At 71.0% G+C, this 57,360-nt stretch carries 49 protein-coding genes and 2 pseudogenes (1 of these 51 running past the window's edge); 31 read left to right on the top strand and 20 right to left on the bottom strand.

Translation table 11 applies throughout. The features are described from left to right. Positions 1–49 precede the first annotated feature (49 nt). Together C4B68_RS08940 and C4B68_RS08935 are read right to left on the bottom strand one after the other, a co-directional pair. Positions 50–1,375, bottom strand: coding sequence for a GAF domain-containing protein (locus C4B68_RS08940; RefSeq protein WP_373682169.1), 1,326 nt, complete (start codon positions 1,373–1,375; stop codon positions 50–52). A 433-nt stretch (positions 1,376–1,808) separates the two neighbouring features. Continuing rightward, positions 1,809–3,443, bottom strand: a complete 1,635-nt coding sequence (locus C4B68_RS08935) for an acyl-CoA dehydrogenase family protein (protein WP_099498850.1) — start codon at positions 3,441–3,443, stop codon at positions 1,809–1,811. 17 nt (positions 3,444–3,460) lie between these two features. On the opposite strand from C4B68_RS08935, the gene C4B68_RS08930 reads away from it, so the two are divergent. Continuing rightward, positions 3,461–4,621 carry a YihY/virulence factor BrkB family protein gene (locus C4B68_RS08930; RefSeq protein ID WP_099498849.1) on the top strand — a complete coding sequence of 387 codons (1,161 nt, stop codon included), beginning with the start codon at positions 3,461–3,463 and terminating at the stop codon, positions 4,619–4,621. A gap of 16 nt (positions 4,622–4,637) precedes the next feature. Here the strand turns inward: C4B68_RS08930 and C4B68_RS08925 are convergent, their stop codons facing one another. Then, positions 4,638–5,471: an NmrA family NAD(P)-binding protein gene (locus C4B68_RS08925; protein WP_099498848.1), complete on the bottom strand. Its 834-nt coding sequence runs from the start codon at positions 5,469–5,471 to the stop codon at positions 4,638–4,640. Positions 5,472–5,575: 104 nt separating this feature from the next. Here C4B68_RS08925 and C4B68_RS08920 point away from each other — a divergent pair, with 104 nt between their 5' ends. Further along, on the top strand, positions 5,576–6,511 hold the full coding sequence (locus C4B68_RS08920; protein ID WP_099498847.1) for an AraC family transcriptional regulator: 936 nt from the start codon (positions 5,576–5,578) through the stop codon (positions 6,509–6,511). Between the two features lie 10 nt (positions 6,512–6,521). Beyond that, positions 6,522–7,265, top strand: coding sequence for a helix-turn-helix domain-containing protein (locus C4B68_RS08915; RefSeq protein WP_099499041.1), 744 nt, complete (start codon positions 6,522–6,524; stop codon positions 7,263–7,265). Positions 7,266–7,297: 32 nt separating this feature from the next. Here C4B68_RS08915 and C4B68_RS08910 read toward each other — a convergent pair whose 3' ends face one another. Then, entirely contained in the window at positions 7,298–7,699 is a 402-nt protein-coding gene (locus C4B68_RS08910; protein WP_099498846.1) for a VOC family protein, read from the bottom strand. A gap of 164 nt (positions 7,700–7,863) precedes the next feature. Here C4B68_RS08910 and C4B68_RS08905 point away from each other — a divergent pair, with 164 nt between their 5' ends. From C4B68_RS08905 to C4B68_RS08895, 3 genes are all read left to right on the top strand, one after another. Then, on the top strand, positions 7,864–8,511 hold the full coding sequence (locus C4B68_RS08905) for a DUF4389 domain-containing protein (protein WP_099498845.1): 648 nt from the start codon (positions 7,864–7,866) through the stop codon (positions 8,509–8,511). 95 nt (positions 8,512–8,606) lie between these two features. Continuing rightward, positions 8,607–9,260, top strand: coding sequence for a ThuA domain-containing protein (locus C4B68_RS08900; RefSeq protein WP_099498844.1), 654 nt, complete (start codon positions 8,607–8,609; stop codon positions 9,258–9,260). A 124-nt stretch (positions 9,261–9,384) separates the two neighbouring features. Next, positions 9,385–10,527: a DUF1152 domain-containing protein gene (locus C4B68_RS08895; RefSeq protein WP_257217181.1), complete on the top strand. Its 1,143-nt coding sequence runs from the start codon at positions 9,385–9,387 to the stop codon at positions 10,525–10,527. Between the two features lie 223 nt (positions 10,528–10,750). Here C4B68_RS08895 and mmuM read toward each other — a convergent pair whose 3' ends face one another. Next, entirely contained in the window at positions 10,751–11,677 is a 927-nt protein-coding gene (mmuM, locus tag C4B68_RS08890; RefSeq protein ID WP_099498843.1) for a homocysteine S-methyltransferase, read from the bottom strand. Positions 11,678–12,222: 545 nt separating this feature from the next. Between mmuM and C4B68_RS08885 the strand changes: the two genes are divergently transcribed. Genes C4B68_RS08885 through C4B68_RS43105 form a run of 7 tightly spaced genes read left to right on the top strand, consistent with a single transcriptional unit; the run spans position 12,223 to position 18,642 of the window. Continuing rightward, on the top strand, positions 12,223–13,083 hold the full coding sequence (locus C4B68_RS08885) for a methyltransferase domain-containing protein (protein WP_167459054.1): 861 nt from the start codon (positions 12,223–12,225) through the stop codon (positions 13,081–13,083). Positions 13,084–13,127: 44 nt separating this feature from the next. Further along, positions 13,128–14,231 (top strand): hypothetical protein, encoded by a 1,104-nt coding sequence (locus C4B68_RS08880; RefSeq protein ID WP_099498841.1) that lies wholly within the window; start codon positions 13,128–13,130, stop codon positions 14,229–14,231. Beyond that, positions 14,228–14,785, top strand: coding sequence for a hypothetical protein (locus tag C4B68_RS08875; protein ID WP_099498840.1), 558 nt, complete (start codon positions 14,228–14,230; stop codon positions 14,783–14,785). The genes C4B68_RS08880 and C4B68_RS08875 overlap by 4 nt, the downstream gene beginning before the upstream one ends. Then, entirely contained in the window at positions 14,782–15,840 is a 1,059-nt protein-coding gene (locus C4B68_RS08870; protein WP_099498839.1) for a hypothetical protein, read from the top strand. The genes C4B68_RS08875 and C4B68_RS08870 overlap by 4 nt, the downstream gene beginning before the upstream one ends. Continuing rightward, positions 15,837–17,219 carry a hypothetical protein gene (locus C4B68_RS08865; RefSeq protein WP_099498838.1) on the top strand — a complete coding sequence of 461 codons (1,383 nt, stop codon included), beginning with the start codon at positions 15,837–15,839 and terminating at the stop codon, positions 17,217–17,219. Before C4B68_RS08870 ends, C4B68_RS08865 begins: the two co-directional genes overlap by 4 nt. 59 nt (positions 17,220–17,278) lie before the next feature. Further along, positions 17,279–17,821 carry a hypothetical protein gene (locus C4B68_RS08860; protein ID WP_099498837.1) on the top strand — a complete coding sequence of 181 codons (543 nt, stop codon included), beginning with the start codon at positions 17,279–17,281 and terminating at the stop codon, positions 17,819–17,821. Further along, a complete protein-coding gene (locus tag C4B68_RS43105; RefSeq protein WP_099498836.1) occupies positions 17,818–18,642 on the top strand; it encodes a hypothetical protein in 825 nt (274 codons plus the stop codon). Before C4B68_RS08860 ends, C4B68_RS43105 begins: the two co-directional genes overlap by 4 nt. A gap of 42 nt (positions 18,643–18,684) precedes the next feature. On the opposite strand, the pseudogene C4B68_RS43100 reads toward C4B68_RS43105, so the two are convergent. Continuing rightward, positions 18,685–18,990 (bottom strand): annotated as a pseudogene (locus C4B68_RS43100) (TetR-like C-terminal domain-containing protein); the annotation flags it as partial. Here C4B68_RS43100 and C4B68_RS41290 point away from each other — a divergent pair. The 3 genes from C4B68_RS41290 to C4B68_RS08840 all read left to right on the top strand — a co-directional run bounded on the left by C4B68_RS41290 (position 18,881) and on the right by C4B68_RS08840 (position 21,610). Continuing rightward, entirely contained in the window at positions 18,881–19,255 is a 375-nt protein-coding gene (locus C4B68_RS41290; protein ID WP_240634683.1) for an ATP-binding protein, read from the top strand. The pseudogene C4B68_RS43100 and the gene C4B68_RS41290 sit on opposite strands and share 110 nt — an antisense overlap. Before the next feature lie 139 nt (positions 19,256–19,394). After that, on the top strand, positions 19,395–21,101 hold the full coding sequence (locus C4B68_RS08845) for a PHP domain-containing protein (protein WP_099498835.1): 1,707 nt from the start codon (positions 19,395–19,397) through the stop codon (positions 21,099–21,101). Continuing rightward, positions 21,101–21,610: a hypothetical protein gene (locus C4B68_RS08840; RefSeq protein ID WP_099498834.1), complete on the top strand. Its 510-nt coding sequence runs from the start codon at positions 21,101–21,103 to the stop codon at positions 21,608–21,610. Before C4B68_RS08845 ends, C4B68_RS08840 begins: the two co-directional genes overlap by 1 nt. Before the next feature lie 551 nt (positions 21,611–22,161). Here the strand turns inward: C4B68_RS08840 and C4B68_RS08835 are convergent. Beyond that, on the bottom strand, positions 22,162–22,653 hold the full coding sequence (locus C4B68_RS08835; protein WP_099498833.1) for a hypothetical protein: 492 nt from the start codon (positions 22,651–22,653) through the stop codon (positions 22,162–22,164). Positions 22,654–23,082: 429 nt separating this feature from the next. Here C4B68_RS08835 and C4B68_RS08825 point away from each other — a divergent pair, with 429 nt between their 5' ends. Continuing rightward, positions 23,083–24,492 carry an alpha/beta hydrolase family protein gene (locus C4B68_RS08825; protein ID WP_099498831.1) on the top strand — a complete coding sequence of 470 codons (1,410 nt, stop codon included), beginning with the start codon at positions 23,083–23,085 and terminating at the stop codon, positions 24,490–24,492. 71 nt (positions 24,493–24,563) lie between these two features. Here the strand turns inward: C4B68_RS08825 and C4B68_RS08820 are convergent, their stop codons facing one another. Together C4B68_RS08820 and C4B68_RS08815 are read right to left on the bottom strand one after the other, a co-directional pair. Beyond that, positions 24,564–27,431 carry a glycoside hydrolase family 2 TIM barrel-domain containing protein gene (locus tag C4B68_RS08820; RefSeq protein ID WP_099498830.1) on the bottom strand — a complete coding sequence of 956 codons (2,868 nt, stop codon included), beginning with the start codon at positions 27,429–27,431 and terminating at the stop codon, positions 24,564–24,566. 10 nt (positions 27,432–27,441) lie between these two features. Continuing rightward, a complete protein-coding gene (locus C4B68_RS08815; RefSeq protein WP_099498829.1) occupies positions 27,442–28,725 on the bottom strand; it encodes an FAD-binding protein in 1,284 nt (427 codons plus the stop codon). A gap of 110 nt (positions 28,726–28,835) precedes the next feature. Here C4B68_RS08815 and C4B68_RS08810 point away from each other — a divergent pair, with 110 nt between their 5' ends. The 3 genes from C4B68_RS08810 (at position 28,836) to C4B68_RS08800 (ending at position 33,152) form a co-directional block, all read left to right on the top strand. Continuing rightward, on the top strand, positions 28,836–29,843 hold the full coding sequence (locus tag C4B68_RS08810) for a hydroxyacid dehydrogenase (protein ID WP_099498828.1): 1,008 nt from the start codon (positions 28,836–28,838) through the stop codon (positions 29,841–29,843). A 211-nt stretch (positions 29,844–30,054) separates the two neighbouring features. Next, positions 30,055–31,374, top strand: coding sequence for a radical SAM protein (locus tag C4B68_RS08805; RefSeq protein ID WP_099498826.1), 1,320 nt, complete (start codon positions 30,055–30,057; stop codon positions 31,372–31,374). 275 nt (positions 31,375–31,649) lie between these two features. Beyond that, positions 31,650–33,152, top strand: coding sequence for a cellulose binding domain-containing protein (locus C4B68_RS08800; protein ID WP_099498825.1), 1,503 nt, complete (start codon positions 31,650–31,652; stop codon positions 33,150–33,152). A gap of 238 nt (positions 33,153–33,390) precedes the next feature. Here C4B68_RS08800 and C4B68_RS08795 read toward each other — a convergent pair whose 3' ends face one another. Next, a complete protein-coding gene (locus tag C4B68_RS08795; protein ID WP_099498824.1) occupies positions 33,391–33,810 on the bottom strand; it encodes an arsenate reductase ArsC in 420 nt (139 codons plus the stop codon). Between the two features lie 53 nt (positions 33,811–33,863). Further along, positions 33,864–34,505 carry an arsenate reductase/protein-tyrosine-phosphatase family protein gene (locus tag C4B68_RS08790; protein WP_099499039.1) on the bottom strand — a complete coding sequence of 214 codons (642 nt, stop codon included), beginning with the start codon at positions 34,503–34,505 and terminating at the stop codon, positions 33,864–33,866. Between the two features lie 118 nt (positions 34,506–34,623). Here C4B68_RS08790 and C4B68_RS08785 point away from each other — a divergent pair, with 118 nt between their 5' ends. Further along, the gene (locus tag C4B68_RS08785; RefSeq protein WP_099498823.1) at positions 34,624–34,932 is read left to right on the top strand and encodes an ArsR/SmtB family transcription factor; all 309 of its coding nucleotides are present in this window, start codon (positions 34,624–34,626) and stop codon (positions 34,930–34,932) included. Between the two features lie 155 nt (positions 34,933–35,087). Here C4B68_RS08785 and C4B68_RS41810 read toward each other — a convergent pair whose 3' ends face one another. Beyond that, positions 35,088–35,261, bottom strand: coding sequence for a hypothetical protein (locus tag C4B68_RS41810; RefSeq protein ID WP_167459053.1), 174 nt, complete (start codon positions 35,259–35,261; stop codon positions 35,088–35,090). Between the two features lie 435 nt (positions 35,262–35,696). Between C4B68_RS41810 and C4B68_RS08780 the strand changes: the two genes are divergently transcribed. After that, positions 35,697–36,638: a serine hydrolase gene (locus C4B68_RS08780; RefSeq protein ID WP_099498822.1), complete on the top strand. Its 942-nt coding sequence runs from the start codon at positions 35,697–35,699 to the stop codon at positions 36,636–36,638. 110 nt (positions 36,639–36,748) lie between these two features. Beyond that, the gene (locus C4B68_RS08775) at positions 36,749–36,988 is read left to right on the top strand and encodes a helix-turn-helix transcriptional regulator (protein WP_240634261.1); all 240 of its coding nucleotides are present in this window, start codon (positions 36,749–36,751) and stop codon (positions 36,986–36,988) included. Positions 36,989–37,098: 110 nt separating this feature from the next. Here the strand turns inward: C4B68_RS08775 and C4B68_RS08770 are convergent, their stop codons facing one another. Further along, complete coding sequence (locus C4B68_RS08770; RefSeq protein ID WP_099498821.1) at positions 37,099–40,887, bottom strand: S8 family peptidase; 3,789 nt, start codon at positions 40,885–40,887, stop codon at positions 37,099–37,101. A 595-nt stretch (positions 40,888–41,482) separates the two neighbouring features. Between C4B68_RS08770 and C4B68_RS08765 the strand changes: the two genes are divergently transcribed. Next, positions 41,483–42,184: an SDR family oxidoreductase gene (locus tag C4B68_RS08765; protein ID WP_099498820.1), complete on the top strand. Its 702-nt coding sequence runs from the start codon at positions 41,483–41,485 to the stop codon at positions 42,182–42,184. Positions 42,185–42,280: 96 nt separating this feature from the next. Here C4B68_RS08765 and C4B68_RS08760 read toward each other — a convergent pair whose 3' ends face one another. Both C4B68_RS08760 and C4B68_RS08755 read right to left on the bottom strand, forming a co-directional pair. Beyond that, the gene (locus C4B68_RS08760) at positions 42,281–43,651 is read right to left on the bottom strand and encodes a VWA domain-containing protein (protein WP_099498819.1); all 1,371 of its coding nucleotides are present in this window, start codon (positions 43,649–43,651) and stop codon (positions 42,281–42,283) included. After that, a complete protein-coding gene (locus C4B68_RS08755) occupies positions 43,648–44,508 on the bottom strand; it encodes an AAA family ATPase (protein ID WP_099498818.1) in 861 nt (286 codons plus the stop codon). Before C4B68_RS08755 ends, C4B68_RS08760 begins: the two co-directional genes overlap by 4 nt. A 189-nt stretch (positions 44,509–44,697) precedes the next feature. Between C4B68_RS08755 and C4B68_RS08750 the strand changes: the two genes are divergently transcribed. From C4B68_RS08750 to C4B68_RS44375, 5 genes are all read left to right on the top strand, one after another. Next, positions 44,698–45,267 (top strand): TetR/AcrR family transcriptional regulator, encoded by a 570-nt coding sequence (locus C4B68_RS08750; protein WP_099498817.1) that lies wholly within the window; start codon positions 44,698–44,700, stop codon positions 45,265–45,267. A gap of 248 nt (positions 45,268–45,515) precedes the next feature. After that, positions 45,516–45,767: a hypothetical protein gene (locus tag C4B68_RS08745; RefSeq protein ID WP_099498816.1), complete on the top strand. Its 252-nt coding sequence runs from the start codon at positions 45,516–45,518 to the stop codon at positions 45,765–45,767. A gap of 679 nt (positions 45,768–46,446) precedes the next feature. After that, the gene (gene rsgA, locus C4B68_RS08740) at positions 46,447–47,610 is read left to right on the top strand and encodes a ribosome small subunit-dependent GTPase A (protein ID WP_099499037.1); all 1,164 of its coding nucleotides are present in this window, start codon (positions 46,447–46,449) and stop codon (positions 47,608–47,610) included. 188 nt (positions 47,611–47,798) lie between these two features. Further along, positions 47,799–49,196: a bifunctional transcriptional activator/DNA repair enzyme AdaA gene (locus C4B68_RS08735; RefSeq protein WP_099499036.1), complete on the top strand. Its 1,398-nt coding sequence runs from the start codon at positions 47,799–47,801 to the stop codon at positions 49,194–49,196. Positions 49,197–49,238: 42 nt separating this feature from the next. Next, positions 49,239–49,838, top strand: coding sequence for an SMI1/KNR4 family protein (locus C4B68_RS44375; RefSeq protein WP_338059732.1), 600 nt, complete (start codon positions 49,239–49,241; stop codon positions 49,836–49,838). 165 nt (positions 49,839–50,003) lie between these two features. On the opposite strand, the pseudogene C4B68_RS08725 reads toward C4B68_RS44375, so the two are convergent. Continuing rightward, positions 50,004–50,735, bottom strand: a pseudogene (locus C4B68_RS08725) (Type 1 glutamine amidotransferase-like domain-containing protein); the annotation flags it as partial. Between the two features lie 145 nt (positions 50,736–50,880). Beyond that, positions 50,881–51,249, bottom strand: a complete 369-nt coding sequence (locus C4B68_RS08720; protein WP_099498814.1) for a PPOX class F420-dependent oxidoreductase — start codon at positions 51,247–51,249, stop codon at positions 50,881–50,883. A gap of 178 nt (positions 51,250–51,427) precedes the next feature. Between C4B68_RS08720 and C4B68_RS08715 the strand changes: the two genes are divergently transcribed. Beyond that, positions 51,428–52,732 carry an SGNH/GDSL hydrolase family protein gene (locus C4B68_RS08715; protein ID WP_099498813.1) on the top strand — a complete coding sequence of 435 codons (1,305 nt, stop codon included), beginning with the start codon at positions 51,428–51,430 and terminating at the stop codon, positions 52,730–52,732. 20 nt (positions 52,733–52,752) lie between these two features. Here the strand turns inward: C4B68_RS08715 and C4B68_RS08710 are convergent, their stop codons facing one another. Beyond that, positions 52,753–53,235, bottom strand: coding sequence for a DUF456 domain-containing protein (locus C4B68_RS08710; protein WP_099498812.1), 483 nt, complete (start codon positions 53,233–53,235; stop codon positions 52,753–52,755). Positions 53,236–53,271: 36 nt separating this feature from the next. Further along, a complete protein-coding gene (locus tag C4B68_RS08705; protein ID WP_099498811.1) occupies positions 53,272–54,252 on the bottom strand; it encodes a helix-turn-helix transcriptional regulator in 981 nt (326 codons plus the stop codon). Positions 54,253–54,566: 314 nt separating this feature from the next. On the opposite strand from C4B68_RS08705, the gene C4B68_RS08700 reads away from it, so the two are divergent. Continuing rightward, on the top strand, positions 54,567–56,003 hold the full coding sequence (locus C4B68_RS08700; protein WP_099498810.1) for a PP2C family serine/threonine-protein phosphatase: 1,437 nt from the start codon (positions 54,567–54,569) through the stop codon (positions 56,001–56,003). 802 nt (positions 56,004–56,805) lie between these two features. Here C4B68_RS08700 and C4B68_RS08695 read toward each other — a convergent pair. After that, positions 56,806–57,360 carry the end of an alpha-mannosidase gene (locus tag C4B68_RS08695; RefSeq protein ID WP_099498809.1) on the bottom strand. The gene runs 2,457 nt beyond the window's last position, so the window shows 555 of its 3,012 coding nt (coding positions 2,458–3,012); the start codon falls outside the window, past its right edge; its stop codon occupies positions 56,806–56,808.

Raw genomic sequence — 57,360 nt, 5'->3', positions numbered from 1 at the left:
GTGGGGGAGGGTAGGGGCGCAGGGGGCGAAAACCCTGCGACCCGTCGCCTCACGACCCCCCCGGCCCCGACGCCCCACCCACCCGCGCCCCCAACACCGCCGGCGCCGTCGAGTGCGGCAACAGGTCCAGCGGATCGTCCGGCAGCAGAACTTCCACCTCGACCTCCTCGCGGAAGCGGTACGGCCGGTGGTCGAGGAGACCCGTGAGGCGGCGCCGTACGCGGGACAGTTCGGCACGGACGGTCACCGTGCGGGTCGGGTCGTCGAACAGGTCCACCGCGAGCTGCGCCGCGCTGCGCCCCTCGCGGTGCACGGCGAGCAGGTACAGCAGCTCGGCGTGCCGCGGGCTCAGATCCTGGGCCCAACTGCCCGCCGCACCCGCCACGGTGGCGCACGGCCGCCGGGGCTCGCTGAGGTCGAGCACCAGACGGCTCACGCACCCCGGAGTGTCGGCCTCGACCCGCAGCAGCCACCCGCCGGGCATCGGCTCCGCGACGCACATCCCCAGGGACGGCAGCCAGACGTGGCCCGCGCCGAGGGAGTTGGGCAGCGGGACCCGGTCGACGGGCGGCATCCCGGTGACCGCCGCGAGCCAGCCGTGCGTGTCCACCACCAGCGCCTTGCCGCCGATCCGGCACAGGAGGGGCGCGGCCACCGCGCGCAGCCGCTCGACGGCCGCCAGATGCCGGTTGCGCAGTTCGCTCTCGGCAAGCCGGGACACCGAGTCGACCAGGGCCAGCGTCGCCGGATGGAAGGTGCTGTCCGGCCCGCTCACATCGATGATGCCGAGCAGCCGCCCGTCGCGGGGATCGTGCACCGGCGCGGCGGCGCAGGTCCAGTCGTGCAGCGTGCGCACGAAGTGCTCGGCGGAGTGGACTTGGACGGCTGTGCCCGCCGTCAGTGCGGTACCGATCGCGTTGGTGCCGGTGGTGTCCTCGCTCCAGGCGGCGCCCTCCTCCAGACAGATGGTGTCGGCCCGGCGCAGCACCCCCGGGTTGCCCTCGCGCCACAGCACCCGGCCCTCCGCGTCCGTGACCACCATGATCTGCAGCGACGCGTCGGCGACCGCTCCCAGCCCGCCGCTGAGGGTCGGCATGACGTCGGCGAGCGCGGTGGAGGTACGGCGATGTTCGAGTTCGTCCGTCTGCAACAGCACGCTGTCCGTACTTTGTTCGGGATCGAGGCCGAAACGTTTCACCCTTTGCCATGACTGACCGATGACAGGCCGCGGTGCGATCGGGGAGTGTTCGCCTCTGAGCGCCGCGGCCCAGGTTTCCTGGAGGTGCCGGACCGTTGTCTCCTGGACGTGCCGGACCGTTTTTTCAGACGCGTCCGGCGGAGCGGAACGGGCGGGGTTGGACGATGTGATCTTCACAGGGCACCCCCGAAACCAGTACCGCTTACGAACCGTGACGCCGCCGTCACCCCACATCGTGCCTGCTCTCGGCCGAGGACGCGGGGAGTTCGCCCAAGGAGCCTGAAGGAAAGGCATACGAGCCCTGAGGAAAGGCATGCAACGGTCTGCAACTCTCGCCAACGGTCACAAGGTTCAACGAAACTGACACCGACGTCGCCTGTGCGGCGTCCGTGCTCCTTGATACGGGGCCACAAGGCGGGGGTGGTGCCGTGTCGGCGCAGCACCACCCCCGCATCAGCCTTGCCGCCTCCTCACGACACCGGCGGCCGCCCTACGAAGCGGTCCGCCACCCCACGGCACCGGCCGCCGCCCTACGAAGCGGTCCGCCACCCCACGGCACCGGCCGCCGCCCTACGAAGCGGTCCGCCTCCTCGCGACACCGGCGGCTCCCTCACGACACCGGCCGCGCCCGCTCCACCACCGTGGCCAGATCCAGGCTGTGCGGCAGCGTGCCGAAGGCCGAACCCCAGTCGCCGCCCAGACGTGAGGCGCAGAACGCGTCGGCGACCTCCGGCGGCGCGTACCGGACGAGCAGCGACCCCTGGAGCACCGTCGCGATCCGCTCGACGAGACGGCGGGCGCGCCCCTCGATGCCGTCCAGGTCGGCGAGTTCGGCCAGCAGGTTCTTGATGGCCCCGTCCAGGCGGTGGTCGGCACCCCGGGCCCGGCCCACCTCCCGCAGATACGCGTCGAGGGCGCCCGGCTCCCGTTGCAACGCGCGCAGCACGTCCAGCGCCTGGACGTTGCCCGCGCCCTCCCAGATGGAGTTGAGCGGCGACTCGCGCAGCAGCCGGGGCATCCCGGACTCCTCGACGTACCCGTTGCCGCCCAGGCACTCCAGCGCCTCCACCGCGACCGGCGTACACCGCTTGGTCACCCAGTACTTGGCGGCAGGCACCGCGAGCCGCAGGAACGCCCGCTCCTGCTCGCCCCCGTCGTCGTACGCGGCGGCCAGCCGCATGGCGAGCGTCGTCGCGGCCTCGGACTCGAGCGCCAGATCCGCCAGGACATTCCTCATCAGCGGCTTGTCGATGAGCCTGCCGCCGAACGCCTCACGGTAGGTGCAGTGGTGGACGGCCTGGGCGATGGCCTGCCGCATCAGCGAGGCCGAGCCGAGCACACAGTCCAGCCGGGTCGCGGCGACCATCTCGATGATGGTCCGCACCCCGCGCCCCTCGTCACCGACCCGGCGCGCCCAGGTCCCGTCGAACTCGACCTCGCTGGACGCGTTGGACCTGTTGCCGAGCTTGTCCTTGAGCCGCTGGATGCGGAACACATTGCGCGTGCCGTCCGCCAGCACGCGCGGCACCAGGAAGCACGTCAGTCCGCCCGGGGCCTGCGCGAGCACGAGGAAACCGTCCGACATCGGCGCCGAGCAGAACCACTTGTGGCCGGTCAGCTCGTACGTCCCGTCCTCGGCGAGCGGCCGCGCCTGAGTCGTATTGGCCCGTACGTCGCTGCCGCCCTGCTTCTCCGTCATGCCCATCCCGAAGAGCACGCCGGCCTTCTCGGCGGCGGGCCGCAGCCCCTGGTCGTAGACGGTGGAGGTCAGCCGCGGCTCCCACTCGGCGGCGAGCGCCGGGTCGGTGCGCAGGGCGGGCACCGCCGCGTGGGTCATCGACAGCGGGCAGCCGTTTCCGGCCTCGACCTGCGTCCAGAGCACGAACGCCGCCGCGCGCCGGAGATGCCCGCCGGGCCGCGACCAGGCCGAGGTCAGCCCCGCAGAGACGCCCTTGCCGAGCAGCCGGTGCCAGGCCGGATGGAACTCGACCTCGTCGATCCGGTTGCCGTAGCGGTCGTGGGTGCGCAGCTTCGGCGGGTTCTCGTTGGCCAGCACCCCCCACTCCTGCACCTGCGCGGAGCCGGACGTGCGCCCGAGTGCCGACAGCTCCTCGCGCGCCTCGTCGAGGAGCGCCGGATCAAGATGCCGCTCGACCGCCTCGGAGAGGGCCCGGTCGGCGGCGAATACGTCATATCCGACCAGGGGCGGAGCCTGGTTGGTCACTGTGTGGGTGCTGGCTGACATACGGATACGGTAAGGACGTGCACCAGGCAAAAGAAACACCTGAACGGCCTCCCTCGGGCCGCTTCCACCGCGCTCGCGCGCTGTACCGGAACGTATCGAAGCGCAGGACCGCCTGGCTGCTCCTCAAGGACACCGTCAACTCGTGCATGGAGTACCGGATCCTGGGGCTCGCGGCCGAGGCCGCCTTCTTCACGCTCCTGTCCGTGCCGCCGCTGCTGCTCAGCATGATCGGGCTGCTCGGCTACGTCGACGACTGGACCGGCGCCGACACGATCGCCAGTCTGGAGACCAACATCCTGGAGGCGTCCCGCACGGTCCTGACCGAGCGGGGCGTGCACCAGATCGCCGAGCCGATCCTCCACGACGTGATGAAGGGAGGCCGCCCCGACATCATCTCCCTGGGTTTCCTGTTCGCCCTGTGGTCGGGCTCCCGCGCGGTGAACGTCTTCATCGACACCATCACCGTGATGTACGGCCTCGACGGCGCCCGCGGGATCGTGAAGACCCGGGTGATGTCGTTCCTGCTCTTCCTCGTGGCCCTGCTGATCGGTTCGATCGCCCTGCCGCTGATGGTGGCGGGGCCGGACGCGGTGGTGAACATCCTGCCCTGGTCGACGACCGTCGTGCAGGTCCTGTACTGGCCTGTCGTCATCGTCCTGTCGATCGTCTTCCTCACGACGCTCTACCACGTGTCCGTGCCGGTGCGCTCCCCCTGGGTCGAGGACGTGCCGGGCGCCCTGGTGGCCCTCGGCATGTGGGTGCTCGGCAGCTTCCTGCTCCGCATCTACCTGACCAACACCGTCGAGGGCCCCACGATCTACGGCTCGCTCGCCGCGCCCGTCGCCGTCCTGCTGTGGATCGGCGTGTCCGCGTTCGCGGTCCTGGTCGGCGCCGCCGTCAACGCCGCCATCGACCGGGTCTGGCCGGCCGCCGCCACCGCCGCGGCCCGCGCCGCCAACGAGCGGCTGCGCGAGGCCCAGGTCGCCGAGTACGTCGCCCGCGCCGCCGCGCACCGCTCGTACGACGCCGAGCCCGATGACCCCGACATGCCCTCCGAGTTCCCGGAGCGCTGGTCGCGCTTCCTGCCCCCGGAGGACGTGACGTCCCGGCTCCGTACGCATGTGAAGAGCACGCATCACGCCCACAAGCACGAGGACGACCACCCCGCGGAGAAGTGACCGGGCCTGCGGCGGGTTACGCCTTCCACACCCCGGCCGCCGCGGCCTCCCGTACGAAATCCCCGTAGTCGCGCGGCTCGCGGCCCAGGATCTGCTGGACGCCGTCGGAGAGGTAGGAGTTGCGGCCGTCGAGGAGGCTCTCGAAGAGGTCGACGAGGAACTCGGCCTCTTCGGGCGGCACCCCGAACCCGGCGAGACGGTCGCCGTACTGGCGCGCCGTCACCGGTGTGTACGTGAGCTCGCTGCCCGTCGCCGCCGCGATCTCCGCGACCGCCTCGCGGAAGGTCAGCGGACGGGACCCCGAGACGGCGAGCTCCTGGCCGGCGTACCGGTCGCCCGACGTCAGCACGGCCACCACCACGTCGGCGATGTCCCGTGCGTCGATGAACGGCTCGCGCACCTCACCGGCCGGGAAGACCAGTTCCCCGTGCCGCAGCCCGTCCACCAGCGGGCCCTCGCTGAAGTTCTGCGCGAACCACGCGGCCCGTACGACCGTCCAGTCGGCGCCCGGCGCCTTGAGCGCCTCCTCGGTCGGGCGGGCCCGCTCCTCGCCCCGCGACGACAGCAGCACGAGCCGCGGTACGCCGAGTCCGACCGCCTCCCGCGCGAGCGCGCCGACCGCCTCCGTGGCCGCCGGGGAGCCGACGTCCGTGGGGTGCACCAGATACGCCGCGTCCGCGCCGCGCAGGGCGTCCGCCCAGGTCGAGCGGTCGTCCCAGTCGAAGCCCTGGGAGCGGGACGCCGCCCGAACCGTGAGACCGGCCGCCCGCGCGGCCTCCGCAACCCGGCGGCCGGTGCGCCCCGTGGCCCCTGTCACCAACACCGTCATGTTCCGCGTGTTCTCTGCCATGCCCGTCAGTCAACTGCCGCCCGCCGGACGCGACCATCGCTGAACGGCTCATTCCCATAAGCGGACGTCTACGGGCCCCCGCCGCCCGCGTCTACGCTGGCGCCATGGACGCACTCGCAGGCCTGCTGGAGGGTCCACGCGCGCGTGGCGCCTTCATGATCCGTGCGTGCTTCGACCCGCCGTGGTGCATCCGCGTCGAGGACCGCGCCCCCCTGACGATCATGCTGGTGGTCCGCGGCGACGCCTGGGCGGTACCGAACAGGGGCGAACCCGTGCGGCTGCGGACGGCTGACCTGGCCATCGCGCGCGGCCCCGACCCGTACCTGTGCGCCGACGACCCGAAGACCCCGCCACAGGCGGTGATCCTTCCGGGCGGCGCGTGCGCCTACCCCGACGGGCGCTCCCTGAAGGGCCACTGGGATCTCGGCGTACGCACCTGGGGGGACCGGCTCGACGGCTCCACGGTGCTGCTGATCGGGACGTACATGATGAAGGGCGAGATCAACGGCAGGCTGCTGGACGCCCTGCCGCCGCTGCTGTCGCTCACCTCCGACGTGTGGCAGTGCCCGCTGACGCCGATCCTCGTCGAGGAGATGGTGCGCGACGAGCCGGGCCAGGAGGTCGTCCTGGACCGGCTGCTCGACCTGCTGATGATCGCCGCGCTGCGGGCCTGGTTCTCGCGCCCCGAGGCCGAGGCGCCCGCCTGGTACCAGGCTCTCGCGGACCCCGTCGTGGGCCAGGTGCTGCGGCTTCTGCAGGGCGACCCGGCACACCCCTGGACGGTGGCGGCACTCGCCGCCAAGGCCGGCGTCTCGCGGGCCGCGCTGGCCCGGCGCTTCGGCGAACTCGTGGGCGAGCCCCCGATGACGTATCTGACCGGCTGGCGGCTGGCCCTGGCCGCCGACCGGCTGCGCGAGACGGACGACACCCTCGACTCGATCGCCCGTCAGGTCGGCTACGGCAGCGCGTTCGCGCTGTCCAGCGCCTTCAAGCGGGTGTACGGGGTCAGCCCGCAGGAGCACCGGACGCGGGCGGCGTAGCGTGGCGCACGTGGCTGACAGGGCGTACGCGGCGTACGGGGCCGCCGATCGTCTCACGGAGGCGTCCGGCTATGCGGAGCGGGCGTCCCGGCTGCCGGGCGCGGTGGTGTGGTCCCGTGGGACGGCCGGGTCCTCGGCCGCACCGGTCCTCCCCGACGGCTGCATGGACCTGCTGTGGCACGAGGGCCGGCTCCTGGTCGCCGGGCCCGACACCCGAGCGCACATCCCGGAGGGCCCGCCGGGCCACTGGGCGGGCGTCCGCTTCTACCCCGGTACGGCGCCTGCGTTCCTGGGCGTCCCCGCGTACGAACTGCGCGACCGGCGCGTGGAGTTGGCCGACCTGTGGACCGCCGCGCAGGTACGCCGCCTGGCCGGGCGTATTGCCGCCGCAGCCGACCCGGTGAGCGCGCTCGAAGAGCTCGCGCTGGAACGGGCGGCCGACGCGGAGCCCCCCGATCCGCTGCTCCGGAAGGTCGTGGCGGCCCTGGACGCGGGCCGCCCGGTAGCCGCGACAGCGGACGAACTGGGCCTCGGTGCACGGCAGTTGCACCGCCGGTCGCTGGCCGCGTTCGGCTACGGGCCGAAGACGCTGGCCCGGGTGCTGCGGCTGCAGCGGGCCCTCTCGCTCGCCCGGGGCGGGGTGCCGCTGGCGGAGACCGCGGCCCGCGCCGGGTTCGCGGACCAGGCCCACCTGGCGCGGGACGTAAGGGAGTTGGCGGGGATGCCGGTGCGGGAACTGCTGGGTCTGGGATAGCGGCGGACTGCGGGGTCTGGGGCAGCCGCGGACTACTGGGCCTGGGGCAGCCGCGCGAACAGGTCGACGCCGTTGCCGTCCGGGTCGTGCACGACCGCGTACCGCATGCCCCAGAAGGCGTCCCACGGCTTGAGCTCGCCGTGATGCCCGGCGCCGACCAGTTCCTCGTACACGGAGTCGACCTCCGCCGGACTCTCGCAGAGGAAGGCGAGCGACATCCGGCCGCCGCCCGTCGGAGGCCGCCACCCGGCGTGGAACGACCGGATCGTCTCCTCCGTGTCGAGCGCCAGCCGCAGTCCGCCGGGCAGCTCGGCCTCGACATGCGGCTGGTCCCCGGTGCCCTCGGGGAAGACGAGCCCGAGGCGGCGGTAGAAGGCGAGCGAGGCGGCCATGTCGGAGACGGCGAGGCCGATCACATCGAATCGTGGAGTCATGCGGTCACGGTAGGCAGACCGGGGCGGCGGGTCTTGAACGAATCGGACACGGTCCCGGCCCTCCGCCTTGCGGGGCCCGCGTCCCGGCAGTACACGGAAAGAAAGGGCGCATTCGGGCGAAAGCGGGTGCCTTCATTCCGTGCCCGCGGGAAGAGAGGAACCGCATGGTCACCGTGACCACCGCGCTGAGCGACTACCCCAAGAGTCCGGTCACCCTGGAAGCGGAGTACGACCCCGGCCTGTCCCGTTGGCTGTGGCTGGTCAAGTGGCTGCTGGCCCTCCCGCACTACGTCATCCTCGTCATCCTCTGGGCCGCTTTCCTGATCGTCACCGTGATCGCCTTCTTCGCGATCCTGATCACCGGCGCCTACCCCCGCGCCCTGTTCGGCTTCAACGTCGGTGTGATGCGCTGGAGTTGGCGCGTGGCGTACTACGCGTACGGAACGCTCGGCACGGACCGCTATCCGCCCTTCACCCTCGCGGACGTGCCCGGCTACCCGGCCCACCTGGAGATCGTCCACCCCGAACGGCTCTCCCGAGGCCTTGTCCTCGTCAAGTGGTGGCTCCTGGTGCTGCCGCAGCTGCTGGTGGCCGCCTTCCTCGGCGGCGGCGTCCGCTTCGCCGGCGGCCTCGCGGGCCTGCTGGCCTTCTACGCGGGCGTCTCGCTGCTCTTCACCGGCCGCTATCCGCGCGGCATGTACGACCTCAACATCGGCCTGCACCGCTGGACGGCCCGCGTCATGGCGTACGCGGCGCTCCTGACGGACGTGTATCCGCCGTACCGCCTGGATCAGGGGCCGCGCGAACCCTGAGGCGCGCCGGCAATCCGCTGTCCGATGCCGATCCGAAAGGGCCGGTCCCGTCGGCTCGTCCGGGCTGACCCCGTCGCGGAAATAGGCTCAGGGCCATGCCTTTCCGCGTTCTCGTGTACACCCGCACCACCGGCTACCGGCACGACTCCATCCCGGACGCCGTCGCCGCCGTACGCTCCCTCGGGGCGGCGCACGGTTTCGGCGTCGACGCCACCGAGGATCCAGGCGCGTTCGAGGCGCCCCTCGACCCGTACGCGGCGGTCGTCTTCCTCTCCACGAGCGGTGAGGTGCTGACCCCCGAGGGGCGCACCCGCCTCGCCGCGTACGTCGAGGAGGGCGGCGGGTTCGCCGGTGTGCACGCCGCCGCCTGCACCGAGTACGACTGGCCCTATTACGGCGAACTGCTCGGCGCGCGCTTCGACCGGCACCCGGACCTGCAGCCCGGCACGGCTGTGGTGGAGGACCACGGCCACCGGGCCACCCAACACCTGCCCCCGCTATGGGAGTTCACGGACGAGTGGTACGACTTCCGCGCCAGCCCGCGCGCTTCGGTGCGCGTCCTCGCCTCCGCCGACGAATCCTCGTACGAGGGCGGCGGGATGGGTGACGACCATCCGCTCGCGTGGTGCCGCGAGCAGGGGAGGGGCCGGGTGTTCTACACGGCCCTCGGACACGCGTCGGAGGCGTACGAGGATCCGGACTTCCGGGCGCATCTGCTCGGCGGTATTACCTGGGCGGCCGTCCTCTGAAGACTTGGCGGACCTCTCAAAGCCTTGGGCCGCGCCCGCTGCGGGGCCTGCCAACCCCACGGGCAGGAGAGCCGGCCAGTGGCTATCGGCGAAACCTGTACGCAAAGGACGTACTGTGACACGGGTGACGCGCTTGATCGTGGCAGCAGGAGGAGGGGGCGACGCGGTCGCCGCCGCAATGCTCGACGCAGCCCTCTACGGAGGTGGCGGACGTCCCGCGGTGATCCTCACGTACGCGTGGGACCGTCTGCTGGTCGATGCGGTGCCAGGACCACGGGGACCCGCCCACTTCACGGGCCTGCGCCCCCTCACGCACAGCGTCTGGACCGTCCCGGCCGACGCGAAGCCAGTTGCCCCGGCGGGCTCGACGCTCCCCCGCTTGGCGGGCGAGCTGCCCCACACCGTCGCGCTCATCGATCCGCTGCACGGCGCCGAGGGCATCACGCGCCAACTCGAAGAGCTCATCGAGCACCTGGCCCCCGAGTCCATCGACCTCCTGGACGTCGGCGGCGACATCCTCGCCAGGGGCGACGAACCCACGCTCCGGAGTCCGCTGGCCGACGCCCTGACGCTGGCCGCGTGCTGCCAGGCCAACGCACCCGTACGCCTCCTGGTCGCCGGTCCCGGCCTGGACGGCGAGATCCCGGCCGAGGATCTGGCCGACCGCATGGGCCCGACGCTTCTGACCTTCAGGGCCGAGCACGTCGAGCCGGTCCGCTCGGTACTGGAATGGCACCCCTCCGAGGCAGCGGCGATGCTGGCGGCCACCGCCCGAGGTGTCCGCGGTAGTTGCGAAGTCAGAGAAGCCGGCCCGCCGGTGCCCCTCACCGACGAAGGCCCCACCGTCCACGAAGCGGACCTCGACGACGCCCTCGACCGCAACGAGCTGGCCCGAGCCCTCCTCGAGACGGAGAACCTTGCCGAGGCGGAACAGCACAGCCGCGACATCTGCGGCTACTCCGAGATCGACTACGAGCGCGACAAGGCCAGTTGGCTCAGCTCCCGGCCGGAACGGCAGCTCGATCCAGAGGGCACGTTCCGCCAACTCGACCAGTTCGAGGCGGAAGCCCGCGGCCGCGGCATCACGCACACGACCTTCCGCAGGATCACCGAGGCTCTCGGCCTCGACGGCGGACACCGCCAGGACCTCAGGGCCCTCCTGCTCAGCAGCCGCCCGGAGCAGTACGCGGCGCCACTGTGGCGCATCGCGTGCCGGCCGTCGGCCGTGACGGCGGGTGGTCGTGACGGGGCTGGCCGTTGGCCGTGACGGGGCTGGCCGTCGGTTGTGACGGCGGGTGGTCGTGACGGGGTTGGCCGTCGGTTGTGACGGCGGGTGGTCGTGACGGGGCTGGCCGTCGGTTGTGACGGCGGGTGGTCGTGACGGGGCTGGCCGTCGGTTGTGACGGCGGGCGGCCATCGGTCGTGACGGCGGGTGGTTGTGACGGCGGTGGCCGAGATCGTGTGCCGGCGCTCCCGGCGTGGACGACCGGCTACGCGGACCTCAGCGTCTCCGCGATCCCGGCGATCGCCTCGGGCCCCACCCGGCAGCACCCGCCGACGAGTCGGGCTCCCGCCCGCTGCCAGCCCCTGACCTGCTCGTTCGTGAAGGTGGAGCGGCCGGTCCAGGTGCGGGCCCGGGCGTCCCACGTCTCGCCGCTGTTCGGGTAGACCACGACCGGCTTCCCGGTCACGCGCGCGGCGGTCGCGATCGCGCCGTCCACGTCCTGCGGGGCGCAGCAGTTCACGCCGACGGCGATGATCTCCTCCGCACCGGCGGCCAGGGCGAACGCCTCTTCCAGGGGCTGCCCGGCCCGCGTACGGTCGCCGGCGACGCTGTACGACAGCCACGCCGGGACGCCGAGGCCGCGTACGGCCCGCAGCAGTGCCCGCGCCTCGTCGGCGTCCGGCACGGTCTCCAGGGCCAGCACGTCGGGCGCGGCGGCGGCCAGCACCTCCAGGCGCGGCCGGTGGAACCGCTCCAGCTCCTCGACGCTCAGCCCGTACCGCCCCCGGTACTCCGACCCGTCCGCGAGCATCGCCCCGTACGGTCCGGCCGACGCGGCCACCCACAGCGGCCGCGCGACACCCTTCGCGTGCGCGCGCCGAGCGGCCTCGCGCGCCAGCTCGACGCTGAGCGCGAGCAGCCCGGCCGCCTCCTTGTGCGAGATCCCGCGCCGGGCGAAGCCCCCGAAGGTCGCCTGATAGCTGGCCGTGATCGCCACATCGGCGCCCGCCTCGAAGTAGCCGAGATGCGCCTCGACAATCGCCTCGGGCCGCTCCGCAAGCAGCCGCGCCGACCACAACTCGTCACTCAGGTCGTGCCCGGCCGATTCGAGCTGGTTGGACATACCCCCGTCGAGGACGACCGCACCAGCGGAGAGGGCTTCGGCGAGGGTGAGGGAGGCGTTGCTCTTCATGCCATGACGCTAGTCGATACGGGGGAGGAACCGGGGGCCCCGGGTACGCGACCGGAACCGGCCGCTCCCCGGGTACGCGACCGGAACCGCACCGCAGATCGGCCATGAGCCCGAGGCGTCGCGCACCGGGAGGACCACGAGTCGGGCCCGCTGACCTAGTGGAGCGAGCATCTGAACGGGCCTGCCAAGTCGGCGGTGCACACGGCCCGTGCCGTGCTGGCGCTGCGCCGCGCCGCCGGTGTCCTGGCTGACGGTGCGCGGGGCGCGGAAGCGTGCGAGGAGAAACTGGGGGACGCGATACGGAGACTCTGCGCAGTCAGGAGGACGGCGTCTGGCGGTGGCCCGACGACACCGCGGTCCTCCTGGGCCGGTTCCTCGGTCTGCTCTCCCCATGTGCTCAACTGCCGCCTATAATGCCCAAATGGTGATCTTTATGCGGAATACGGCGTTCCTGAGGGGACGGATGGATGGGCGGTTATGGGGGGATATTGGCTCATCGGCCCCTTTTGCTCGACGTTGATCGCTGCGAGGCATTTCGGCAGGCGATGCGCAGCGTCGTACGTCCGGGAGACACGGTCCTGGATGTGGGGGCGGGGACAGGGATACTGAGCCTCTTCGCCGTGGAGGCGGGAGCGCGGCGGGTCTACGCGGTCGAGCGCACCCGCATCGCGGCCATGGCACGGACGTTGATCGAGGCCAACGGTGCGGCGGACCGCATCGACGTCCTCGAATGCGATGTCGAGGCGGCCGATCTGCCGGAGACCGTGGATGTGATCGTGTCCGAATGGATGGGGGGCGCCGCTGTCGACGAGCACATGCTGGCTCCCGTGCTGCTGGCCCGGGACCGTTGGCTGAAGCCAGGGGGAGCGATGGTGCCCGCGTCGGTCGAGGTCATGCTCGCACCGGCCTGGGACGAAGCCCTTAACCGGGAGGTGCATTTCTTCTCCGGCTGGCCGTACGGGCTCGACCTCGGCGCGGTCGCGGAGTTCACGGCTGAGGAGTTCTTCCGGGGCAGCCACCACGTCCGGGCGCACGATCTGCGGGCGGCTGGCGTGCCCGTGTGGACGATCGACGCGGCGCGTCACGACCGGGCGGACGCCGAAGGCCCGTTCAAGGCGTCGACATCCTTCCGGGCGAACCAAACGGGATACATGAACTGCTGCGCCGCGTGGTTCTCGGCCACCTTGGCGCCGGGGACGCGGGTGGACAACGCGCCCAACTCCCGTACGCACTGGGGGCGTTGCGTGTTCCCGCTGACCCGCCCCGTACCCATCGAGCGCGGCTGTTCCATCGACGTGCAGCTGGAACTCGAACTGTTCAGACCCGGCTGGTGCGAGGGCAGTTGGTCCGTATCGGTCGCAGGGGGCGGGGCAGAGCACCACGACTCCCGCTCCGCCCGCTGGTAGCGCACTGCGCACAACGCCGTACGGCGATGCCGAAGGAGCGCCGCATGACCGATCGGGAACCGGACAGCGACAGCGACAGCGACCGTGGCTTCGCGGCCCTGGGCGATGGCATCGACGTGGAAGGTGTGCGCGGGATCCGGGGTGCGGGAGCCGTGCGCGGCGTCGGCGGAATCGCGGGGATCAGGGGCGTCACCGGGGATGACGGCATTGATGTCGAAGGCGTGCGGGGGATCCGGGGTGCCGGAGCCGTACGCGGCGTCGGTGGGGTTACCGGGATCAGTGGCGTGACGGGGGACGATGGCGCCGACGGTATCGACGTACGGGGTGTGCGCGGGATCCGCGGTGCGGGAGCCCTGCGCGGCGTCGGTGGGGTCACCGGGATCAGTGGCGTGACGGGGGACGATGGCGTCGACGGTATCGACGTACGGGGTGTGCGCGGGATCCGCGGTGCCGGAGCCGTACTCGGCATCGAGGGAGTGCGAGGAATCCTGGGCATACGCGCCGTTCGCGGGGTCGAAGGCGTACGCGCGGTACTAGGCGTGGGCGGAGTCCGCGGTATCGACGGGGTGAGCGGGGCGCGCGGCGTGGGCGGGGTGCGTGGGGAGCGCGGAGTCCTGGGGATACGGGGCGTGCGCGGAGTGGTGGGAGACGAGGCGATTCAGGGCGTGGAGGGGGGCGCTCGCGGAATCCGTGGCGTGGAAGGCGTACGGGGCGTCGTGGGCGTACGCGCCGTTCTCGGGGTCGAGGGCGTACGTGCGGTCCTCGGCGTCTTCGGTGTCCGCGGCCACCTCGGTGTGCGCGGAGAGCGGGGAGTCGAGGGGGACGACGGAGCCGACGGCAACGGAGACGTTGACGGCGACGGCGACGGCCAAGGGGCAGGGGGCCCGGGGCCGCACCCTCGAAGCCTGCGCTGGGAGGGCCCGAGCATCGACTCCCGGGGTCTGTCCGAGGGCGAGGACGAGAACGCGGGCGACGGCGAGGACGAGAGCGAGGACGAGGGACGGACCGAGTCCGCGCTGTCCGATACGGACGAGCCGGCGCCGTCCGCCGAGACTCTGGCTGCCCTGCGGCGCGAGGCCCTGAACCGGGAAGCCCGGAACCAGGAGGCTCTGCGCAGGGAAGCGCGCCGGGAAGAGGAGGACCGGTGAGCGCGGGCGACGCGGTGGTCCTCGTCGTCTTCGGGACGTGGCTGTCCGCCACCCTGCTCGCCCAGGTGCGCCGCGCCGGATTCCAGGTCGTCCGGGCCGCCGACCTCTTCTCCCTGCTGCCGCGCTACAACTTCTTCGCGCCCGAACCCATCATGCGGGACTACGAGTTGGAGTACCGCGACTTCCTGCCCGGCATGAGGCCGGGCCCTTGGCGCCCTTTCCCGGTCACCGAGTCCCGGCGCTGGTGGCACATGTTCTGGAACCCGAACCGCCGCGAGAAGAAGGCGTTCTTCGTCGCCGTCGGCCAGTTGCTCGCCGTGTACCTGGAATCCGCGCACCGCACGTCCGCCCCGGCGGGGCGCGCCCGCGCGAGCGTGCTGCTCTCCACCCCGTACATCCTCATCCTGCGCGCGGTCGAGAACCGGCCACACCCTGAGGCGGTCGCCGCGCAGTTCCGCTGCCTGGAGGTGCGGACCCGCGGGACGTACGCGGTCCGACGGGAGGTCTTCGTCTCGGCGGTGCACCGGCTGGACCCAGCAGAGGAGGAGTCGTGACGTACGCATGGGTGGCGACGCCCGCTCCTCTGGACGCGCTGGGCGCACTGGGCACGCTCGACCTCGTGGTCCGGCTCGCGGCCGGGGCCTCCCTGGTCTCGTGCGCGGAACTGCTCACCTCGCGGCGCCAACTCGCCCCTGGCGGATGGCTGGACTGGGAGATCCTGCGTCTCGTGCCGCGCTATGTACGCCGCTCGTTCCCGGCGGTGCTGGCGAACCACTGCTTCGTCCACCCGCGTTACCAGCTGCTCCTGTGGGCGCAGAGCGTCTTGTCCGCGGCCCTCTTCGTATGGCCCCGGCTGTGGCCGGTGGCCCTGTGCGTGGCCGTCCTGCACGTCGCGGAGATGACCCGGGACCGCTGGTCCAGCGACGGGGCCGACGAGCTGATCGTGATCGTGCTGGTGGCCGCGGCGATCGGCTACCAACCCGGCAGCCGGGTCGCGGCGACCGCGTGTCTGGCCTTCCTCTCCCTCCAGCTGACGATCGGCTACGCCACGGCGGGTCTGTCGAAGGCGCAGTCCGCCACCTGGCGCAGTGGTTACGCCGTCGTCGGCATCCTGCGCACGACGATCTACGGTGATCCCCGGCTCGCCCGGATCTTGGCGCGGCACTCCTTGGCGGCTTCCCTGCTGGCCTGGACGGTCATCCTCGGCGAACTCGCCCTCGGCGCAATCTGGTTCCTGCCCGGAGTGCTGATTCCGCCATTCCTCGCGTGCGGCCTGCTGTTCCATGTGGGCTGCGCGCGGCTGATGGGGCTGAACACCTTCCTGTGGGCGTTTCCCGCGCTCTACCCCGCCGCGCTCGCCATACCCGAGCTCCGTGCCACGGCATACGCGCATGCGGGCCAACTGCTGTTTCTCGTCCTGCCTTTGGCGGCTGGGCTGTGCGGGCTCTGGTTCTGGCTGGGGCATCGCGCGCTGTCCTCCGCTGACGTCACACGACGCGGCACGCCGAAGCACCGGAGCCCCACCCGCGTACGACCCCTCCGCCCGGCCCCACGCATCCCCGGCCGCCAACGGCCGACCCCGCCCCTGCCTGTTGAGGAGAGGACATGAACGATCGCGCATTCCCCCACGACCGCAGTCCGGCTCGGCCGGACGATGTCGACGTGGCGCTCGCCCGCGCGATGCGGGACCGCTCGGCACGGCTCCTCGAACCGGTCATCGTGCACGTCGAGCCCGGCCGGTCGGACCTCTCGGCCCTGGTCGAAGGAACGATCACCACCGTCGTCGGACTGCCCGGCTCCCCCCTGGCGGACCAGGTGCCCGACATGGCCCACGCCGACCTCGGTCAACTCCGGTCGCTGCTGGAGACCTTCTCCGCCCAGTTCGCCCGCACGCTGTACCCGGAGGCGCCCGGAGCGGTGTCGCGGATCGAGGACCTGCCGTCGCTGCTGGACCTCACGTACGACGGCACCACGCTGGTGCGGGGTGTCGCCCTGCTGCCCGGTGTCGACGCTTCGGTGGCCAGGACGCTCTGGAACGGCGGAACGCTCGACCCGGCCGCCTTCCGCTGCGTCGAACACGTCCTGGACGTGGACCAGCCGATGCCCTCCGTGACCGTCATGCTCGTCCACCCCGCCTTGTCCGACCTGGAACGGGCCGTGCTGGAGCGCGTACCCGGCCATGTCAGTCAGCTCCATGTCCAGTCACCCGTTCTCGCATGGCCCGCGGTGACCTACACCCTGCGCAGAATCGGCAACGCGGGCCTGGACCAAATCGCCCAACGGATCTTCGACTGGCTCTTCAACCGGGACAAGGGCCAGGACCAGCAGGATCAGAAACAGCAGCGGCAGCGCGAGATCGACGACCGGCAGCGGCGCGAACGGCAGGACATCGACAACGCGCAGGCGCGTGAGCGCGAGACGGTCGACCACCGGCAGGACCGCGAACAACAGCAGATCGAGCAACGCCAGGACCAGGAGAACCAGGACATCCAGCAGCGCCAGCAGCGTGAGCGCGACCAACTGCGCCAGCAGCAGGACCAGGAGAACCAGCGGGTCATGGACGCACGCGAGCGGCAGGCGCAACAGGACCGGCATCAGCAGGAGCAGCAACAGCAGCAGGCCGATCAGCAACGGGAGCAGGAGCAGCAGCGGCAACGACACCAACAGGAGAACGAGCGGATCAACCAACAGCACCAGCAGGAACGCGATCGGCAGCGTCAGCAGCAGGAGCAGGAACGGCAGCGCCAGCGCCGGGAACAGGAGCGGGAACGCCAGGGGCGGCTGATCCAGGAACAGCGTGGGCTCATTTACACGGAGGAGCCGCGGCACGAGGTCCGCATCTTCGACGAGGCACGCGGAATGCCGTTCGACAGGGACGCGTTCCAGCGCCGCTTGGCGGACATCGACTTCGACGCCCTGGAACCCACCGCCTCGGCCAAGACCCTGCTGCGCCTGCGCAGTGAGTTCGTCCGGATCGGGATGCCGTAGCACCAGCGACCCACATGGTGGAGCACCAGTGATCCACGGTGGAGGAAAGGGACCGTCCCATGACTGTGCTGCTCATCGTCGCCACGGTGTTCTCCCTGTGGCTCGCCCTGACCGTCCTCAACCAGGCCGACCGCACCCGCCGCCCCATCAGGTCCATCGTGGGCTACGACATTCTCGGCCTCGTACCCATCTGGACCTTCTTCGCGCCGAACCCGGGCGACACCGACCTGCATCTCCTCTACCGGGACCTGGACCGGCACGGAAACGTGGGGCCGTGGCACGAAGTCGTGATCGAACGCCGGCGCCACGTCCTTCACCTGTGGCTCCCTCACCGGCGGGTGAGCAAGGCCCTCAGCGACGTCGCCCACGACCTCACGCGCTTCGACTGGGACAGCCGCGCCACCGAGCACGGCCACACCGTGCACCCCAGCCGGGTACTGAGCTTCCCGTACCTCTACGCCCTCAACCTCGTGACCTCCGAGCCCGCGCTGCCGGAGACCACACACCGGCAGTTCGCCGTGGCCCGCACCCGTGGCCCGGCCGCGTTCGGCGAGCCCGACATCTACCTCCTGTCGGCCTTCCATGAACAGGACGAACCGTGAACGGCCTTGAGTCGGCGGTGGTACTGTCCTCGGCCCTGGCCGCGACGGGGATGGTCATCGAGACGGGTGAACTGCTGGCCGGCAGACGGTTCGTGCTGGACCGCGCGTTCAACTGGCCGCTCATCGAGACGCGTTACTACATCCTCGCGCACCGGCCACGAACCCGTGCCGTCTTCCGCGCGGTGTTCGGTTCGCGGCGGACCGTGCCCCTGCTGGTCGCGGCGCACGCCGTGGCGGCGGTCGGATATCCGCTGGCGATCACCACGGCCGCCCCCCTCGCGGCGGCCTGCGGACTCTTCGTCCTCACCGTCCATCTGATGCTGCACCTCCGCTTCCTGGTGGGCATGGACGGCGCCGACCAGATGCAGACCGTGTTGTGGGCGGGGCTGTTCGTCTACTCCCTCACGGACGACGAACGCGTCCGCCTGGCCGCCGTGAGCTTCGTGGTGGCGCAGCTGTTGCTGTCCTACATCGTGGCCGGGGTCGCCAAGGCGGCCTCTCCCACCTGGCGTTCGGGCAGGGCCGTCGCCCTGATCGTCCGCACCCAGGGATACGGAGTACGGGGCGCCCGGGAGCTGCTGTCGGTGCCGCTCATTTCCGCGGCGGCCTGCTGGGCGACCATCGCCTTCGAGCTGGGCGCACCGGTCCTGTTCGCCCTCACCGCACTCACCGCCCCGGCCCTCGTCGTACTGATCGCCTCCGGCATCCTCTTCCACCTGTCGATAGCCCTCGTCATGGGACTGCCCTCGTTCATCTGGAGCTTCCTGGGGACGTATCCGCTGCTCTGGGCGCTGCCCTACGCGACGGGGCTCGTCCGGTGAATCGGCGGCCGAACACTTCGGCAGGCGCCGAAGTGTTCGGCCCGCCTGTACGTCGCGGGGGGCGCCGAATCCGCCGATGGCTTCGAGGGTGCAGTAGCCGTGGAAGGTGCAGCGCAGCAGGCGTACGGCGTCGGTGAGGTCGGGCTCGGACAGCCCGTACGCGCGGAGCATGCCGTACGTGACCTCGGTGGTGCGCCGGTACGTGCTCGACTCGGCGACGAGGGCGGGGTCGGGCTGTGTGTGCGTGGCGCGATACCGTCCCGGCCGCTCCAGCGCGTACGCGCGATACGCGTCCGCGAACGCGACCAGCGCCTCCTTGCCCGCCCGTCCCGCCACGGCGGTCGCCAACGCGGTGCGGTACGGGCACGTGCGCGGGCGTGACTTCCGCGTACGGCTGGTGCTGCGCGACGGCGTCGTACGCGTGGAGGTGGCCGACGGGCGGACGGACCGGCTGCCCGTACTGCGGGAGCCGACCGACGAGGGCGAGGGCGAGGGCGGGCGGGGGCTGCTGCTCGTCGCGGCGGTCGCCGAGCGGTGGGGAGTCGAGCCTCGGCCGGGCGCGCCGTACAAGGTCGTCTGGGCGGAAATCCGGGTGCAACGGGCAGGCGCGTGAGGGAGTTGGGTGAGCGAGGCCAGTTGGCCCCGTCCGGGCCGCCCGCTGATCTCGCAGAGGCCGTTCAGTGTTCATGTTTCGCATCGAATCTCCTCCTGACACGCGCCCGAAGGGGCGGCGCGGGACTCAGGAGGCGGTCATGGGGCACACGCACGGACACGAGGATGGGCATCACCATCATCACCACCACGGCGACTCGGGTGCCCCGCTGCCCGCCGCCTTCGACACGTCCGTGCCGGACGAGGAGCTGACCCCCGACCAGCAGTCGCGCCGTTCGCTGCTGCGTCGCGCGGGTCTGCTCGGCGCGGGCCTGGCTGCCGGCAGCGTCCTCGCGCAGGGGGCCGCCGCCCCGGCATACGCGACCACGAGCGGCGGCCGCAGGACGAACGGCTTCCTCTGGCTGGCCGGTGACCACCACATCCACACCCAGTACAGCAGCGACGGCAAGTACCGCGTCGGCGACCAGGTCCGCCAGGGCGCACGGCACGGCATGGACTGGATGGTCATCACCGACCACGGAAGCACCACGCACGCCAAGATCGGTGTGGAGAAGGTCAACCCGGACATCCAGGAGGCCCGGGCGGCGTACGAGGACACGCTCGTCTTCCAGGGCCTGGAGTGGAACATCCCGGCCGCCGAGCACGGCACGGTCTTCGTCCACCCCGGCAAGAACGAGGTCTCCGTCCTCAAGCAGTTCGAGACCGACTACGACGGCAGCGTGAAGGGCGCCTCCGACTCGACGCCCGCCAACGAGGCGCTGGCCATCGCGGGGCTCGCCTTCCTTGGCGAGCAGGTCGAACGGCGCAAGGTCAAGGACGCCCTGATGCTCGCCAACCACCCGGCGCGGCGCGGTGTCGACTCGCCGCACGAGATCCGCGGCTGGCGTGACGCGAACGGCGCGAGCCGCCAGATAGCCGTCGGCTTCGAAGGCGCACCGGGCCACCAGGCGGCCGGCATCGCCGCGCCGCTCGGCATGGGCCGGGCCCGTGGCATCTACGACAACAACCCGAGCGCCAACTCCTTCGCCGGTTACCCGCTGGAGAGCTACCGCACCTGGGGCGGCTTCGACTGGATGACCGCCACCGTCGGCGGCCTGTGGGACAGCCTCCTCGCCGAGGGCAAGCCCTGGTGGATCACCGCCAATTCCGACTCCCACCAGGTGTACACGGACACCGCCGTACGCGGTGGCCCGGACACCGACTTCACCGCCAACGGCAAGCACACCGACCCGGTCTACGGCGGCAAGGTCGACCTCGCGCAGGGCGACTACTGGCCCGGCCAGTACAGCCGTACGCACGTCGGCGCCGACGGATTCTCGTACGCGGCCGTGATGGACGGCATCCGCGCCGGGCGCGTGTGGGTCGACCACGGGCAGCTCATCAGCGGTCTCGACGCCCGGGTGGCGGGCGGCGGCCGCTGGGCCACGCTCGGCGGGGCGCTGCACGTGAAGAAGGGCACGCGGGTCACGCTGACGGTGGACCTGGGGCTGGCGGGCGGCCCCAACTGGGCAGGCTTCGTACCGAAGGTGGCGCGTGTCGACGTCATCCAGGGTGACGTGACGGGCGCGGCCTCGGACCGGGACACGATGGCCGCTCCCACGGCGAAGGTCGTCCGGTCGTACGAGGTGAACAAGTCGACCGGCACGGTGCGCCTCACGTACGACCTCGGTGCGGTCGACCGCCCGGTGTACGTCCGTCTGCGCGGCACCGACGGCAACCGCTCCGCCGTCGGCCTGATGGGCTCGGCGGTCGACCCGGCGGGCCCGGCCATCGACGTCGTCGGAGACGCGGACCCGTGGCGTGACCTGTGGTTCTACTCCAACCCCGTGTGGGTCCTGCCCGCGTGATGCCGTACGTGGTCACGGTGGACGCAGGGAGCGCGAACCTGCGCGCGGCCGATCACCTCCTCCAGACGCTGGCGGCTGAACTCGCCCTCCCCGAGGGCACGTTCGGATGCACACACCTGGTGCGTGGCGAACGGCCGCACGTCGCACTGTCCTTCACGCTCCCCTCGGAGCCGCTCCCACGCACCGCCTGGGAGCGGCTCACCGTCCACGGGTACGACGTCACGGAGGGAGCCCCGGACGCCGTAGGGCGCGCCGTGCTCTACCCGGGCGTCTCGTCGCTCACGGGCACCCTGACCGTCGCGGAGGTGCTCGCCCGCTCCGCGATCGACCGTGTGACGATCCTGGGCACGGCGGGCCAATCCGCCTCCGACGCACGCCTCGTGACGCAGGATCATGTGCGACCTCAGTGGCAGGACGGCGCACTCGTGCTGACCGCCATGCCCGCGGCGGGCGGGACGCTGGTCCCGTTCGAGGTGCCGGACCCGACGCCGTGCTGCGCGGACCACTGAGGACCTGAGGGCGACAGCGGGTAGTTGAGGGCGTCGGCTGGAACTGTGGTGACGGTTCCAGCCGACATCCGCTCCCCCGTGTACCGAAGCTACGCCTGCGACGCCCGGTCGAGTCTCCGATTCCCGCCCGCGATGTCGCCGATTAGCGTCACGGAACCAGGCAACTGTCGTTTACGTCCACGGAGATGAGACGCGCGGAGGGTGAGGGGGCAGCCTCATGAGTGACGGGGCGGCGGCGTTAGGTGAGTTAGGTGCCTTACACGTACGCCGAGCCACCGTGGGGCAGTTGCAGACGGCCGCGTCCTCGATCCTCGCACCTCTCGCGGTGACCGCCGCGGACATGGACGCGTTCCGCGCCGACATCGACGCGTCGGCGGTGGGGCGCGCGTGCGTGGCGCGGATTCGCGGCTCGGGTGGGCCGTCCACGGGAACCGTGGAGTGTTGCTGTGAAGCACGTGCGTCAGAATTCCTGATTCGCCCAGGCCCTCCCGGAACGGGCATACGGGGTCTTCGAACTTGACCTCGAAGCAGGGCGGCCAGCTTCTCATCCCTCAGTATTGGGGCGGCGAAGCCTTGAAGTTCTCGCCACCGTAGAGGGACTCGTAGTGAATCTCGATCACTAGCCGCCGGGTGATCAGATCCCAGAATTCGCGATGCTCGCTCTCTCTGAACTCCTCGTCGAAGTGCAACAGGAAAGTGGATTGGCCTGCGAGGACGACGGCACCCGGACGCAGGGAGTACACCATGGGCCACACCGGCAGTGATTCCGTGACGCGGTGGTGACCGTGACGGTCCCACTGGCCGATATCCTGCCCATCCAGTCGTACCACTGTGTGTGTCACGATGGCCGGCCCGAGGCCCGCGTTGATGACCTGAAGGCCTATCTTGGCTTCTCCCCATCCTTTGATGCGGCGCATCACCAGCAAGGGTCTGACCGACTGGCGGTTGTGCAGCCGAGAGGATCTTGTCTGGGTGTAGCTGACCCACAGCGAGCCGAGCGCTATGACTGTCGCTGAAGCGGCCGTAATCGTGTCTGCATTCATCTGTCTGCCCCCGAACGACGCCTTGAGAACACAGGCATGCTTCCCGAAAGTCGTTGGCGTCACCATCGGCAGTCGACGCGGGCGCGCCGACGGTCACCGGTCTACCGGCCGACCTCTTTTCAGGTTCCTCCAGATGACGATGCATCTGTCCGGGGGTTGGTTCTGGTCGACGCCCTGGCGGACCGCTGGTGTGTGGAACCGCGTCTCCCCGTCGGCAAGACCGTATGGGCGGAGGTGGCGGTCCGGCGGCGAGGGGACGCGGAATCGCGATTGCCGCCGCCCCCGCCCGGTGGCTCATAGGAGGTGGCGGCCGGAGACGTGGCCGGGCCGCGCCCCGGTCCGACGCGCTGGGTGGCAAGCGGGCTGTTCGGGGTAATGGCCGGTGTGGTCAGGGCGAGACATGGGGCGGGGCTCCTACGGTCTGCTGGCATGACGAACAGATCGAAGGGCGCCGCCGGCCCCACCCGGCGCGCGGCGCTCAGCGGGCTCGTCGGCGGGGCCGGGTCCTTGCTGGCAGCCGGCTGTACGCCTATGGACACAACCTCCGTACGACGGCCCAGCACCAGTCCCACGGCGTCGGCCACCGGCGCCGCGGGCGGTGCCACGCCCGGGGTGATGACCCTCTTCAAGGACCCGGCGTACAACTTCAACGGACTTCTCGCCCTCGGCGCGTCCGGCCAGGGCGCCGCCGAAGTGGGCGAGGTGCTCACCGCGGTGAACACGATCAACGAGGCCGGGCTCTCCGCGCAAACGTACGTCGAGACCTTCAGGAAGCTGGGTGACCGGCTGATGAAGGCGCCCGAGGGCGGCAGGCCCGGGACGGGGACCACGCGCTTCCGTGCGCTGAGGGCGGCGCAGTACTACGGCCAGGCGCTGTTCTTCGTCCTCGGCTCCGACAACCCCGGCAACGAGGAGGAGCTGTACAAGGCCGGGCGAGGCGCCTGGGACACGTTCTGCAAGCTGTCCGACCCGGCCCCGGTGACGGCGAACGTGCCGTACCAGAAGACGCCGCTGCCGGTCTGGTTCTTCCGGCCGGACGACTCCAACACGCGACGCCCCACCGTGATCCTCACCAACGGCAGCGACGGACAGAACGTCGACATGTGGACCTACGGCGTCGCGGCCGCCCTGGAGCGCGGCTGGAACGCCCTCGTGTACGACGGACCGGGCCAGGGGCAGCTGCTCTTCGTGGACCGCGTGGTCTTCACGCCGCGTTGGGAGACGGTGGTGACTCCGCTCGTCGACTGGCTGGTCGCCCGTTCCGACGTGGACACCGGCAGGATCGCCCTGACCGGGCTGAGTATGGGGGGAGACCTCGCGCCGCGGGCCGCGGCCTTCGAGAACAGGATCGCCGCTCTGGTGGCGATGCCCGGGGTGCTGTCGCCCTGGCGGGGTTTCCCTCCGGAGATCCGGGAGATCCTCACCCCGGACAAGGAGGAGACGAACAACGTCTGGAACAAGGAGGTCGTCCCTCAGCTGTCCGCGACCGATGCCGCGACGATGAAGAAGCGGTTCGAGCCGTTCTCCGCGGCGGCGATGCTCGCCGCCCGGGACGGCGGGATGTTCACGGACTTCTACACCCCGGCCAAGCTCATCGAGTCGCTCGACATCACTGACGTCGTGGGGCGCATCAAGGTGCCCACGCTGGTCCTGGACTACGACGCCGAGCAGTTCTATCCCGGGCAGCCGCGCCAGATGGTCGACAAGCTGACGTCTCCCAAGAACTACGTGAAGCTCACCGCGGCCAGCGGCGCGCAGCTGCACTGCTCGCCGATGGCCCCGCAGCAGCACTGCGAGGTCGTCTTCGACTGGCTGCAGGAGACGCTGCCGGTCCGCTGACCGTGCGTCCGCGGCCCCTCACCGTGGCCGGACGACTGGAGAGCCGGCCGGCCGCGGTCCTCGTGAGGGTGTCAGCCGTGAATCTCCGAGAAGACGAACGAGAACTCTGCCGGGGCGGCCCGTAGTTGGTACTGCGGCAGTACGCCGGGCCCGCACGACTGCGAGCCGATGCCGTGCTGGCCGTGGTCGAGGTTGACCCACACCGTGTCGCCCGCCACCAGATCCGTCAGGTGCTCGGCGGCGTCGAGTTGTTCGGTCGTCCAGCGGCGCGCGGTGAACCAGAAGGACGGATCACCCTCGACGCGCAGGCCGCCGATCTCCGCCCAGCGGACGTCGGCGCGCGCGCCGTTCTCCTGCGGAAGGACGTACGGCGTCTGCAGCTCGTCGACCGTGGACTCCCAACGGGCCACCATGGAAGCGGACTTGGTGTCCAGGTAGCCCTCACCGGGGCCACCACCGAACCACCTCACCCGGTCCGCCGAGCCCGAAAGACCGAGCCGGATCCCGAGCCGCGGCAACGGCAGCGTCCAGTCGCCCTCGGGCGCCACGGACACGGTCAGCTTCAGCCGCGTTCCGTCGGACGTCCACCGGTACACCGTGCGCAGGCCCACCGCCCGGGCGGCGGGCGCCACCCGGGTCCGTACCGTCAGTGGGTCCTCGCCCAACTCCACGGCGTCCAGCCGGTGTTGCATGCGGTGCAGGCCGAGCTTGCGCCACAGCAGCCCGTAGCGGGCGTCCGGCTGCCAGTGCGCGCCGTTGTCGTTGTCGGTGGGCGCCCGCCACACGTCCAGGCGCGGACCGGTCACGTCGACGCCGCCGATGGTCTTCAGGGCGCCGGTGCGGGCGTCGAAGGAAGCGGGGCCGAGGGTGATGAGCCGCTCCCCGGGCACAGGGCCACCGGACGGGGCGACGCGCGTCGACACCCCTTCACGTACGGGCAGTTGCGCCCAGGCGACCACATGCCCCTGTGGACCCCACGCCGTCTCCTCGGCCAGCTCCGCCCGTACCGTCCACTGCCTCTCACCGCCCCGCTCGTCCACGGGCGGCGCCGGCAGCTTCACGTCCGCCGACTCACCCGGCGCAAGCGACGGCACCGCCAGGGTGCCCGCCTCCACCGTCTCGCCGTCCACCTGGTACGACCACGCGAAGGCCAGCGCGGAGAGATCCGCGAAGTCGTAGCCGTTCGTGACGCGCACGGTTCCGTCCGAGCCGTCGCCCTCGATGCGGACCGGCTCGATCACCTTCGTGTACTCGACGAGTCCCGGGGACGGCTTGCGGTCCGGGAACAGCAGCCCGTCGCAGACGAAGTTCCCGTCGTGCAGCTCCTCGCCGAAGTCGCCGCCGTACGCGAACCCGTACCGCTCGTCCTTGATGCCGTGGTCGATCCACTCCCAGATGAAGCCGCCCTGGAGGCGGTCGTACGACGCGAAAAGGCGCTGGTAGTCGGCGAGCCCACCGGGGCCGTTGCCCATGGCGTGCCCGTACTCGCAGAAAACGAACGGAAGTTGACGGCGTTTCAGGCTGCCGCCGTCCAGGCCCCGGCCGATCCGTTCGATCTCGGCGTGGTCGACGTACATCCGTGAATACATGTCCGTGTCACGGCAGTTGGGGTCACCCTCGTAGTGGATGAGCCGTGAGCCGTCCCGGCCGCGGATCCACTCGGCCATGGCGGTGAGCCCGCGCCCGGTGCCGGCCTCGTTGCCGAGGGACCAGACGACGACCGACGGGTGGTTCTTGTCGCGCTCGACCATCCGGGCGGCGCGGTCGAGCAGCGCCGGGGTCCAGCGGTCGTCGTCAGCGGGGTTGTCGCGCCAGGCCTGTTCGGTGAAGCCGTGGGTCTCCAGGTCGCATTCGTCGATGACCCACAGGCCGTACTCGTCGCACAGGTCGAGGAAGGCGGGGTGCGGCGGGTAGTGCGAGGTGCGGACGGCATTGACGTTGTGCCGCTTCATCAGCAGCACGTCCTCGCGCATGGTCTCCAGGTCGAGGGCGCGGCCCTTCTCCGGGTGCCACTCATGGCGGTTGACGCCCTTGAAGAGGATCGCCCTGCCGTTGACCTTGATCAGGCCGTCCGCCAGCTCGACCGTCCGGAAGCCGAAGCGCAACGGGACGCGCTCGCCCTCCGTGACCAGTTCGCCGTCGTACAAGTGCGGTGTCTCGGCCGTCCACGGCCGCACCGGAACCGTCACCGGCTCGCCGGCCGCGACATCGATGTGCAGGGCGGGCACGGTCACCCGGCCGTCGACGTCGGAGTCGACCCGCAGTGTGCCCTCTTCGGCGACGTGGTCGTACGAGGCGTGCACGAAGAAGTCGAGCGCGCTGCCCACCGGACGGTGCAGCAGCGTGACGTCCCGGAAGATGCCCGGCAGCCACCACTGGTCCTGGTCCTCCAGATACGAGCCCGCCGACCACTGGTGCACCCGGACCGCGAGCACATTGCCGCTCGGCTTCAGCAGATGCCCGACCGCGAACTCGTGTGGCAGCCGGGAACCCTTGAACTCGCCGATGTCCGTGCCGTTCAGCCAGACGCGGGCACAGGACTCGACGCCGTCGAAGCGCAGCACCGAGCCGCCGCCCGAAGGCCAGTCCCCGGGCAGGTCGAAGACCCGCAGATGGTCGCCGGTCGGGTTCTCCGTCGGCACGCGCGGCGGATCGACCGGGAACGGATAGCGCTGGTTGGTGTAGATCGGTGCGCCATGACCTTGCAGCACCCAGTGGCCGGGGACGGAGACCTCCGTCCAGGCGTCCGCGTCGAACCCCTCCGCGGCGAAGGAGTCGTCCTCGGCGTCGGCCGTCGCCGACAGGCGGAAGCGCCAATGTCCGTTCAGCGAGAGGGACTTGGCGTCGGATGACGCGTACCAGGAACGGGGTGCAAGCGCCCCGCTGCCGGGTGAGACGTCCTCGACGTAGTCAGTGGCGGTAGTCGTACGGAAAGACATCGGTCTTCTCCTAGCTCAGCCCTTGACTCGGTACGGAAAAACTTCCGGTTCTCCGGTGGAGGAAGTCCCCCACGAAGGCATTGGTGAACTTGCCCGCCGGATCGAGCGACGCGACCAGCGCCCTGAACTCGCCGAGGCGCGGATACCGCCCGCGCAACACCGACGCCGGCACCGTGAACACCTTGCCCCAGTGCGGCCGGGGCTCGAACGGCTCCAGCGCCTCCTCGACCCGCCGCACCACCGGCAGCACGGCCGCCGTGTCCTCGACCCAGGTGAAGTGCAGCGCCACCGTGTCCCTGCCGTACGCCGGGCTCATCCACTGGCGGTCGGCGGCGACGGTCCGCACCTCGCAGATGTGCAGCACGGGCGCGATCGTCTCGCGGATCGCGTCGAGGGCGTGCAGCGCGGGGAGGGCGGCCGGGCGCGGCAGCAGATACTCCGACTGGAGCTCGGCCCCGCTGCTCGGGGTGAACTCCGCCCGGAAATGCGGGAGTCGCTCGTGCCAGGGGCCCGGGACGCCGAACTGCTCGGTGCAGTTGCGCGCGGGCATGCCCGGCACCGGGTGCATCGCCTCGGTGGCGGGCGCCGCCCAGGGGAAGTCCGGCAGCGGCTGGTCGGTGCGCCGCTTGAGCCACACATGCCGGAAGCCGGGGCGGCCCCAGTCGGTGAACAGACTCACGCTGTACGCCGTCGCCGCGACGGTCTCGAAATCCAGGCCCTCCAGGGGGAGTTCGGTGAAGACGTGCTGGCTCACCTCGAAGTCCGGCTCCAGGTCGAGGGTGAGCGCGGTGACGACACCGAGGGCGCCCAGCGAGGTCACGGCACCGTCGAAACCCTCGTCGCCCCGGCCGAGCGTCACGGTCGAGCCGTCCGCCGTGATCAGCTCGACCTCACGCACGGCGGCGGCAAGCGAGCCGTTCGTGACGCCCGAGCCGTGCGTGCCGGTGGCGACCGAGCCCGCGACGGAGATGTGCGGCAGGGACGCCATGTTGTGCAGCGCGAACCCGTGCTCGTGCACTGTGCGGGCGAGTTCGGCGTACCGGACGCCGCCCGAGACCCGTACCGTACGGGCCGTCGTGTCGACGTCCACGGCGGGCGGCAGCGCGGTCAGCGAGATCAGGACGCCTTCGGGGCCCGGCTCGGCGATCTCGTTGAAAGAGTGACCGCTGCCGAGCACCCGTACGCGGGCGCTGTCCGCGACCAGTGCGCGGAGCCCGTCGAGCGATGGGGGCCGATGCAGTTCCTTGGCGCTGTACGTGATGTTGCCGGCCCAGTTGGTCAGGGTCTCGGTCATCGCTGTCGTCCCTCCCCGGAAAGTCGCTTCCGTTGACCCTCTCATGCGCCGATACCTACCGTAGAGAACGGTTTCTATCGCGGAAGCCACCGAGCCGGAAGGTCACCTCCTTGCCCGAGCGTCCCGTGGCGATGTTCGCCATGACTGCCGAGAACGTGCCGCAGATCTTCCCTCCGGACGCCCTGGCCCGGCTGCGCGAGCTCGTAGACATCGATCCCTCGCTGGTGGCGCGGGACTTCACCGGTCCTCACGTCCGCGACCGCCTCGCCGAGACCGAGATCCTGATCACCGGCTGGGGGTGCCCCGCACTGGACGGTGCCGCCCTGGACGCGGCGCCGAAACTCCGTGCCGTTCTGCACGCCGCCGGATCCGTCAAGGGCTTCACCAGCCCCGCGGTGTGGGAGCGCGGGCTCGTCGTGTCGTCGGCGGCCGGCGCCAACGCGCTGCCCGTCGCCGAGTACACGCTCGCCATGATCCTGCTGGCCGGCAAGGACGTCTTCGCGCAGCGCGACCGCCTGCGCACCCGAAGCGCCTTCCCCTACGGGGATATCTCCCCCGGCATCGGCAACTTCGGCCGCCGTGTCGGCGTCGTCGGGGCCTCCCGTGTCGGCCGGCGGCTCATCGAACTGCTCCGTCCCTTCGACCTGAGGGTGAGCCTCGCCGACCCGTACGCCGACGAGGCCGGGGCCGCCGCGCTGGGTGTTCCCCTCCTGCCGCTGGACGACCTGCTCGGCGGCAGTGACATCGTGACCGTCCATGCCCCGCAGACCCCTGAGACCCGGCACATGATCGGCCGCCGCGAACTTGCCCTGATGCCCGCCGGGTCGGTCCTCATCAACACTGCGCGCGGTGCGCTTGTCGACCACGACGCGCTGATCGAGGAGCTGCGGGCCGGGCGGATCAGCGCGATTCTGGACGTCACCGAGCCTGAGCCGCTGCCGGTGGACTCGCCGCTTCATGAGCTGGCGAACGCTTTCATTACTCCGCACGTGGCGGGGTCTCAGGGGAACGAGCTGGCGCGGCTGGGGGTGACGGTCGTGGGGGAGATGGAACGGCTGGTGGCGGGGAGGGACTTGGCGTTTCGGGTTGATCGGGAAGGGCTGGAGCGGGGTGCGTGAAGAGGGTTTCGCCCCCTTTGCCCCTACCCGTCCCATCCTTCTGGGGCTCCGCCCCAGGCCCTTCCAGGGGGCTCTGCCCCTGGACCCCCGCTCGGCCTGGACGGCCTCGTCCTCAAACGCCGGACGGGCTTAACCAGCACCCGGCGCGGCGGGGCCGTCGCCGGGGGCATACCGTGAGGAGTCGTACGTCTGAGCCGGGAGGAGATACGCGATGGGCAGCCGTACCGCGCTGGTCGAGGATCTGATGGAGCGGTTCCCGCATGTGCCGAGGGAAGCCGTTTTCAAGGAGGACCTGCTCCGTGGGGGTGTGGCCTTCGACGCCTCCGCCCTCAGCGACAACGAGAGCGGTGAGGTCAAGCCGAAGTCGTACTTCATCTTCTCCTTCGACCACGGCACCCTGCCCGAACTGGGCGAGGCCGCGCTGCGGCGCCCGCCCGAGGAGATCATCCTCACGGGCGGCCCGTACGACCTGCGGCGGACCGTGGTGTCCGTACGCGTCAATCCCGCCTCGCCGTATCGCGTCGCCGCCGACGAGGACGGCATGCTCGGGCTCTACCTCGACGGGAAGCGGATCTCGGACGTCGGGGTGCCGCCGATGCCCGAGTACTACCGGCACACGCTCTCCAACGGGAAGTCCGTGATGGAGGTGGCCCCGACGATCCAGTGGGGCTATCTCATCTACCTCACCGTCTTCCGCGTCTGCCAGTACTTCGGTGCCAAGGAGGAGTGCCAGTACTGCGACATCAACCACAACTGGCGCCAGCACAAGGCGGCGGGCCGCCCGTACACCGGGGTGAAGGACGTCGAGGAGGTCCTCGAAGCGCTGGAGATCATCGACCGGTACGACACCGCCAAGGCGTCCACCGCCTACACGCTCACCGGCGGCGCGATCACCAAGACGGTCGCGGGCCGCGACGAGGCCGACTTCTACGGGCACTATGCCAAGGCCATCGAGGAGCGGTTCCCGGGACGGTGGATCGGGAAGGTCGTCGCGCAGGCGCTGCCGCGTGACGACGTGCAGCGGTTCAAGGACTACGGGGTGCAGATCTACCACCCCAACTACGAGGTGTGGGACCGGCGCCTGTTCGAGCTGTACTGCCCGGGCAAGGAGCGGTACGTCGGCCGGGACGAGTGGCACAAGCGGATCCTGGACTCGGCGGAGATCTTCGGCGCGCGCAACGTCATCCCCAACTTCGTGGCGGGCGTGGAGATGGCCGAGCCCTTCGGCTTCACCACCGTCGACGAGGCCATCGCGTCCACGACCGAGGGGCTGCGCTTCTTCATGTCGCACGGCATCACGCCCCGCTTCACCACCTGGTGCCCGGAGCCGACGACTCCGCTCGGCAAGGCCAACCCGCAGGGCGCGCCGCTGGAGTACCACATCCGCCTGCTCCAGGCCTATCGCGCCACGATGGAGGAATTCGGGCTGTCCTCCCCGCCCGGATACGGCCCGCCCGGACCGGGCAACGCGGTCTTCTCCGTCAGCTCCTTCATGGACAGTCTTCCGGCGGAAGAACCGTCGAAGGCGTAACCGCCGCGCGGCCGACTCGGCTGATGCGCCGCGCGGCCGACTCGGCTGACCCGCCGAACGCCCGATCCGGCTGACCCGCCGCGCGGCCCACTCGCCGCGCGGCGGACCACTGCCGGGTCGCTCGCCGCATCCATTGACGACGCCGCTTGTCAGTTGTGTTGGAACCGTGAAAGGCTCGGGCCCGTCGCGAAACGGAACCCCAACTACCTTGTTAATGCGGTGAGTTGGGCATTGCATGACTTTGCATACGAAAGCAGTGGATGCAGGAGCCCGCCATGCCCGAGCTGCCGACCCCCCAGGACGCCGCCGAGGCCGCGCTGTTCTCGGAGTGCTGGGACGCGGTCCTGTCGTACGCCGATCTGTGCACGGCCGGTTCCGCCGCGGCCGGCCAGCTGGCCACCGAGGCGTTCACCCACGGGATCCGTGAGACGCGTGCGGCCACCTCGGGAACGAAGAGTACCGGGCGCAGGGCGCTCCGGCTGCCCCGGATTCCCTTGCTGCTGACGTCCGTTCGGACCACGGCCGCCGAATGGGAGGCGCACGGGCAGGGCCACCGGCTCGACCCCGACCTCAGGCTGTGGCTCAACTCCGAGAAGGCCGCCCGCTACACCGGGCCGCCGCTGCGCCGTCCGCTCGCGCTGCGCGGCCTCAGGGACATGCAGGAATCGGACGCGGCACTGCTGTGGCTGGCCGAGGTCGAGGCGCTGCCGCTGCCCGCGGTGGCCCGGCGGCTCGGCCTCGACCCGGCGGCCGCGGCGGAGGAACTCGCCCAGGTGCGGGACCTGTTCAGGGCCCGGTGCCATCGTAACCACCTCGACACGCCGATGGACGCCAAGTGCCGCAGCTATGCCCGGCTCCTCGACGCGGTCACCCGCTCACCCGGCGCCGAGACGCCCGAGGACCTCACCCGGCATCTCGCCCGGTGCGTCGACTGCGCGGAGGCGGCCGCCTGTCTGCGGCTGCACGGTGGCGGGCTGCCCGCGGCGCTCGCGGCCGGGGTGATCGGCTGGGGCGGTCTCGGGTATCTGGAGCGCCGGCGCCGGGCCGCGGAGGCGGGCCTCGCGGGCGGACGTACGGACGCGACCGTGGACACGGGCCTCGCCGAGGGCAAGGCGGCCGTGCCCCGGTTCGGCCGAACCGGCCTCCTGGTCAGCGCCGTTGTCGTCTCGGCGCTGGCGCTCACGGTCTCGCTGATGCCCTTCGGCGACGCCAAGAGCGACGGTGACTCCGCACGCGGAGACTCGGCGGACCGGCAGCCCGTGGCGGACCCGGTCGTTCCGCCCCCCTCGGCCACCGCGCGCGCCGAGGGCTCGCTGGTGTCGCCCGAGCCGGAAGAGACGACCAGCAGACCCACGACCAAGCCCGAGACGAAACCCCGGGGCAGGTCCTCGTCCTCGGCTCCCGCCACCGAGAAGCCCGCCGCCCCGGAGCCCGACCCCAAGCCCACGAAGAGCGCGCCCCCGACCTGCAGGGTGACGTACAGGATCGTCGACGAGTGGCCGGACGGCTTCCAGGCCACCGTCAGCGTCACCTCCGCCAAGGCCATCGACAGCTGGCAGCTCGACTGGACCTTCCGTGATGGCCAGAGCATCCGCCGGTTGTGGGACGGCGACCACGTCCAGCACGACTCCCGGGTGACCGTGACCGCCCCCGACTACGACAGGTCCGTCTCCGCCGACGGCTCCTTCGCCGTCGGCTTCGTCGGCTACTGGCATGACGAGAACTCGGTTCCGAACGACTTCACGCTGAATGGAGGGAGTTGTACGAGCGCGGGTTGATCTTCCTTGCGGATTGATCTTCTTCATTGTGCGTAACGAATGCTTGCGGTGTAGTGCTCTCGCGCGCGGCGGGGGCCGTTGATTGATTCCGGCGGGGCGGCATTCCCGGCCGCAGTCAGGGACAGCGGCGACCGGACCTTCAAAGCCGCCCCGCATTCTCGCGCGTAAAGCCGGCATCTCCGCGCCGAAGCGCTCCGTCAGGGCTCGCATGTTCGCCATCAGGTCCGGCCCACGGAGGTCACGCCTCTTGCTGGGCGTCGATCTCGGCGATCAGGGCCTCGATGCGGGTCTGGATCTCATCCCGGATGGGGCGGACGGACTCGACACCCTTGCCGGCCGGGTCTTCCAGGGCCCAGTCGAGGTACTTCTTGCCCGGGAAGATCGGGCAGGCGTCGCCGCAGCCCATGGTGATGACGTAGTCGGACGCCTGGACGGCCTCGGTGGTGAGGATCTTCGGCTGCTGGTCGGAGATGTCGACGCCGACCTCCTTCATCGCCTCGACCGCGGCCGGGTTGACCTGGTCGCCCGGGATCGAGCCGGCGGAGCGGACCTCGATCCGGTCGCCCGCGAGGTGGTTCAGGAATCCGGCGGCCATCTGCGAACGCCCGGCGTTGTGGACGCAGACGAACAGCACGGAGGCGAGCGGGGTCGAGGGCATCGGTTCTTCCTTCGTCGGTGGATCAAGCAGGAGGTGCGGGATCGGGTACGGGGTCAGGTGCTCGGCAGGGAGGCGAGCAGTTCGGTGATGTGGGCGTCGATCTCGTCGCGGATGCCGCGTACGACGTCGATCGGGGCGCCCACGGGGTCGGCAATGGGCCAGTCCAGGTAGCGGCGGCGCCCTGGTACGACGGGGCAGGCGTCGCCGCAGCCCATGGTGATGACGATGTCGGCGGCCCGGACCACCTCGTCGGTCAGCGGCTTGGGGAAGGCGGCCTTGCTCAGGTCGACACCGACCTCGGCCAGCACCTGCCGGACAGCCGACTCGACCTCGACGGCGGGATGCGTGCCCGCGGAGGAGACGACCACATGGCCGTGGGCCCGGTGGGCGAGAAGGGCGGCGGCCATCTGGGAGGGCCCGGCGTTGTGGGTGCATACGAACAGCACGCGCGGAAGTCCGACGCCTGGCGCGCCCTGGATGTGCGCGAGGGCGTCGAGCCGGTCTTTCGTCAGATGCTCGGTCAGTACCACGAGGTGGGTACGGACGTGGGCGTGCTCGGCGAGACGCTCGTACGAGTCGGTGATGACGCGCTGGATGGTTCCCGCGGAGAAGTGGCCCCGGTAACGCAGAGCGAGCCGAGCCACGCTGGCCGCGAGGTGCTTATCAGGCAGAGCGGGGGGTGAGGAGGAAGCCATGGTGACCCCCTTCAATTCAATGGTCCTGGGCCCAACGGGTGTTGGATGCGGGTCCCAGGGGCGAGCAAAGATCAGCCCAGGCTGGTATCAGCTGTGGGTGATGTGAGAGTATCAGCCCATGATGACGTCAGTCGACACTGATCTGATCCGGGTTCTGGCCGACCCGCTCAGGCTGCAGATCGTGACCCTGCTTGCCAAGGAGACCCTCTGCACCACCCACCTGGTGGAGGAGACCGGCGCCAGGCAGACCAACCTCTCCAACCACCTGAGAGTGCTGCGCGAGGCCGGGGTCGTCGAGACGGAGCCGTGCGGCCGGTACACGTACTACAAGCTTCGCCCGGATGTCATCGCTTCGCTCGCGGACCAGTTCGCCGACCTGGCCGAGTCCGCCCGGACGGCGGCCGGCAACAAGCGGTCCTGCCCCTGATCCCCGCCGCTTGAGGCGACTGCCAAGGAGTCTTTGTTGACCGCCGCCCACGAGTCCGCCGCGGAGTCCGTCAGATCCGCGTGCCGTCCTGGCGAACGCGATGTTCGGCGAGCCCGCCACCCCGCCGGCTCGGTGGCGGCCGCCCCAACGGCCGCTCATCCGAGCCTCGGGGCGCCGGGCGCAGCGGTGGCTGTCGCGGTCTGCGGTTCGCAGTCCGGGCACGCGCTCGTGCGGGCCGCGGAGGCCGTCCCCGGCCGCGGAGCCACAGCGGCCGCAGTGAACCGGTCCGCGCGGTCCAGGTCGGCCAGCAGGCGTTCGACGTCGGTCATCAGTGATCCGTACACATGCCAGGCGCCGGGCTCGGGCAGCTTGCCGTGTGCGCTCCAGCCAGTCGGCCACCGCTGGGAGGGGGGCTCTCAGCCGGGCGTGTCCGTGAGGCGAGGACAGGGCGAGGGTCAGTACGGCGTTCGGCCCTCTTCCGCTGGGCCAGAGACCGATTCAGTTGAATGTTGTACGGCATTTGCGTGGGGTATTTCATGGCGGCCGGAGGGGTGGGCGGGAATAACGAAGCGATGATCGGTTCGGGTGAATGCCCAAGTCACGGCGGCGGGCCTGGCGGGACCGCCCACTCCGGAGGGTGTGGTTCTCCCCACAATTCGTGCCGAACGGGCTCCGTCGTGGCAGCCGTCACGTCGCGGAACGGGCGTTTTGTTTAGGTTCTCAGTGCTGTGCTGCTCCCACGTGAACTGCCGAGGCCACTCACCATGCCGCACCGACCGTCCCCTCTGTCACACCCGCAGAGCGCCGCGAGGCGCAGGCCCCACGGCGGGCGCGCCGCGGTCTGTGCCGGCGTTCTCGTGGCCACACTGGCGACGCTCTTGTCGGCCGGCACACTCCACCCGGCCGCCGCGGCCACGGCCTCGGCGCGGCCGGACGCCGCGCCGGCGGCCACGGCGTTGGCGCAGCGGGACGCCGGCACGGCTCGCTTCCTCGCGCTGGTGAAGCCGCAGCGGAAGGCGCGGGTGACGGCTGCGGTACTCGACCTGGACGGCACGGACCGGAAGCCCACGGTGTACGGCGACGACACCCCCTACGACACCGCGAGCATCGTCAAGGTCAACATCCTGGCCGCGGCGCTGCTTCAGGCGCAGGACGCCGGACGCGGCCTGACCAAGCAGGAACGCTCCCATGCGGAAGCGATGATCGAGCGCAGCGACAACGCCGCGGCAAACGCGCTGTGGCGGCGCATCGGCCTGGCGTCGGGCCTGGACGCGGCGAACAGACGACTGGGGCTGACCTCGACCAAAGGCGGCCCCGGCGCCAAGTGGGGGCTGACACGAACGACGGCGAGCGACCAGATACGGCTGCTGCGCACGGTGTTCCCCACCGACCCGGCCTCACCCGCGGGTTCCACGGCACTCAACGAGACCTCCCGGACCTGCATCCGCACGCTGATGACCCGCATCGTGGGCGAGCAGGCGTGGGGCGTCTCGGCGGCCTCCGGCTCCGGATGGGCGTTGAAGAATGGCTGGCTGCAGCGCAGTTCGACCGGGCTGTGGGACATCAACAGCGTCGGGCAGGTCACGGTGAGCGGACACCATTACCTCGTCGCGGTTCTTTCGGACGGCAACACGTCGATGAAGGACGGCGTCTCGCTGGTGGAACGAGCGGCCCGGGCGGCCGTCTCCATGGCGACCGCCCACTGACGACACGCCTGTCGGCGCGCAGGAATCCGTCGGTCATCCGCGGCAGCAGCCTGCTCGAGGCGCTCATCGCCCTGTTCGAGCGCTACTGGGAGATCGGGGCACCGCTGCGGGTGACACCGGAGGGCCGGATCGGCGAGACCGGTCTGACGGCTGACTTCGCCTCGCTGACTCCCGAGCACCAGCACCTGCTGTCGCTGACGGTCGCGGGCATCACCGACGAATCGATCGCCGGACAGCTCGGCGTCAGCAAGCGCACCGTCCAGCGGCGTATCCAGGGCATGATGAACCTCGCCGGCGTCGCGACCAGGATGCAGCTCGGCCGGCAGGCCGCGCGCCGCAAATGGATCTGAACACGAAGGTGCGGCCGGCGTGTTCCGCCGGCCGCACCCCTTTCCGGGCGGTGCCGTGATCCCCACCCCCACGCGGGAGGTCACGCCGCCGTACCGCCCGGTGTCCGCGGCTACCGCACGCCGAACGCGCGGACCACCGTCTGCTCGACCTCGTTGCCCGCGCTGTCCCAGGCCTTGACACGCAGCGAGACGAAGTCCGCGTGACGCGTCAGGCCACGGTCCAGCCGTACGTCGTACGTGCCGTCCTCGCGTGCCGAGACCGGCACGGACGTCCAGTGCGTACCGTCGTCGGCCGACGCCTGGACGCGCATGCCCGCGATGCGCGCACCCGTCCAGCCGTCCTGGTGACGCGCGCTCACCCGCAGCGTCGTCGACGACGAACCGTCCACCTGGTTGAAGGTGTCCACCGGGACGTCGTAGTCGAGCAGCACCAGCGGCAGCAGCGCCTCCCGACCCGATGTCGGCGGCGCGGACCGGAACGACCACGATGTGTCGGTCCGGGTCGAGAACGCCCAGGCGGAGGAGTCGCGGGCGGTCTCCAGGTGCAGCCGGTAGGAGCCTTCGCCCGGTGCCGCCGGGAAGCTGCCCCAGGGCCGCGCCTGGTCCGCGACCTGGGTGCCGTCGCGGTACAGCCGCGTGCGCACCTGGTCGGTCGGGTCGTCACCGGAGAAGCCGTAGTGACGTCCGTCGCCGTCGGCCAGCTCCGCGAGCCGCAGGGCGAAGGTGTCGCCGGTGCGCACCGAGCGGAAGGAGGGATTCTTGGCCGGTGCGGTCGGGCGGACCACGGATCCGTACCAGTCCTCACGCAGCTGCTGCCCGGCGGTGTACTGGTGGATACCGCCCGTCAGGCCGAAGTCGAGGGAGCCCAGCGTGTTCCACGAGGGCATGTGGGCGACCCTCTCCTGCCACAGTGTGTCGCCCGCGCTGACCGTCTCCGTCCGGGTGGACGGCAGCTTCAGGAAGGACTGGGTCTCCATCAGGAACGATGTCGTCTGCCAGGGGCGCCACGCGAATCGCTGCTCGCTGGTCCAGGTCTCGCCTCCGGGCCGGTGGTAGCGGGACTCCACGGTCGCCGTCGGGGATGTCTCCACCGTGTAGGACAGCCGGTTCGGCACCGCGTTCTTCTCCACGAACGCCAGGTCGTACAGGTAAGGGCTGGACGACGTGCCCGAGAGCTCCAGCGTCGCGTTCCGCCGGTCCTTCAGCCACGTCACCAGGGCCTCGCCCTGCTCCTGCGGGACGTGCGTGGTGATGAGCGGATCACGATCGCCCAACGGGTTCCACGGCTGCCACACCGGTCCGGGGAACTCGTTGATCCTCAGCAGCGCCGCGGCCCCGGTCTTCGCCACGGCCGCCACCTGCTCGGGGAACCCCCCGGTGGTGCGCATCAGGACGGCTTTGCCGCGCAGGTCTTTCCCGGCCAGCGACTCCTGCTCGGCGAAGACGACCGGCAGCCTGCGCGTGCCGTCCACGGCGGGCGAGTTGTTGAACAGCACGGGGTTCAGCTCGGGAGCCCCGCTCTCCTTGATCCGGGCGGTCAGCCGGGGTGCGACCATCCGCCAGCGCGAATAGAACTCGAAACTGCCGTCCGCGGGCTTGGTGGTCGGCGTGACGAACACCGTGCGGACCGTGTCGAAATCGATGGTCGTACTGGCGATCTTCCGGGACCCGAACGCCCGGTAAGCGCCGAAGTGGATCATTCCCTGCTGCTCGGCCGCCTTGGGAGTACGGACCTGGATGGGGTTGGCCGTACGGGCGTCGAAGACGACTTCCATGTCGGAGGCGATCTTCAATTCGGACCGCATCAGCTGGGAGAGGTGCCCGCCCTTGACCTCTGCACCCGCCACCAGGGTCTTGAAGAAGTACGTGTCCTCGGGGACGGTCACCTGAGCCACGCCATTCATCCACGGAGGGACGTAGCCCAGCACGTCGAAGCGCTGGTCGGAGCCGTAGAGTTCGAACACCGGCACCGCCGCGGGGTGGCCTTCGCGGTCGACGAAGCGCATCGTCAGTGTGCGCATCTCGCCGCGGACCGTCGTGGCGACGGTGGTGTGCACGGCGGCCGTACCGTCGTCCGGCACCGCCGTCAGATAGCCGGACCAGCGGCCCGTGGTGGTGTCCGCCGTACGCGCCGTCACAGGGACCCGCACGGTCTCGCCCGCGGCGACGGTGACCGACGACGAGCCGGCCGTGAAGACGCCGTCGGGGGCCGGCGAGCCGTCGGCCTGCTTCATCTCCAGCGACAGTGCCAGCGTGACCGGCTTCGTGGAGACGTTGGTGTACGCGACTTCCTTCGTCTCGCTGTCGCCGTCGGGACCGAGCACACCGAGGTCCAGGTTCCCGGAGGCGATGACACTCCGGGTGAAGGCCCCGGCGACGTCCATCCGGCCGCCGCCCTGCTCGTCCACGCGCTGACCCGCGACCACCTTCGAAGAGCCGACGAGCGCGTTCTTGACGGCCTGGGGAGTCCAGTCCGGGTGGCGCTGCACCAGCAGCGCGGCCGCACCGGCGACATGCGGGGTCGCCATCGACGTCCCGGACGCGGCGGTGTAGTGGTCGTTCTCCGGGCTGCCCATCTGCGTGCCCGCCGCCCGCGCGGCGACGATGCCGACGCCCGGCGCGGTCAGATCGGGCTTGACCGCGTCGTCCGCACCGACGGGGCCACGGCTGGAGAATCCTGCGAGCGAGTCGTCCCGGTCGACGGCACCCACGGTCAGGGCGCTCGGGGCCGTCCCCGGCGAGCCGACCGTCTGCGTGCCGGGACCCTCGTTGCCCGCCGCGACGACGAACAGGGCACCGGTCTCCGTCGTCAGCTCCTCCACCGCCGTGACCAGCGGGTCGTCGTCGGCCGCCGGGCCGCCGAGGCTCATGTTGACCACCTGGGCGCCCGAACGGGCCGCCCACTCCATGCCGGCCAGCACATCGGAGTACGAGCCGGAACCGGAGTCGTCCAGCACCTTGCCGACGATCAGGTCGGCGTCGGGTGCGACACCCTTGCGGGTGCCGTTCGCCGCTGCGCCCGACCCCGCGATCGTCGCCGCCACATGCGTGCCGTGGCCGACGAGGTCACGCGTGCTGTCGCTGGCACTGAAGTTACGTGTCTCGCCCACCCTGCCGACGAGGTCCGGGTGGCCCGAGTCGATGCCGGTGTCCAGCACGGCCACCTTGACGCCCTTGCCGGTGACCCCGGTCTTCCAGACCTCGGGTGCACCGACCTGCGCCACGCTGCGGTCCAGCGAGACCCGTACCTTCCGGTCGAGCCAGATCTTCTCCAGGCCTCCCGTCAGGCGGGGCGCGGTCCGTGCGGTCTGCGCCTCCTGCGCGACGCGCGCGCCCGCATTCTTCGCCGCCGAGTCCGGTGAGCCGCTGACGCTGTCCCAGAAATGGTCCAGCTCGCCCTTCGCGGCGTCGACCGCCACGCCGTCGACACTGTCCAGCACCCGTCGGCGCTCGGACCCGGTCGGCGCCCTCCGCGCGGACGCCGCGGATGCCGTGCCGTAACGCAGCAGCAACGGCAGCTTCTTGGCGTGGGAGTCGTCGTATCCCTGCTCGATGAGGCCCGTGACGTCGAAGAGCGCGGCGTCCAGCTGCCCGGAGGAGATGTAGGGAACGGCGAGATGCGGCGTGACGTGGATCCGGCCGTCTATCTCCCGGGTGCTGAACCCGCCGCCCTCCTGACCACGTGCCGGACGGACACTGGCCACCTGGCGGCCGTCCGCGTGACGGCTCACCGTGACACGGTCTCCCGTGATCAGCGTGACCGTGTGGACGGACGGGCGCGACGCGCTCGTAGCGCGGGCTGGTCCTGTCTCTTGAGCGACGCCGGGTGCGGCCACGCCCATCAGAACCGCCGTGAGGGTGGCGATGGCCACCGAGCGGTGGTGTGGCGACCGGGTCACCGGCCGCCACAGTCTGTTCGTTGATCTCATGGGCGCAAAGACTGGCGGCCCCGGCGCGGCCAGTCAGCATCTGTGCCTGTCCAGCCTGCGCCAAGTCACCTTTCCGCCACCGCCCCGCGGTTACGGGCCCTGCGCGGGCAGGCCCCGCCCGGGGGCTCGTGCGTCTCCCCGGGCGTTGCTGCCGTACTGGGGAACGATTCCCTCAACCGGACGAGAGCGAGGCGGACTTGCCCGGCCGACTCCAGAAGCGGTGACTGCGATGGCTCGGTTGCCTGGGAGGGCCTCCCGCATGTTCTGGCCGAAGGCGAACCTGCCGTCCCCCACGACTCGGGGTGCTGCACGCCGGCATCCACCACCCGGTGCGGGCGGTGTTCTTCAGCGTCCCCCCTCGTACAGGAAACGGGCAGCCGCGGTCGGGTCCTCGGACACCGTGGGCCTCCTCTCGCGCCTCGGCGAGGCGGATCGCTCGGGAAGGGGGCGCATCCGCGTCCGCGTGGGGCCGGCCTTGCGGCGCGAAACCGATCGGTTTACTCTCGGTGGAGCAGGTAAACCGATCGGTTTCTCGTTTCTCGTTTCCTCGTTCCCAGGAGTACCCATGACATCCATCGAAGGCTCAGTCGCCCTCGTCACCGGCGGTAGCCGCGGTATCGGCCGGGCGCTGGTGCAGGACCTGTACGAGCGGGGGGCGAAGAAGGTGTACGCGACCGCGCGTGACCCCCGGACGGTCACGCACCCCGACGCGGTGCCGCTGGCGCTGGAAGTGAGTGATCCCGCGTCCGTCGCCGCGGCCGCCGAGCAGGCGCAGGACGTCACCGTCCTGATCAACAACGCCGGCGCGGCCGTGAACGCGAACTTCCTGGACTCGCCCGTGGACGACGTCCGCCGCGAGTTCGAGACGAACTTCTACGGCCCGCTCCTCGTCACGCGCGCCTTCGTCCCGGTCATCGAGCGCAACGGCGGCGGCCACATCCTCAACGTCCACTCGGTGCTGTCGTGGATCGGCCTCGCCGGCTCCTACAGCGCTTCCAAGGCTGCCTTCTGGTCACAGACCAACTCCCTGCGCCTCGACCTCAAGCCGCGCGGCATCGAGGTCACCGGACTCCATGTCGGCTACGTCGACACGGACATGACCGCGAAGATCGATGCGCCGAAGTCCACTCCCGAGGGCGTCGCGGCGCAAGCCCTCGACGGCATCGAGTCTGGTGCCTTCGAAGTCCTGGCCGACGACCTCACCCGGCAGGTGAAGGCCGGGCTGTCCGCGGATCCGGGCGTGCTGTACCCGCAGTTGGTCGCGTAGCCGCGCCAGAGCGGCCGGTGGTCGCACGATCGGAGGTCGGTTCCGGTCCCGGCGCGATCGGTTGCGATCCTCGGCGGTCGGGCTCGCCCTCGGCGGTCAGACCGGCAGCAGGCGGGCGATCAGCTCGCCGAGCTGCCGGGCGTTGCGGCACTCGTGCATCTCGACGAGTTCGGCGTAGGCGGGCGCGGCGGAGTCGCCCGTGCCCCACTGGGACCGCTGCTCCGGGTTCAACCAGTAGACGCGGCGGGCCCGTTCGGAGAGGTACCGCACGGCCGGGAGATTCGGGTCGCTCATGTTCGTACGGGCGTCGCCGAGGACGAACACGGTCGTGCGCGGCCCGACCGCGTCGGCGTACCGCTCGTCGAACTCGCCCAGCGCGACGCCGTAGTCACTGCTGTCGTGCCAGCCCGTCAGGGTCGCCTCGGACCGGATACGGGCGCTCAGTCCGTCCGCGTCGGCGGCGCCCCGCACCAGCAACCCGGTCACCTCGTCGATCCGGTTGACGAACGCGAACACCCGCACCTTGCTGAACTGGTCGTGCAACGCCTGAACCAGCAGCATCGTGAAGTCCGAGAATCCTGACACCGAGCCCGACACATCGCACAGCAGCACCAATTCGGGCCGGACGGGGCGGCGCCTGCGCAGCACGGGGCGCATCGGCACCCCGCCCGTCGACAGCGACCCGCGCAGGGTCCGCCGCAGGTCGATGGTGCCGCGGGCGGCCCGCCGGCGACGTGCGGCGAGCCGGGTGGCCAGCTTGCGGGCGAGCGGCTGAACCACCCTGCGCAGCTCGGCGAGTTGGGCCCGCCCCGCGAACAGGAAGTCGACCCGTTCGGCCGTCGGGGCCACCGCCCGGCGCGCGATCTCGTCCCGGCCGCGCCGCTCGGCGACCCGGCGCCGTGCCTCCGTGGCGACCTGCGCACGAAAGGCCTCGATGCGCTGCCGGATCTCGTCCTCCAGCAGCCGGTCGGTGAACCCCGCCCCGCCGCGCTGCGCCCGGACGCTGTCCCGGACCCGCGCCATCAGCGTCTGCGGACGCAGCCGGTCGAGCGTCTGGTACGACGACCAGCCGTCCGACCCCGGTGAGGATCCGTAGCCGCCGAAGCCGTCCACCGCCTCGACCGCCAACTGGGCGATTGCCGCCCGGTCGTTGGCGGCAAGTGCGGCCGCGAGCCGGCTGCGCAGGTCCTCCCGGTCGGTGGGTGGCGCTTCGCTGTCCGACGGCATCCCGACGCGGCGCGGAAAGTACACGTCGAAGACCGGGTCGAACACCCGCCGTTGCCCCGTGCTGTGGAGCAGGGTGGCGGCGAGGCCTTCGCGCAGCCGTTCCCGGTCCGCGAGGCCGAGTGCCTCCAACGCCTGTGCGGCGTCCAGGGTTTCCCCGGTGCCGATCCGCACCCCGTGCGAGCGCAGCGCTCCGACGAGACCCGTCAGCCGCTCCGCCACATCGGCCGACGGCGCGGTCACACGGCGTCCAGGTCGAGCTTGGCGGTCGCCTTGAGGACGTCGTCCTGATGCTTGAGGAGCACGCCGAGGCTGTCGTGCACGACGCTCTCGTCGAGGGTGTCCGCGCCGAGCGCGAGCAGCGTGCGAGCCCAGTCGATCGTCTCGGCGACCGAGGGGACCTTCCGCAGATCCATCTCGCGCAGCGCGCCGACCACCCGCACCACGGACTCCGCCAGCGCCTCGTCGAGACGCGGCACCTTCAGCCGTACGATGCGACGCTCCAACTCCTCGTCCGGGAAGCCGATGTGGAGGAAGAGACAGCGGCGGCGCAGCGCCTCGGACAGCTCGCGGCTCGCGTTCGAGGTGAGGACCACGAAGGGGCGGCTGCTCGCGGTGATCGTGCCAAGCTCGGGGACGGTGACCTGGAAGTCGCTGAGCACCTCGAGCAGCAGGCCCTCCACCTCGACGTCGGCCTTGTCGGTCTCGTCGATCAGCAGCACCTTGGGCTCGTTGCCGCGGATCGCCGTCAACAGCGGGCGCGCCAGCAGGAATTCCTCGCTGAAGATGTCGGTGCGCGCCTCGTCCCACGTCTCGTCGCGGCCCGCGCTGATGCGCAGCAGCTGCTTGGCGTGGTTCCACTCGTACAGCGCCCGGGACTCGTCGACGCCCTCGTAGCACTGCAGCCGGACCAGTCGTGCTCCGGCGACCTCGGAGACGGCCTTGGCGAGTTCTGTCTTGCCGACACCGGCGGGGCCCTCCACCAGGAGCGGCTTGCCGAGGCGGTCGGCCAGGAAGACCGTCGTGGCGACGGCGGGAGACGCCAGATAGCCGGTCTCGGCGAGGCGTGCGGAGACATCGTCGACGGATGTGAAGAGCAACGGGGCCTCCAGCTCGGCACGGGCGAGATCGGCTCACTATCTAAGCGCTTGTTCACCCACCTGTCACGTGTGAGAGTGCTCGCACGGCGTCACGCGTGTGCGTGCTCGCGCAGCGTCCTGCGTGAAGGTGCTCGCGCAGCGGTATACCGATCGGTTTCCTTGCTCCCTCTTGCGAGGTAACCTCCCCGTATGGCCACTACAGACAAGGCATCCCCGAGAGACCGGTTGCTGGACGCGGCGGCCGAGCTCTCCTACCGCGACGGCGTCTCCATCGGCATCGAGGCACTGTGCCGGTCGGCCGGTGTCTCGAAGAGGTCGATGTACCAGCTCTTCGCCGGCAAGGACGACCTCCTCGCGGCGAGCCTGGAACGGCGGATTCCGCCGTACGAGGAGCAGCTCGCGCCCGATCCGGCGGAGGCCGTGACGCCGCGCGAGCGCATCCTGGGCGTCTTCGAGCGGCTGGAGAAGGCGTCGGCGCTGCCCGAGTATCGCGGCTGCCCCTTCCTCGCCGTGCTGGTCGAACTGAAGGACCCCGAGCACCCGGCGAGCGCGGTCGCCGGCGGCGCCAAGCAGCGCCTCAAAAAGGTGTTCCGGGCCGAGGCCGAGCGAGGTGGCGCGCCCGATCCCGAACTCCTCGCCCGGCAGTTGATGCTGGTCTTCGACGGCGCGAGCGCCCGCGCGGGCGCCCGTGTCGAGACCCTCGACGGGCTGACCACGACGACCGCGACGGTGCTGCTGGACGCCGCGGGCGTCGAGTAGCCGCGTCGCGCCCGAGAGACGGCCCGCCCGGGCCGAGGCTTCGCGCTGGATGGTCCTGCTCACGCGGCCGGCGCCACCGCCCCGGGCCGCTGGCGTGCGCGGCCCCTGGTCCCGCAGAGCATCCGCGCAGCCCGGCGGCCGCTTTCGTGAACGCCGATGCTGTCTCCGGCGTACTGCCCGACTCGTCTGCCGTCACCGGCGGCTTTGGCTCGGAAAGGGCAAATCTCCGCTCGGGGACGCGGCCGATCGTGGAGTCCACGCCGCGGAGTTACGAGGTCACGCTGCAGCTGTTCTGCGCGTACCTGATCGATGCCCGCTCCCCGTGGGGCCGGGTCTGCTCGCACCGGTTCGGGACGGCGCCGCAGCAGGTGTTCCACGAGGGGAGCTTTCGCTTGCCCGGCAGACGGGCCTACCGGATGGGAACCGGCGCCTGGCCAGACGCCACGCTACTGATCGAGTGGCGCGGCGGAGCCCCCGAGGTGTGGCCGGCGACACCGTGACGGAAAGCCCGGGCGTCCTGCCACGTTTCGTCGCCCGGGCCGCTTCATGCGGGCAAGGGCAGACCCGCCACGGGGGGGGTAAACGGGTCTGCCCCTGCACGACGGCGCCCGCGAGCCTCCCCCCGGAGTGCAGGCGCCCTGACCCCGCCCGGGGTCACTCTCTTCAGCGCCCCGTGGACCTGGTGTGTCACGGGGGACGGGCGGTGGTTGCAGGGCCAACACCTCTGTGAAGAGCGCCACTTGCCCACGTTGCAAGCTCATCACATCCCCTCCACGGCAAACCGACACGGCGGTCCGCTGACGGGCCGCCAGGATTGCCGCGTTGACCCCAAAATCGGACTGGCGGCGCGGGCGGCCCGCGGCGCCCGCCTCGTGTCCCTCGCGGTCGAGCATGGGGCCCCACTGGAGATGTTTCATAGCCTGTCGGCGGAAGGCTGAGCGATATTCCGTGGCACTCGACGTTCGTGTGCCTCTATGGTGGGCGCGAATCGAGCGGTGGCCGTTGGCTTCCGCTGCAGGCCGAGTGACGAGCAGGAGGTGTGACCCGATGACTGTCTTTGCGATGGGCGCTGCCCGCAACCAGAAGTTCGTCAAGTCCACCTCCGTGGCCGCCGGCTGACCACTTTCTTCCCGCGCCAGTGAGCGCGGTGCCGGGGCCACCCTTGTGAAGGGTCACCCCTTGTCTTTCTCTTCTCTCCTGGGTTCGTCCTCGTCTTCCTCACGTTCGCTCCTGCCGTACGGCTGGGACGCGGACTGGGAGGCCGAGTTCACGCCGTTCGCTGAGCAGGGTCTTCTGCCCGGCCGGGTCGTACGTGTCGACCGCGGGCAGTGCGATGTCGTCACTACCGGCGGCGTCATCCGTGCCGACACCGAGTTCGTGGTTCCCCGCGACCCGATGAAGGTCGTGTGCACGGGGGACTGGGTCGCGGTCGATCCCGAAGGCAGCGACCCGCGGTACGTGCGGACGCTTCTGCCTCGCCGCACCGCCTTCGTGCGCTCGACCTCGTCGAAGCGTTCCGAGGGTCAGGTGCTGGCCACCAACGTCGATCACGTCGTCATCTGTGTGTCGCTCGCGGTCGAACTCGACCTCGGGCGGATCGAGCGGTTCCTGGCGCTGGCCATGTCCTGTTCGAGCGGTGAGGCACTGCTGCATAAGTCGGCACTCTCCTGGGAGTCCGGCGCGCAGCCCGTGGTCGTCCTCACCAAGGCCGACCTCGTGCCGGACGCGGTGACGCTCGGGCATCTCGTCCAGGACGTCGAGACGACGGCGCCGGGCGTGCCCGTGCTGCCGGTCAGCTCGTCGAAGGGCGAGGGCCTCGATGTGCTCGAGGCCGTCCTCGCCGGCGGTACGTCCGTGCTTCTCGGGCAGTCCGGGGCGGGGAAGTCGACCCTCGCGAACGCGCTGCTCGGCGAGGACGTCATGGATGTGCGGGCCGCGCGGGACGTGGACGGCAAGGGCCGGCACACCACGACGACCCGTAACCTCCTCGTCCTGCCGGGCGGGGGCGTGCTCATCGACACCCCGGGGCTGCGGGGTGTCGGTCTCTGGGATGCCGAGACCGGGGTCGGGCAGGTGTTCTCCGAGATCGAGTCGCTCGCCGCGGAGTGCCGCTTCCATGACTGCGCGCATGCCGCCGAGCCCGGCTGCGCTGTCCTCTCCGCCGTCGAGTCCGGTGTTCTTCCCGAACGTCGCCTCGACAGCTATCGCAAGCTGCTGCGTGAGAACCAGCGGATCGTCGCCAAGACGGATGCGCGGGTGCGGGCCGAGATCCGGCGGGACTGGAAGCGGAAGGGGGCGGAGGGGCGGGCCGCCATGGAGGCCAAGCGGGGGCGTTGGCACTAGGCCTGGGGGCGGAGGGTTTTTCGCCCCGTCCGCCCCTGTCCGTCCCGTACCTGGGCCCGCGGCGGAGCCGCTGATGGATCCCGCGCCCCAGACCCCGCTCCTCAAACGCCGGAGGGGCTGACTTTCAGTCCGTTGTGTCTGATTTCCGCCAGCCCTCTCGCGGCCCCCGGCGCACACTGGGATGTGTGATCGACGAAGACAGCAGGTACGAGGCCGTGCGGAGCCGGGATGCCCGGTTCGACGGGGAGTTCTTCTTCGCCGTCGCGACGACGGGGATCTACTGCAGGCCGAGCTGCCCCGCGGTGACCCCGAAGCGGCAGAACGTCCGGTTCTACGCCACGGCGGCCGCCGCGCAGGGCTCCGGCTTCCGGGCCTGTCGCAGATGCCGGCCGGACGCCGTACCCGGTTCGGCGGAGTGGAATGTACGGGCGGACGTCGTCGGCCGGGCCATGCGCCTGATCGGCGACGGCGTCGTCGACCGCGAGGGCGTCGGCGGTCTCGCGGTGCGCCTCGGGTACAGCGCCCGCCAGGTGCAACGGCAGCTCACCGCGGAGGTCGGCGCGGGCCCGGTCGCCCTGGCTCGCGCCCAGCGTGCTCACACCGCGCGGGTACTGCTGCAGACCACCGACCTTCCGATCACGCAGATCGCGTTCGCGGCGGGGTTCGCCAGCGTGCGCCAGTTCAACGACACGATCCGTGCGGTGTACGCCTCGACGCCGAGCGAGCTGCGCGCGGCCGCCCCGCGTGCCGGCTCCGCCGCGCGGCGAGCGGCCACCCCCAGCGCCGGGCTTCCCCTCCGGCTCGCCTACCGGGGGCCGTACCAGTCCACCGCCGTCTTCGATCTGCTCGCCGCCGAGGCGATCACCGGGGTCGAGGACGTCAGCGGGGCCCGCGGCCACCGCACGTACCGGCGCACCCTCCGACTCCCGTACGGCACGGGAATCGTCGCCGTCGAGGAGCGGCCGGGTGGGCCCGGCGGCTGGCTCGACGCCCGGCTGCATCTCACCGATCTCCGTGATCTCACCACCGCCGTCCAGCGGCTGCGCAGGCTGTTCGACCTCGATGCCGATCCCTACGCCGTCGACGAGCGGTTGGGCGCCGACCCCCGGCTGGGGCCGCTGGTCGTCGCGCGTCCGGGGCTGCGTTCGCCGGGCGCCGCCGACCCGGACGAGCTGGCGGTGCGGGCGCTGGTGGGGGTGGCGGAGGCCGAGCGGCTGGTGGAGCGGTACGGGAAGGCGTTGGACGCCCCGTGCGGCACGCTCACCCATGTGTTCCCGGAACCGGCCGTACTCGCCGAGGCCGAGCCGGACGGCATCCTCGGCGCTCTGACCGCCGCCCTCGCCGACGGGACCCTGCGGCTCGACGCGGGCGCCGACCGCGACGACGCGCAGGAGGCGCTGCTCGCGCTGCCCGGCATGGACGACCGCACCGCCGCCGTCATCCGCACCCGCGCCCTCGGCGATCCCGACGTGGCCCCGCCCGGCGAGGACGTACCGGATGCCTGGCGCCCGTGGCGTTCCTATGCCGCGCAACACCTCAGGGACGTACGGGAGTTTGACGACCTGGCCTCGAGCCTGTCTCCTTGACCGGTCAGTGATTCGTGGCGGGGCTGGTCAGGTCGTGCCCGTATGCGGAGACCCTCATTCGGCCGTTCCTGCCACCGTTCCGGTGGGGATGCGGCTCGACGTGCTACAAGGAGCCTAGTGGTGGCAACGCTTCCAGAGATCACAGCCCTGTTGGGCGAACCCCGGTTCAACTGGTCGGATCCGGCTCCGTGGATCGAACTGGAGCGGGAACTCGGTATCGAATTTCCTGCGGACTTCCGTGAGATCGTGGACGCCTACGGTTCGATCGAGGTCAACGGGCAGTTGTATCTGACGCATCCCGCCGGTCATCTTCTGCACAGTCTCGGAGAGAACATCAGGGGGGATCTCGAGCTCTGGCGCGACGAGGACATGGCCGAGTTCCTGCCCAGTCGGGCAGGGGCGAACCCCGGTGAGGTGATACCGGTGGCATCGGCCACGACGGGGGAAGCAGTTTTCCTTCGCGTTCCTGACGAGCCCTCGTCGCCCTGGCGAGTCGTGGTCCAGGAGTTCGACAGTCCTGCCTGGACTCTCTACGAGATGACGTTCAGCGACTGGTTGCTGGCTTATCTCAGTGGTAGGGACGTGACGCTGTGTTCTCGCAACTTCGCGCCAGACCGCCCGTTCTACGAATTCCTGCCCTGAAAATGACCTGGGCCAGGTTGTTGATCGCATCGCGGGATTCAGTGGTCTGCTGCGATGACGGACAGCGAGCTGATCGTTGACCTGCGCGGTCGGCTGATCGAGACACTCAACGACTTCTGGGACGCGGTGAGCGAGCCGTGCGGGCTGAGGCACGCTCGAGTCCCGCGGAGACGGCAACACGCGTGGCTCGATCCGCTTTTCCACCGCCAAGTCGCCCTCGCCGCTCACCACGTGCGCGCCCTTGCCCGGTATCTCTGTCACGGCCTCGGCGAGTTCGGTGCCCCGGTACACCAGGCCCACGCCGTCGTCCGTGCAGTGGGTGACGGGCAGGGTGCCGTCGGCGACGAGTCGGTGGATCAGTGGGCGGCGGCCCTGGTCGCTGTCGTAATGGACGCCGTTGCCGTACGGCAGGTAGCCCAGTCCGTTGGTGAGCGGGCGCAGTTCGGGGCCGAAGGAGTCCGTGGTGCCGCCCCGGAACCAGCAGATCGACCCCGCGCTCACCCCGCTGAGCACGACTCCGGCCTCCCACGCGCGCCGGAAGATCGCGTCGAGTCCGTGGACGCGCCACACGGCGAGCAGGTTGGCCGCCGAACCGCCCATGACCCACACGACGTCCTGTTCGAGCACCGCCCCCTCGACGTCCTTGAGGTTCGGCATGGGGAAGAGGGTGAGCGGGGTCAGGTCGAAGCCCGCGACGCGCGACGCCTCGCTCATGCGGGTGGTGAAGTGTTCGGCGTCGCCGATCGCCGTGCCGACGTACATGACGCGGGGGCGGCGGCCCTGGACCTCCGCCAGCTCCACGGCGTGGTGAACGAGGGCGTCGAACGTCACCCGGGTGCGGTCTCCGACGCGGTGACCACCCGAAGTGGCCAGGATGGTGGGCTCCGTGGCGGTCATGGTCGGTGACCCTACCAAGCCCGCCTCGGCACCTGATCTTCGACTGTCCTGCCCCACAAGGCGCTCAGGACGGCAGTCCCCAACTGCCGTGAGCCCGGCCGCGCTCACGCCGCCGGGCTCCAACTGCCCTGCCCCGCAAGAGCACTCAGTCCTCCAGCCCCCAACTGTGGATCCGCTTCGGGTGGATGCGGATCAGCTCCTCGCTGAAGTGCGGACCCAAGTCGTGGGGTCCGGTGAGGAGTTCGGCCTCCCCTCGGATGTCGACGCCTCTCACTTTCCACGGCCGTACGCTGACGATGTCGTCGACGACGAGGGCGACCTTCGGGTTCTTCCGCAGATTGCGCCACTTCTTCGTGGTGCCCATCGCATAGCCGCCGATCAGGATCGTCCCGTCCTCCTGCGGGAAGAAGCCGACGGGGTTCGCCTGCGGCTGCCCATGGGGGTCGACGGTGGCAAGCCGCCCCAGTCGCTGTGACGTGAGGTACGCGCGCTCGGCCTCGCTGAATTCGGTCATGGCAGCAGCCAAACACTCCCGCACCCACACCGCATCGGATCCTGGCCCTAGGTCCGGGGGAGTACGGGGACTGCGGGAGGAGGAGGAAGTAGCGGGGCAGGGGCGGACGTTCGTACGGGTGCGCCCATTCGTGTGACAGTGCGTTGTGGGGGCCGGCGGTCTGGGAAACCATGCCCCCATGACCCGCGCGATCAAGGTCCGGCACCTCCTCGTCACCCTGGTGACCACAGTGATCCTCACTCCGCCGACCGGGATCGCCGACGCGCAGTCCGCGCCCGGGGACGGCGCGGCCGAGCCCGTCGCGGCCCAGACCTGGACCGGCACCTGGGAAGCCGCCGCCTCCGGCACCGGCCCCGCGCTGCCCGGCGCCTCGATCCGCAACGTCGTGCACACCAGCGTCGGCGGCCGTGCCGCGCGCGTCCGCTTCTCGAACCGGCTCGGCACCGCGCCGCTTCAACTCGGCGCCGTCACCCTCGCGTTGCAACAGGGGGGCGCGCCCGCGAGTCCGGCGGCCGTCCCCGGTTCCCTGCGTACCGTCACCTTCGCCGGCGCCAGTTCGGTGACGATCCCCGCGGGCACAGACCTGGTCAGCGACCCCGTCGCCCTCGCGGTCCCCGCAGACTCCAACCTCCTGATCTCGCTGCACACCCCCGCCGACTCGGGCCCGGCGACGTACCACCGCTCCGCACTCCAGGCCAACTTCGTCGCCCTCAAGGGCGATTGGACCGCCGACGAGAGCGGCACCGCCTACACCGTCGGCCTCGGCAACTGGTACTACGTGACCGGCGTCGACGTGCTCGGCGCGCCCGCCGTCGGCAGCGTGGTCGCACTCGGCGACTCCATCACCGACGGGACCGGATCGACCCTCAGCGCCAACCAGCGCTGGCCCGATCTGCTCGCCGACCAGCTGCGCGGCCTTTCGCCGTCCCGTCGGCTCGGCGTCCTCAACGCGGGGATCGCCGGGAATCGCGTCCTGCTCGACGGGCGCGGCCCGAGCGCCCTGTCCCGCCTCGACACCGACGTCTTCTCCCGCACCGGCGTCCGCGCGATGATCGTGATGGAGGGCATCAACGACATCAAGGGCACCCCGGAGCAGACGGACCCCGACACCTTCGAGGACGCGTACCGCCACATCGTGGACAGCGCCCACGCGCGCGGCATCCGCGTCGTCGGCGCCACGCTCACCCCGTACGGCGGTCATGACGCGTACACACCGGCCCGCGAGGCCGTACGTCAGGCGGTCAACGCCGTCATCCGTACGCGCGGACTCTTCGACGGGGTCGCGGATTTCGACGCAGCCGTGCGCGACCCGTCCGCCCCGCACCGCATTCACCCCGCCTACGACCCCGGCGACCACCTCCACTTCAACGACGCGGGCATGAAGGCGATGGCCGACACCATCGACCTGGCGACCCTCACCCCGTACGCATTCCTGGAGAGGCAACCGCTGCCGGACCGGACGGCGGGCCTCATCCCCAGATGACGTCTAGCCCCAGATGACCGCTAGCCCCAGATGACAGCTCCCAGCCACGCCCCCAGGATCAGTAGGCAGGCGAACAACTCCGTCAACACGCTCCATCCGCCCGCCCGCATCAACGTCCGCACCGCCGCCCACGCCTGCCCGTGCCCGCCCAGGCGCAGCCGCTCGTGGAGAAAGAGCCCGGCGACGAAGCCGGGAATCGCGCCGATCACCGGCAGCAGAAAGAAGCCGACCAGCGCCCCGGCTCCGGCGTACACACCCATTCGGGGGGTGGCGCCGCTGTCCCGCAGCCGCCGGGGAGGCAGCGCCCAGCGGATCGCCTGGGCCAGCAGCAGGACGGCGGTCGCGCCCACCAGCACGCCCCAGGACAGGGCCTGCGGGTCGCCCAACGCCCACCACAGGACCGCGGCCCAGACGAGCCACGACCCCGGCACGCCGGGCACCAGCACTCCGGCAAGGCCGAGCAGGATCACCACGCCGACCAGCAGGAGTTCCCACACGTCCATCTGACCAGGGTGACGGAGCGAGCGCGAGAACGCAGGTCAGTCTCGCGCCACCCAGCCACGCTCGTACGCGTGCCAGCCGAGCTGCAGCCGCGTCGTCACGCCCGTCAGCTCCATCAGCCGTTTCACCCGGCGCTGCACGGTCCGCAGGCCCAGATCGAGCTGCTTGGCGACGCTCGCGTCGGTCAGCCCGGCGAGCAGGAGGGAGAGGATCTCCAGGTCGGTGCCGTCCGGGCCGTCCGGTTCCCGTTCCACCACGCCCAGGCCGCCGAGCCGCAGCGGCAGCGCGTCGCGCCAGACCGACTCGAACAGCCCCGACAGCAGCTCCAGGAGCCCGCTCGCGTGGACGACGAGGGCGGCGGGCTCCGACGTGTGCGAGGTGAGCGGCACCATCGCGAGCGTCCGGTCGGCGATCACCAGCTTCGTCGGCACCTTGTCCACGACCCGCACCTGCTCCTCGCGGCCGAGCGCGGCGGACAGCTCGATGATCCCGGTGGGCCGGTCGAGAACGGCCCGCTCGACGACGACGCGGTAGCCGACACCCCGCTCGGCGGCCTGCTCCTCCGCGTCGTTGTCCATACCGGAGACGACCATCGGGTTCCCGGTCACCAGCGCGCACACCTCGTCGCTCGCGCCGAGCTGGAGCTGGAGGAACCGCTGCGCGACCGCCGCCGCGCCGATCACCACCTCGACCAGGTCGTGCACCGCGGGCTCGGCGGCGGCCGCGCGGTACTCCTCGGCGAGCAGCGCGGCCGCAAGCTCCGCCTTCTCCAGCTCGTGCCGCTGCTGGGTGAGCAGCGCGCCGAGCGCGACCCCGGGCGGCGCCGCGACCCAGCGGCCAGGGCGGGCGGACGACTGGGCGGCGAGACCGTGCCGCTCCAGCCGGCGCAGGGCGCGCTCTGTGTCGTACTCGCCGAGCGTGAGCCGCCGTGCGAGATCGGGCACGTCGGCGGCGCCCACGGACACCAGCGCCCGGTACGCCGACTCGTGCGTCTCGTCCAGACCTATCGCTGCCAGCATGCGGCGATGTCCTCCCCAGGATCCGTTCCGGCGGGCCGATGGCGTCCACGGCGGAAAACAGCCACGGCGCGCACCCGCCTCGCCACATCATGGCCGCACCACCCACCTCTCCGCCAAGCTCACGTCACCGCGGTACCCGCCATCGTGACGCCGCATCACCGCCGCCCGCGACATGCGCCGGGCCCGGTCACGCGAGCGCACGCTCGTCTCGGCGTTCGACATCGCGTCCGACACGCCGTTCGACAACCAGTCCCCTGGCCGGTTTTTCCGGATGCCCCGTTTTCATCCGGCTCCTGCGGTGGACAATTAGGGGCATGAGCCAGCAGGGGGACAAGCCCGACGGTCACGAGGACGACTGGTGGGGGGAGTTGTACGACGACTCCACCGACGACACGGGGCCCGCAGCCGTGGCCGATTCCCTGGACGACCGGTTCGCCTCGGCGGCCGGGACGGTGGGGCCCGGGATCGCCGCACCACCGGACACGCCTGGGCGCGAAGTCCCGCCGCGGCCGGCGCGGTCTTCCGCCGTGCCCGGGCAGCGCGCTGCCCCCGCGTCCGGGGACTCGCCCGGACCGGGGCCGCGGCCCGCCCCCTGGGAGCCCCCGCCCGCCGAAGCGCCGGCTTCCGCGACCTTCCCGACCGGGCCGAAACCGCCGGGATTCCGCGCGCAGGAGCCCGCCTCGATGGAACCCGCGTCGATGGAACCCGCCTCGATGGAGCCCGCGGACGCGCCACCGGCCCCTGCCGACGCCTCGGCCCCCGCGGTCGCCGCGGCCCCCCGTGCCACCACCGTCGACTACGTCGGCTCGGGCCCGCCCACCTATGACGCCGAACCCACCGCGCTCCCGGCCGCCGACCCGGACGACCTCGACGACCTGGTCGCCGACACCGTGCTGGACGGGGCGCGCTACGGCACGAGCACCCTGCGGGCCGTGTCCGTGCGCGGGGACTCCGCGCGCTACCGGGGCGAGCCGCGCCGGGACTCGCTGCTCACTGCCCGGTTCGGGGCGGGGGAGCAGGCGCTCGTGCTGGTGGCGATGGCGACCGGTGCCCGGGCCACGTCCGGCGCCCACCGGGCGGCCGCCGAGGCGTGCCAGTGGATCGGGCGGGCAGTGGGCCGCAGCCACGCACGGCTGGCCGAGGACATCCGGGCCGCCCGGCGCGGGGACCTGAAGTCGGGGCTGCACCGGCTCACCGACCGCAGCCTCGGCAAGCTGCGGGCGAGCGCGGCCGAACAGGGCATCGAACCCGAGGAGTACACCGCCAGTCTGCGCTGTCTGCTGCTGCCCGCCGACCCGGAGTGCCGTACGCGCGTCTTCTTCGGCGTCGGCGCGGGCGGCCTGTTCCGGCTCAGGGGCGGCGAGTGGCAGGACATCGAGCCGCGGGGCGCGGACGCCGCCGGCGAGGCCGTCGTCGGCTTCGGATCGCTGCCCCACGAGACCCCCGAGGGCGACCGGCTCACCATGGACCTGGGCATCACCACACCCCCGAGCCCGTACGAGCCCGCGCCCGCGCCGCCCCACGACCCCTTCCGGTTCCGTGCCTCCGTCGCCCGCCCGGGTGACACACTCCTGCTCTGCAGCGGCGGCCTGGCAGAGCCGCTGCGCAGCGAACCCGGGCTGTGCCGCTACCTGACGACCCGGTGGTCCGGGCCCAACCCACCCGGCCTCGCCGCGTTCCTCGCCGACACCCAGGTCAGGGTCAAGGGGTACGCGGACGACCGTACGGCCGCGGCAGTTTGGGAGGCGTGACTAAGCGACCCCGAGGAAGTTCAGGCACGCACCCACGCCGCCCGGCACGCACTCTCGCCGCACCGGCCAAAGGCCCAAGTAGCTCCGCTACGAGGACCTTCGCCCGGCACGCCGAGAGCACGCACCGAACGACGCGGGAACGCACCCGCACTTCCCCGGCGCCGCTTAGCTTCGCCGAGGGGCCAGGCGGTGGAAAGCTCGAACTCGACATGACGTCCCCCATGTCGGAACTCATTCTGATGATCCTTGCGTTCGCTGCGCAGATGGAAGTCCAGGCGATTCAGGAACGGACGCAAGGGCTCACGAATACCTCCGAAGCGTGGGCCGCTGGGCGGGCGGCCGAATTCCCTTCGGTCGGATGCCCGTCCCGCACCCGGAAGAGGGTGAGGGATGGTGGCTTGGGCGCCACGAGGAAACAGCGTCGACAGTTGACGAGATGGTTTCGCTTGTCCTCGCGCAGAAGTCGTACCACGCCGTCTCAGGTTGGCTGAATAAGGAGCACCCGGGCGTGACCCCGGCGAACCACCGACGCCTGATGGCGAACCCTCCGCGCGAAACAGATCCCAATGCTCGATGAACAAGCTCCACTGACCGCACGACCAGGGCCGCCCTCCCGCCACGGGGGTCGGGAGGGCGGACCCGCACCAGCGACCACGGCACCGCCGACTACACGGAGGCCGTCGTCACCCTCACCTGGAGCGGTACGGACACCACCAAGCTGGTGGTCGACATGACCCGCGGCAGCCACAAGATCATCCACATCGGTGACAAGGGCACCGGCGGCAAGGAGCGCGCCCGCGTCCTAGGCGGGGCGCAACCGCAGCGTGCGGATCTCGAACGGCCGCAGGGTGAACGGGCCCGCCGTCTCGTACAGGGGCCGTTCGAGCAGGTCCGTCACCTCGGTACGGGTCACCGGGAAGCCGGCGGCCAGTTCGCACCGCGCCCGGCCGCCCCGCGACTCGTACAGCCGGACCACCACATCGCCGCTGCGGTCCTCCGCGAGCTTGACCGACTCGATGGTGACAGCCGGATCGTCGACGCTCACCAGCGGTTCGAGCGGCGGCACCTCGGCCGTCCGCAGGGGCAGATTCAGGGCCAGCCCCTCCGCGACGGCGTCCCCGACCCCCGCTCCCGGCAACAGCGCGTACGTGAACCGGTGCGTGCCCAGATCCGTCTCCGGGTCCGGGCTGTGCGGGGCGCGCAGGAGGGTCAGCCGTACGGTGGTGCCGAGGCCGTCGGCATGCGGCGTGCGGGTCACATCGTGGCCGTACGTCGAGTCGTTGAGCACGGCGACCCCGTACGACTCCTCCGCGACCCGCAGCCAGCGGTGCGCGCAGATCTCGAAACGGGCGGCGTC

The sequence above is a fragment of the Streptomyces dengpaensis genome, assembly GCF_002946835.1.
Taxonomy (GTDB): domain Bacteria; phylum Actinomycetota; class Actinomycetes; order Streptomycetales; family Streptomycetaceae; genus Streptomyces; species Streptomyces dengpaensis.
Note: the sequence above shows the minus strand (reverse complement) of the source record. Positions and strands in the feature narration are given on the sequence as shown.

Bases quoted from the DNA above. Each gene is read 5' to 3' on its own strand.
- C4B68_RS08935 (WP_099498850.1), bottom strand. From the start codon at position 3,443: ATGTCAGCCAGCACCCACACAGTGACCAACCAGGCTCCGCCCCTGGTC.
- C4B68_RS08925 (WP_099498848.1), bottom strand. From the start codon at position 5,471: ATGGCAGAGAACACGCGGAACATGACGGTGTTGGTGACAGGGGCCACG.
- C4B68_RS08920 (WP_099498847.1), top strand. From the start codon at position 5,576: ATGGACGCACTCGCAGGCCTGCTGGAGGGTCCACGCGCGCGTGGCGCC.
- C4B68_RS08910 (WP_099498846.1), bottom strand. From the start codon at position 7,699: ATGACTCCACGATTCGATGTGATCGGCCTCGCCGTCTCCGACATGGCC.
- C4B68_RS08905 (WP_099498845.1), top strand. From the start codon at position 7,864: ATGGTCACCGTGACCACCGCGCTGAGCGACTACCCCAAGAGTCCGGTC.
- C4B68_RS08900 (WP_099498844.1), top strand. From the start codon at position 8,607: ATGCCTTTCCGCGTTCTCGTGTACACCCGCACCACCGGCTACCGGCAC.
- mmuM (WP_099498843.1), bottom strand. From the start codon at position 11,677: ATGAAGAGCAACGCCTCCCTCACCCTCGCCGAAGCCCTCTCCGCTGGT.
- C4B68_RS08885 (WP_167459054.1), top strand. From the start codon at position 12,223: ATGCGCAGCGTCGTACGTCCGGGAGACACGGTCCTGGATGTGGGGGCG.
- C4B68_RS08880 (WP_099498841.1), top strand. From the start codon at position 13,128: ATGACCGATCGGGAACCGGACAGCGACAGCGACAGCGACCGTGGCTTC.
- C4B68_RS08865 (WP_099498838.1), top strand. From the start codon at position 15,837: ATGAACGATCGCGCATTCCCCCACGACCGCAGTCCGGCTCGGCCGGAC.
- C4B68_RS08860 (WP_099498837.1), top strand. From the start codon at position 17,279: ATGACTGTGCTGCTCATCGTCGCCACGGTGTTCTCCCTGTGGCTCGCC.
- C4B68_RS08845 (WP_099498835.1), top strand. From the start codon at position 19,395: ATGGGGCACACGCACGGACACGAGGATGGGCATCACCATCATCACCAC.
- C4B68_RS08840 (WP_099498834.1), top strand. From the start codon at position 21,101: ATGCCGTACGTGGTCACGGTGGACGCAGGGAGCGCGAACCTGCGCGCG.
- C4B68_RS08835 (WP_099498833.1), bottom strand. From the start codon at position 22,653: ATGAATGCAGACACGATTACGGCCGCTTCAGCGACAGTCATAGCGCTC.
- C4B68_RS08825 (WP_099498831.1), top strand. From the start codon at position 23,083: ATGACGAACAGATCGAAGGGCGCCGCCGGCCCCACCCGGCGCGCGGCG.
- C4B68_RS08820 (WP_099498830.1), bottom strand. From the start codon at position 27,431: ATGTCTTTCCGTACGACTACCGCCACTGACTACGTCGAGGACGTCTCA.
- C4B68_RS08815 (WP_099498829.1), bottom strand. From the start codon at position 28,725: ATGACCGAGACCCTGACCAACTGGGCCGGCAACATCACGTACAGCGCC.
- C4B68_RS08805 (WP_099498826.1), top strand. From the start codon at position 30,055: ATGGGCAGCCGTACCGCGCTGGTCGAGGATCTGATGGAGCGGTTCCCG.
- C4B68_RS08800 (WP_099498825.1), top strand. From the start codon at position 31,650: ATGCCCGAGCTGCCGACCCCCCAGGACGCCGCCGAGGCCGCGCTGTTC.
- C4B68_RS08795 (WP_099498824.1), bottom strand. From the start codon at position 33,810: ATGCCCTCGACCCCGCTCGCCTCCGTGCTGTTCGTCTGCGTCCACAAC.
- C4B68_RS08790 (WP_099499039.1), bottom strand. From the start codon at position 34,505: ATGGCTTCCTCCTCACCCCCCGCTCTGCCTGATAAGCACCTCGCGGCC.
- C4B68_RS08785 (WP_099498823.1), top strand. From the start codon at position 34,624: ATGATGACGTCAGTCGACACTGATCTGATCCGGGTTCTGGCCGACCCG.
- C4B68_RS41810 (WP_167459053.1), bottom strand. From the start codon at position 35,261: ATGACCGACGTCGAACGCCTGCTGGCCGACCTGGACCGCGCGGACCGG.
- C4B68_RS08780 (WP_099498822.1), top strand. From the start codon at position 35,697: ATGCCGCACCGACCGTCCCCTCTGTCACACCCGCAGAGCGCCGCGAGG.
- C4B68_RS08765 (WP_099498820.1), top strand. From the start codon at position 41,483: ATGACATCCATCGAAGGCTCAGTCGCCCTCGTCACCGGCGGTAGCCGC.
- C4B68_RS08750 (WP_099498817.1), top strand. From the start codon at position 44,698: ATGGCCACTACAGACAAGGCATCCCCGAGAGACCGGTTGCTGGACGCG.
- C4B68_RS44375 (WP_338059732.1), top strand. From the start codon at position 49,239: ATGCGGAGACCCTCATTCGGCCGTTCCTGCCACCGTTCCGGTGGGGAT.
- C4B68_RS08720 (WP_099498814.1), bottom strand. From the start codon at position 51,249: ATGACCGAATTCAGCGAGGCCGAGCGCGCGTACCTCACGTCACAGCGA.
- C4B68_RS08715 (WP_099498813.1), top strand. From the start codon at position 51,428: ATGACCCGCGCGATCAAGGTCCGGCACCTCCTCGTCACCCTGGTGACC.
- C4B68_RS08710 (WP_099498812.1), bottom strand. From the start codon at position 53,235: ATGGACGTGTGGGAACTCCTGCTGGTCGGCGTGGTGATCCTGCTCGGC.
- C4B68_RS08705 (WP_099498811.1), bottom strand. From the start codon at position 54,252: ATGCTGGCAGCGATAGGTCTGGACGAGACGCACGAGTCGGCGTACCGG.
- C4B68_RS08700 (WP_099498810.1), top strand. From the start codon at position 54,567: ATGAGCCAGCAGGGGGACAAGCCCGACGGTCACGAGGACGACTGGTGG.